This window comes from Arthrobacter sp. TJ-178 (assembly GCF_058269275.1).
The window spans coordinates 510,929-567,582 of record NZ_JBZCNK010000001.1; the positions used below are offsets into that span (position 1 = coordinate 510,929).

53 protein-coding genes (2 of these 53 running past the window's edge) are annotated in these 56,654 nt (G+C 65.0%); 20 read left to right on the forward strand and 33 right to left on the reverse strand.

All coding sequences use genetic code 11. The annotated features are described in order from the left end of the window. The 3 genes from AC4D2Q_RS02400 to AC4D2Q_RS02410 form a co-directional block, all read right to left on the reverse strand. Positions 1–336, reverse strand: the 5' end (the start) of a protein-coding gene (locus AC4D2Q_RS02400; RefSeq protein WP_490944632.1) for a histidine phosphatase family protein. It extends 360 nt beyond the left edge of the window; only the first 336 of its 696 coding nucleotides appear in the window; it begins with the start codon at positions 334–336; its stop codon lies off the left edge, out of view. 106 nt (positions 337–442) lie between these two features. Further along, entirely contained in the window at positions 443–1,315 is an 873-nt protein-coding gene (gene htpX / locus AC4D2Q_RS02405) for a zinc metalloprotease HtpX (RefSeq protein WP_490926397.1), read from the reverse strand. 152 nt (positions 1,316–1,467) lie between these two features. Further along, the gene (locus tag AC4D2Q_RS02410; protein WP_490944634.1) at positions 1,468–2,739 is read right to left on the reverse strand and encodes an MFS transporter; all 1,272 of its coding nucleotides are present in this window, start codon (positions 2,737–2,739) and stop codon (positions 1,468–1,470) included. 143 nt (positions 2,740–2,882) lie between these two features. Between AC4D2Q_RS02410 and AC4D2Q_RS02415 the strand changes: the two genes are divergently transcribed. After that, on the forward strand, positions 2,883–3,626 hold the full coding sequence (locus AC4D2Q_RS02415; protein WP_490944636.1) for an MBL fold metallo-hydrolase: 744 nt from the start codon (positions 2,883–2,885) through the stop codon (positions 3,624–3,626). Between the two features lie 24 nt (positions 3,627–3,650). Here the strand turns inward: AC4D2Q_RS02415 and AC4D2Q_RS02420 are convergent, their stop codons facing one another. Both AC4D2Q_RS02420 and AC4D2Q_RS02425 read right to left on the reverse strand, forming a co-directional pair. Beyond that, positions 3,651–4,427 carry an esterase/lipase family protein gene (locus tag AC4D2Q_RS02420; protein WP_490944637.1) on the reverse strand — a complete coding sequence of 259 codons (777 nt, stop codon included), beginning with the start codon at positions 4,425–4,427 and terminating at the stop codon, positions 3,651–3,653. Then, positions 4,424–5,179 (reverse strand): alpha/beta fold hydrolase, encoded by a 756-nt coding sequence (locus AC4D2Q_RS02425; RefSeq protein WP_490944639.1) that lies wholly within the window; start codon positions 5,177–5,179, stop codon positions 4,424–4,426. Before AC4D2Q_RS02425 ends, AC4D2Q_RS02420 begins: the two co-directional genes overlap by 4 nt. 108 nt (positions 5,180–5,287) lie before the next feature. On the opposite strand from AC4D2Q_RS02425, the gene AC4D2Q_RS02430 reads away from it, so the two are divergent. Next, positions 5,288–5,737, forward strand: a complete 450-nt coding sequence (locus AC4D2Q_RS02430; protein WP_490926392.1) for a Fur family transcriptional regulator — start codon at positions 5,288–5,290, stop codon at positions 5,735–5,737. 31 nt (positions 5,738–5,768) lie between these two features. After that, on the forward strand, positions 5,769–7,259 hold the full coding sequence (locus AC4D2Q_RS02435) for a catalase (protein ID WP_490926391.1): 1,491 nt from the start codon (positions 5,769–5,771) through the stop codon (positions 7,257–7,259). Between the two features lie 167 nt (positions 7,260–7,426). Here the strand turns inward: AC4D2Q_RS02435 and AC4D2Q_RS02440 are convergent, their stop codons facing one another. From AC4D2Q_RS02440 to AC4D2Q_RS02465, 6 genes are read right to left on the reverse strand one after another with little or no spacing between them, the layout of a single operon-like run. After that, the gene (locus tag AC4D2Q_RS02440; RefSeq protein ID WP_490945693.1) at positions 7,427–8,275 is read right to left on the reverse strand and encodes a prenyltransferase; all 849 of its coding nucleotides are present in this window, start codon (positions 8,273–8,275) and stop codon (positions 7,427–7,429) included. A 35-nt stretch (positions 8,276–8,310) separates the two neighbouring features. After that, positions 8,311–8,721: a lycopene cyclase domain-containing protein gene (locus tag AC4D2Q_RS02445; RefSeq protein ID WP_490944640.1), complete on the reverse strand. Its 411-nt coding sequence runs from the start codon at positions 8,719–8,721 to the stop codon at positions 8,311–8,313. Then, on the reverse strand, positions 8,718–9,053 hold the full coding sequence (locus AC4D2Q_RS02450) for a lycopene cyclase domain-containing protein (RefSeq protein ID WP_490944642.1): 336 nt from the start codon (positions 9,051–9,053) through the stop codon (positions 8,718–8,720). Before AC4D2Q_RS02450 ends, AC4D2Q_RS02445 begins: the two co-directional genes overlap by 4 nt. After that, on the reverse strand, positions 9,053–10,744 hold the full coding sequence (gene crtI, locus AC4D2Q_RS02455) for a phytoene desaturase family protein (protein WP_490944644.1): 1,692 nt from the start codon (positions 10,742–10,744) through the stop codon (positions 9,053–9,055). The genes AC4D2Q_RS02450 and crtI overlap by 1 nt, the downstream gene beginning before the upstream one ends. Further along, positions 10,741–11,652, reverse strand: a complete 912-nt coding sequence (locus AC4D2Q_RS02460) for a phytoene/squalene synthase family protein (RefSeq protein ID WP_490944647.1) — start codon at positions 11,650–11,652, stop codon at positions 10,741–10,743. The genes crtI and AC4D2Q_RS02460 overlap by 4 nt, the downstream gene beginning before the upstream one ends. A gap of 3 nt (positions 11,653–11,655) precedes the next feature. After that, positions 11,656–12,723, reverse strand: coding sequence for a polyprenyl synthetase family protein (locus AC4D2Q_RS02465; protein ID WP_490944649.1), 1,068 nt, complete (start codon positions 12,721–12,723; stop codon positions 11,656–11,658). 35 nt (positions 12,724–12,758) lie between these two features. On the opposite strand from AC4D2Q_RS02465, the gene idi reads away from it, so the two are divergent. Further along, complete coding sequence (idi, locus tag AC4D2Q_RS02470; RefSeq protein WP_490944652.1) at positions 12,759–13,322, forward strand: isopentenyl-diphosphate Delta-isomerase; 564 nt, start codon at positions 12,759–12,761, stop codon at positions 13,320–13,322. Here the strand turns inward: idi and AC4D2Q_RS02475 are convergent. Continuing rightward, positions 13,277–14,047 (reverse strand): glycosyltransferase family 2 protein, encoded by a 771-nt coding sequence (locus AC4D2Q_RS02475; RefSeq protein WP_490944653.1) that lies wholly within the window; start codon positions 14,045–14,047, stop codon positions 13,277–13,279. The genes idi and AC4D2Q_RS02475 overlap by 46 nt on opposite strands. Positions 14,048–14,146: 99 nt before the next feature. Here AC4D2Q_RS02475 and AC4D2Q_RS02480 point away from each other — a divergent pair, with 99 nt between their 5' ends. Beyond that, on the forward strand, positions 14,147–14,785 hold the full coding sequence (locus AC4D2Q_RS02480; RefSeq protein WP_490926383.1) for a DUF2238 domain-containing protein: 639 nt from the start codon (positions 14,147–14,149) through the stop codon (positions 14,783–14,785). 75 nt (positions 14,786–14,860) lie between these two features. Here the strand turns inward: AC4D2Q_RS02480 and AC4D2Q_RS02485 are convergent, their stop codons facing one another. The 7 genes from AC4D2Q_RS02485 to exaC form a co-directional block, all read right to left on the reverse strand. Beyond that, on the reverse strand, positions 14,861–16,045 hold the full coding sequence (locus AC4D2Q_RS02485; protein ID WP_490944655.1) for a TerC family protein: 1,185 nt from the start codon (positions 16,043–16,045) through the stop codon (positions 14,861–14,863). A gap of 148 nt (positions 16,046–16,193) precedes the next feature. Next, complete coding sequence (locus AC4D2Q_RS02490) at positions 16,194–16,844, reverse strand: nucleotidyltransferase family protein (protein WP_490944659.1); 651 nt, start codon at positions 16,842–16,844, stop codon at positions 16,194–16,196. 6 nt (positions 16,845–16,850) lie between these two features. Then, positions 16,851–17,156 (reverse strand): DUF4193 domain-containing protein, encoded by a 306-nt coding sequence (locus AC4D2Q_RS02495; protein WP_400931017.1) that lies wholly within the window; start codon positions 17,154–17,156, stop codon positions 16,851–16,853. Between the two features lie 262 nt (positions 17,157–17,418). Then, complete coding sequence (locus AC4D2Q_RS02500; protein WP_490944663.1) at positions 17,419–17,817, reverse strand: hypothetical protein; 399 nt, start codon at positions 17,815–17,817, stop codon at positions 17,419–17,421. Between the two features lie 169 nt (positions 17,818–17,986). Continuing rightward, a complete protein-coding gene (locus tag AC4D2Q_RS02505; protein WP_490944665.1) occupies positions 17,987–18,421 on the reverse strand; it encodes a DUF779 domain-containing protein in 435 nt (144 codons plus the stop codon). Beyond that, the gene (adhP, locus tag AC4D2Q_RS02510) at positions 18,421–19,431 is read right to left on the reverse strand and encodes an alcohol dehydrogenase AdhP (protein WP_490945694.1); all 1,011 of its coding nucleotides are present in this window, start codon (positions 19,429–19,431) and stop codon (positions 18,421–18,423) included. The genes AC4D2Q_RS02505 and adhP overlap by 1 nt, the downstream gene beginning before the upstream one ends. Before the next feature lie 67 nt (positions 19,432–19,498). Continuing rightward, a complete protein-coding gene (gene exaC / locus AC4D2Q_RS02515; protein WP_490944667.1) occupies positions 19,499–21,022 on the reverse strand; it encodes an acetaldehyde dehydrogenase ExaC in 1,524 nt (507 codons plus the stop codon). Between the two features lie 166 nt (positions 21,023–21,188). Between exaC and AC4D2Q_RS02520 the strand changes: the two genes are divergently transcribed. Next, positions 21,189–22,889 (forward strand): DHA2 family efflux MFS transporter permease subunit, encoded by a 1,701-nt coding sequence (locus AC4D2Q_RS02520; protein WP_490944669.1) that lies wholly within the window; start codon positions 21,189–21,191, stop codon positions 22,887–22,889. Positions 22,890–22,927: 38 nt separating this feature from the next. After that, the gene (locus AC4D2Q_RS02525; RefSeq protein WP_490944671.1) at positions 22,928–23,806 is read left to right on the forward strand and encodes a glycoside hydrolase family 16 protein; all 879 of its coding nucleotides are present in this window, start codon (positions 22,928–22,930) and stop codon (positions 23,804–23,806) included. Between the two features lie 7 nt (positions 23,807–23,813). On the opposite strand, the gene AC4D2Q_RS02530 is transcribed toward AC4D2Q_RS02525, so the two are convergent. After that, entirely contained in the window at positions 23,814–25,199 is a 1,386-nt protein-coding gene (locus AC4D2Q_RS02530) for a GAF domain-containing protein (RefSeq protein WP_490944673.1), read from the reverse strand. A gap of 134 nt (positions 25,200–25,333) precedes the next feature. Next, a complete protein-coding gene (locus AC4D2Q_RS02535; RefSeq protein ID WP_490944675.1) occupies positions 25,334–26,755 on the reverse strand; it encodes an FAD-dependent oxidoreductase in 1,422 nt (473 codons plus the stop codon). Positions 26,756–26,951: 196 nt separating this feature from the next. On the opposite strand from AC4D2Q_RS02535, the gene rarD reads away from it, so the two are divergent. Further along, positions 26,952–27,980, forward strand: a complete 1,029-nt coding sequence (gene rarD / locus AC4D2Q_RS02540) for an EamA family transporter RarD (RefSeq protein WP_490944677.1) — start codon at positions 26,952–26,954, stop codon at positions 27,978–27,980. 71 nt (positions 27,981–28,051) lie between these two features. Here rarD and AC4D2Q_RS02545 read toward each other — a convergent pair whose 3' ends face one another. From AC4D2Q_RS02545 to AC4D2Q_RS02560, 4 genes are all read right to left on the reverse strand, one after another. Next, positions 28,052–29,791 (reverse strand): CAP domain-containing protein, encoded by a 1,740-nt coding sequence (locus tag AC4D2Q_RS02545; RefSeq protein WP_490944679.1) that lies wholly within the window; start codon positions 29,789–29,791, stop codon positions 28,052–28,054. A 466-nt stretch (positions 29,792–30,257) separates the two neighbouring features. After that, positions 30,258–31,799 (reverse strand): APC family permease, encoded by a 1,542-nt coding sequence (locus AC4D2Q_RS02550; protein WP_490944681.1) that lies wholly within the window; start codon positions 31,797–31,799, stop codon positions 30,258–30,260. Next, positions 31,796–32,683: a universal stress protein gene (locus AC4D2Q_RS02555; protein WP_490944684.1), complete on the reverse strand. Its 888-nt coding sequence runs from the start codon at positions 32,681–32,683 to the stop codon at positions 31,796–31,798. The genes AC4D2Q_RS02550 and AC4D2Q_RS02555 overlap by 4 nt, the downstream gene beginning before the upstream one ends. An 8-nt stretch (positions 32,684–32,691) precedes the next feature. After that, positions 32,692–34,209: a flavin monoamine oxidase family protein gene (locus AC4D2Q_RS02560; RefSeq protein ID WP_490944687.1), complete on the reverse strand. Its 1,518-nt coding sequence runs from the start codon at positions 34,207–34,209 to the stop codon at positions 32,692–32,694. A gap of 32 nt (positions 34,210–34,241) precedes the next feature. On the opposite strand from AC4D2Q_RS02560, the gene AC4D2Q_RS02565 reads away from it, so the two are divergent. Next, complete coding sequence (locus AC4D2Q_RS02565; protein ID WP_490944689.1) at positions 34,242–34,922, forward strand: TetR/AcrR family transcriptional regulator; 681 nt, start codon at positions 34,242–34,244, stop codon at positions 34,920–34,922. Positions 34,923–34,950: 28 nt separating this feature from the next. On the opposite strand, the gene gabT is transcribed toward AC4D2Q_RS02565, so the two are convergent. Both gabT and AC4D2Q_RS02575 read right to left on the reverse strand, forming a co-directional pair. Further along, the gene (gabT, locus tag AC4D2Q_RS02570) at positions 34,951–36,306 is read right to left on the reverse strand and encodes a 4-aminobutyrate--2-oxoglutarate transaminase (RefSeq protein WP_490944691.1); all 1,356 of its coding nucleotides are present in this window, start codon (positions 36,304–36,306) and stop codon (positions 34,951–34,953) included. 85 nt (positions 36,307–36,391) lie between these two features. After that, the gene (locus AC4D2Q_RS02575) at positions 36,392–37,822 is read right to left on the reverse strand and encodes a gamma-aminobutyraldehyde dehydrogenase (protein ID WP_490944693.1); all 1,431 of its coding nucleotides are present in this window, start codon (positions 37,820–37,822) and stop codon (positions 36,392–36,394) included. Positions 37,823–37,981: 159 nt separating this feature from the next. On the opposite strand from AC4D2Q_RS02575, the gene AC4D2Q_RS02580 reads away from it, so the two are divergent. The 4 genes from AC4D2Q_RS02580 (at position 37,982) to AC4D2Q_RS02595 (ending at position 41,261) form a co-directional block, all read left to right on the forward strand. After that, positions 37,982–39,409 (forward strand): PucR family transcriptional regulator, encoded by a 1,428-nt coding sequence (locus tag AC4D2Q_RS02580; RefSeq protein WP_490944695.1) that lies wholly within the window; start codon positions 37,982–37,984, stop codon positions 39,407–39,409. A 179-nt stretch (positions 39,410–39,588) separates the two neighbouring features. Further along, the gene (locus tag AC4D2Q_RS02585) at positions 39,589–40,221 is read left to right on the forward strand and encodes a putative glycolipid-binding domain-containing protein (RefSeq protein WP_490944697.1); all 633 of its coding nucleotides are present in this window, start codon (positions 39,589–39,591) and stop codon (positions 40,219–40,221) included. 78 nt (positions 40,222–40,299) lie between these two features. After that, positions 40,300–40,725 (forward strand): hypothetical protein, encoded by a 426-nt coding sequence (locus tag AC4D2Q_RS02590; RefSeq protein WP_354178213.1) that lies wholly within the window; start codon positions 40,300–40,302, stop codon positions 40,723–40,725. Between the two features lie 23 nt (positions 40,726–40,748). Further along, positions 40,749–41,261: an HIT family protein gene (locus AC4D2Q_RS02595; RefSeq protein WP_490926363.1), complete on the forward strand. Its 513-nt coding sequence runs from the start codon at positions 40,749–40,751 to the stop codon at positions 41,259–41,261. Between the two features lie 29 nt (positions 41,262–41,290). Here the strand turns inward: AC4D2Q_RS02595 and AC4D2Q_RS02600 are convergent, their stop codons facing one another. From AC4D2Q_RS02600 to AC4D2Q_RS02615, 4 genes are all read right to left on the reverse strand, one after another. After that, positions 41,291–42,277: a lantibiotic dehydratase C-terminal domain-containing protein gene (locus AC4D2Q_RS02600; protein ID WP_490944699.1), complete on the reverse strand. Its 987-nt coding sequence runs from the start codon at positions 42,275–42,277 to the stop codon at positions 41,291–41,293. Between the two features lie 140 nt (positions 42,278–42,417). Then, complete coding sequence (locus AC4D2Q_RS02605) at positions 42,418–43,479, reverse strand: polyprenyl synthetase family protein (RefSeq protein ID WP_490926361.1); 1,062 nt, start codon at positions 43,477–43,479, stop codon at positions 42,418–42,420. Then, positions 43,472–44,821 (reverse strand): geranylgeranyl reductase family protein, encoded by a 1,350-nt coding sequence (locus AC4D2Q_RS02610; protein ID WP_490944701.1) that lies wholly within the window; start codon positions 44,819–44,821, stop codon positions 43,472–43,474. Before AC4D2Q_RS02610 ends, AC4D2Q_RS02605 begins: the two co-directional genes overlap by 8 nt. Continuing rightward, the gene (locus AC4D2Q_RS02615) at positions 44,822–45,529 is read right to left on the reverse strand and encodes a demethylmenaquinone methyltransferase (protein ID WP_490926359.1); all 708 of its coding nucleotides are present in this window, start codon (positions 45,527–45,529) and stop codon (positions 44,822–44,824) included. A 138-nt stretch (positions 45,530–45,667) separates the two neighbouring features. Here AC4D2Q_RS02615 and AC4D2Q_RS02620 point away from each other — a divergent pair, with 138 nt between their 5' ends. From AC4D2Q_RS02620 to AC4D2Q_RS02640, 5 genes are all read left to right on the forward strand, one after another. Beyond that, on the forward strand, positions 45,668–46,984 hold the full coding sequence (locus AC4D2Q_RS02620) for an isochorismate synthase (protein WP_490944703.1): 1,317 nt from the start codon (positions 45,668–45,670) through the stop codon (positions 46,982–46,984). A gap of 163 nt (positions 46,985–47,147) precedes the next feature. Continuing rightward, positions 47,148–47,936 (forward strand): basic amino acid ABC transporter substrate-binding protein, encoded by a 789-nt coding sequence (locus AC4D2Q_RS02625; RefSeq protein WP_490944705.1) that lies wholly within the window; start codon positions 47,148–47,150, stop codon positions 47,934–47,936. Between the two features lie 142 nt (positions 47,937–48,078). After that, positions 48,079–48,867 (forward strand): transporter substrate-binding domain-containing protein, encoded by a 789-nt coding sequence (locus AC4D2Q_RS02630; protein ID WP_490926356.1) that lies wholly within the window; start codon positions 48,079–48,081, stop codon positions 48,865–48,867. 88 nt (positions 48,868–48,955) lie between these two features. Beyond that, positions 48,956–49,741 carry an amino acid ABC transporter permease gene (locus AC4D2Q_RS02635; RefSeq protein WP_490926355.1) on the forward strand — a complete coding sequence of 262 codons (786 nt, stop codon included), beginning with the start codon at positions 48,956–48,958 and terminating at the stop codon, positions 49,739–49,741. A gap of 5 nt (positions 49,742–49,746) precedes the next feature. Continuing rightward, complete coding sequence (locus AC4D2Q_RS02640; protein WP_490944707.1) at positions 49,747–50,520, forward strand: amino acid ABC transporter ATP-binding protein; 774 nt, start codon at positions 49,747–49,749, stop codon at positions 50,518–50,520. Positions 50,521–50,598: 78 nt separating this feature from the next. On the opposite strand, the gene menD is transcribed toward AC4D2Q_RS02640, so the two are convergent. Continuing rightward, a complete protein-coding gene (menD, locus tag AC4D2Q_RS02645) occupies positions 50,599–52,335 on the reverse strand; it encodes a 2-succinyl-5-enolpyruvyl-6-hydroxy-3-cyclohexene-1-carboxylic-acid synthase (protein WP_490944709.1) in 1,737 nt (578 codons plus the stop codon). A 400-nt stretch (positions 52,336–52,735) separates the two neighbouring features. Here menD and AC4D2Q_RS02650 point away from each other — a divergent pair, with 400 nt between their 5' ends. Both AC4D2Q_RS02650 and AC4D2Q_RS02655 read left to right on the forward strand, forming a co-directional pair. Beyond that, positions 52,736–53,932 (forward strand): hypothetical protein, encoded by a 1,197-nt coding sequence (locus AC4D2Q_RS02650; protein ID WP_490944711.1) that lies wholly within the window; start codon positions 52,736–52,738, stop codon positions 53,930–53,932. Further along, positions 53,932–55,290: an SNIPE associated domain-containing protein gene (locus AC4D2Q_RS02655; protein ID WP_490944713.1), complete on the forward strand. Its 1,359-nt coding sequence runs from the start codon at positions 53,932–53,934 to the stop codon at positions 55,288–55,290. The genes AC4D2Q_RS02650 and AC4D2Q_RS02655 overlap by 1 nt, the downstream gene beginning before the upstream one ends. A gap of 124 nt (positions 55,291–55,414) precedes the next feature. Here AC4D2Q_RS02655 and AC4D2Q_RS02660 read toward each other — a convergent pair whose 3' ends face one another. After that, positions 55,415–56,654: the 3' portion of a thiamine pyrophosphate-dependent enzyme gene (locus tag AC4D2Q_RS02660; RefSeq protein ID WP_490945695.1), read on the reverse strand. 413 nt of this gene lie beyond the right edge of the window; 1,240 of the gene's 1,653 nt are visible here — the last part of the coding sequence; its start codon lies off the right edge, out of view — the gene reads right to left on this strand; the stop codon is at positions 55,415–55,417.

Here is a 56,654-nt window from a genome sequence, read left to right on the forward strand (position 1 = left end):
GAGGTCACCCCGGACCCAGCTGTAAATGGTCTTGAGGTAGGCGATGATGGCGTCGCGGTCATTGCGCATTTCCAACTCGCCGGCGGAGACCTCGCGCAGGCCGTCCCGCACTTCCACCGGCAAGCCCAGCGCAGCCGCCAGCGGACCGGCGGTGTGCTGGGTGCGGACCAAGTTGGAGGTGAAGATGCCGTCGATCGGCTCTCCGGCCAGAGCGTGAGGCAGGGCAGCCGCCTGGGCGAGCCCCAGCTCGGTCAACCCGGGGCCGGGCTCTGCGGTATCGAGGAAGTGCTCAACATTGGAGGGGGTCTGGCCGTGACGGATGAGGATGAGACGCATGGCCCCGAGCCTACCCGCCGACCGCCGGCTCGCCGATCCCCGGTCAGGAGTCATGCCCGGTCAGGAGCCATACCGGTCGGGAGCCGGGCGAATCGAGTGCCGCGAGTCAGCTGCCGAGCGGCCGGCCGGCCATGTTTTCCAGCCGGCGGATACGGTCGGCCATGGGCGGGTGGGTGGCCATCAACCCTCGGACCCCGTTGCGGAACGGGTTCGCGATCATCAGGTGCGACGTGTTGACCAGCCGCTGGTCAGTGTTCGGAAGCGGTGCGCGCTGAGTACCGGTTTCCAGCTTGCGCAGGGCAGAGGCGAGCGCCAGCGGATCGTCGGTGAGCTTGGCGCCGTCTTCATCGGCGTCGTATTCCCGGGTCCGGCCAATGGCCATCTGGATCAGGGAAGCCGCGAACGGAGCCAGGATCGCCATGGCAATCATGGCCAGCGGGTTGGCGTTGCGGCGGTCCCCGCCGCCGAAGAAGAGCAGGAACTGGCCCAGCGAGGTGATGACGCCGGCGATGGCAGCCGCCACGGAAGAGGTCAGGATGTCCCGGTTGTAGACGTGCATGAGCTCGTGGCCCAGAACCCCGCGCAGCTCACGTTCGTTGAGCAATGCCAGGATCCCCTGGGTGCAGCACACTGCGGCATGCTGGGGGTTGCGACCGGTGGCAAACGCGTTGGGCGCCATGGTCGGCGAGATGTACAGCCGGGGCATCGGCTGGCCGGCACGGGCGGAGAGTTCGCGCACAATCCGGTACATCTCCGGCGCCTGAGCTTCCGTCACGGGGACGGCCCGCATGGCGCGGATGGCGAGCTTGTCGCTGTTCCAATAGCTGTACGCCGTGGTAGCCAGCCCGATGAACAGAAAAATCCAGATGAAGCTGGAGCTGCCCGTTCCGCTGGAGAGCAGGGCGCCAATGCCCAGCAGTACGGCGAAGAGCACCCCGAACAGGGCTGCGGTCTTCAGTCCATTGAAATGTTGGTGCACGTGGGTGATCCTTCCTCGGCGGATCGGGGCGCAGCACTGCGGGCGACGACGACGGATCCGCGAAACATCAGTCTATCCACCGGTATCAACGCTCCACAGGGTGGGAGTGTTCCGGGCAGCCCGGGTGCCGGAAACGTGATCCGGCAAGACTGTTACGGCTCCGGATGCCGGGCGTCGTAGCAGGCGAAATTGGGTTGACTCCGGGCCAGGACAGCCACCAGCGCCACGCAGACCAGTCCACCGATGACTGCTGCCCACCCTTCGCCGAGGAAGGACGAGTCGACGCCGGCCACCAGGTCGCCGAGGCGCGGGCCGCCCGCGACCACCACCACAAAGACGCCCTGCAGCCGTCCGCGCATGGCATCCGGGGTGGCTGACTGCAGGATGGTGGAGCGGAAAACACCGCTGATCGAGTCTGCGATGCCGGCACAGCCCATGGCGACGGCGGCGGGAATCAGCCAGGCGGTGGGTTCGGCGCCGTCGTTGTGCCCGGCCATCACCACCACCACACCGAAGGCGGACACGGACAGGCCCCACGCCACCACTGACCACAGCACCGCCAGGCCCTGCCTCCGGACCGCGCCCAGCGGGCCGGAAAAGAGGCCGGCAAGGAAGGCGCCCACTGCGGTGGCGGCCAGCAGCACGCCCACCGTGGTGGCGCCCCCGCCCAGCAGGACCGCGCCGATTGCCGGGAGCAGGGCGCGGGGCTGCGCCATGACCATGGCCGCCAGGTCCACCATGAACGTCATGCGGATGTTCGGCCGGGTGGCCAGGAACCGGAAGCCCTCGAGCACTGACTTCAGTCCGGCTTTCTGGACCTCTCCGATGGGCGGCATCGGGTCCAGCCGGTACAGCGCCCACATAGCGGCGGTAAAGGTGACGACGTCGATCGTATAGGTCCAGCCGTAACCCACCCGGGCCACCAAGACCCCTGCCATCAGCGGGCCGATGGTCATGGCCAGGCCGAAGGTGATCATGCTCAGGGCATTCGCGGCCGGCAGCAGCTCCGGCCGGACCAGCCGGGGAATGATGGCACTGCGCGCGGGCTGGTTCAGGCCGCCGGCCCCGGCATTGATCGCCACCAGCGCGTAGAGCAGCCAAATGTTGCCCAGGCCGGCCCATGCCTGCGCTGCGATGCCGATGGTGGAGCCCCAGAGCAGCAACGAGGAAAAGAGGGCCACCTTGCGCCGGTCGTAGGCGTCCACGATGGATCCGCCGTACAGGCCGGCCACCACCAGGGGCACCAACCCCACCAGGCCAAGCAGCCCGACATAGAGACTGGACTGCGTCAGCGAGTAAACCTCCAGGCTGACGGCCACCAGGGTTAGCTGAGTGCCGACGGCGGAAAGCGCCGTTCCGGTCCAGAGCCGGCGGAAATCAGGGCTTTCACGCAGTGGACTGAGGTCAGCGAGGAGTCTTGGCACCCGAGCAGTCTAGACCGGCGCGGGTGCTGTTCCGGCCGCGGAAGTCCGGGGCGGGCGGCGGCTGTCTTCCGGAACCGTGCGCGTCAATAGACAGCATGCTTAGGATGGGGGAAATGCCGCTGCTGTCTTACCCGGGAGGCCAGATGTTTATTCGGAACGTTGCGGAGGGCATCCACCGCATTGAGCACGCCTACGTCAACACCTATCTTGTGGAGGACGACGGCGGACTCGCCATCATTGACGCAGGCCTGCCCGGCATGTGGCCGGAGCTGCAGCGGGCGGTCCGCGACCTCGGTTACGGTCCGGGATCGGTGAGCGCACTGGTCCTGACGCATGCGCATTTTGACCACGTGGGATCCGCGGCCCGCATTCGCAAGGAATTCCGCACACCGATCCTGGTGCACGACGACGACCGGTACATTGCCGCCCACCCCTACCGGTACGAGCATGAAAACAACCGGTTCCTGTATCCGGTCCGCTACCCCAAGGCGATTCCCTATCTGGGGGCGATGACCCTGGCCGGGGCGCTGCACGTCCGCGGTGTCACCGATGTGCACAGCTTGGACTCCGGCACCGGCGCCAGCCTTCCCGGCAAGCCCCGGGTCCTCCTCACCCCCGGTCACACCGCAGGCCATGTGGCCCTGCATTATCCGGACCGGAACGTGGTGATCTGCGGAGACTCCCTGGTGACCCTCAACCCGTACACAGGGGCAAAGGGACCGCAGATTGTTTCGGGCGCCGCCACCGCCAACAGCCCGCAGGCCCTCCGGTCCCTGGAACGGCTTGCCGAGACCGGCGCGGGCATGCTGCTGACCGGACACGGCGAGCCGTGGACGGACGGGGCGCAGTCGGCCGTGGAGCAGGCCCTGGCGCGCGGGGCGTCCTAGTTCCCGAGTCCTAGTTCCCGAGTCCTAGTTCCGGCCGCCGTCCGGTTCGCTGGGCACCGAGCCTCCGGCTGACGAGCCGTTCACCGCGTCTGCATCAAGTTCCCGCTCCAGAACCTCCAGCAGCCGGGGATCTCCGATCGGCCGGAAGTGGCCCATGGTTTCCAGCTGGACGTTCCGCGCCCCGGGAAGACGGCTGCCGCCCGGAATGTGCGGGTCAAAGCGGCTGTACACCGAGGTAATGCGGGAGTTGATGTCCCTGCTGTCCTGCAGCCGGCGCAGGAATTTGTTCCGCGGCGAGAAGGCACGGATGGACGGCGCCAGGAAGAACGTGGCGTACACCGATCCGGAGAAGGGGGTGTTGATGGCCACCATGCGCTTTACCCGGCGGCTGCCCTCCGGCAGGAGCATCAGCTCCTTTCCGATCAGCCCGCCCTTGCTGTGCGCCACCACCACGGCCCCGGTCAGGTCCCGCTCCACCAGATACTGCTGCACCAGCGCCGCCATGCGGTCGATCCGGCCGCGGTTGTAGCCCAGCGGCGCCACCGTGTGCACCGGATGGCCCTGCGCAGAGAGCGCCTCGGCCAGCGGGCGGAGGAACTGCCAGTTTTCATACACGCCCGGGATGAGGATGACCGGAGGCTTGCGGGCTCCTCCCTCCGGCGTCAGATACGCTGCGGGATCCGTCCGGAAGAGGAAACCGTTCACCTGCCAGTACCCCACGTACGCGTAGTCCACGGCCCAGGCGCGGGCGTACGTGAACCACCTGCGCCAACGCTTCGGGTTCCGTTGCCTCCGGTTCACTGCGGGAGGGCTGCTTTCCGCAGCAGCGCAGCCGTGCGCGACGGCTCGGTGAACATGCACACGTGGGCCTGCCCCGGCATTTCCACGGCAACGGCTCCCGGCCGGGCGGCGGCCAGTTCCCGCAGCCAGCGGGAGGGCACAATCGGATCACGGGTGCCGCGCACCAGGGTCACCGGCACCGTCACCTCGCCGATGCGCTCCTCCAGCCGGTGCCCCACCATCTTCGGCAGGGTTTTCAGATACCAGCGGGGACCGGCCCGCAGATAATCGGTCAGCAGGATCCAGTTGACGGCCAGGGGTTCGCGCAGGCAATCCTGGGCCAGCCGCAGTCCCTGCAGCACGGCATGGCGCTCGCCGCTGTTGATTGTGGGGCTCAGCAACACCACGGATGTGACCAGCTCCGGGGCGCAGATGGCCATTTCCGTCACTACCTGGCATCCCATCGAATGGCCCACCCACTGCGCGGAGCCGATTCCCGCAGCGCGCAGCGCCTCGCAGTTGATCCGGGCAAAGTCCGCCATTTTCAGGCCCCTGCCCGGACTCGGAGCGGAGCCAAAACCCGGCATTTCCAGGGTGTGGACCGTGGCGGTCCGCGCCAGTTCCTCCACCAGCCGGGAGTAGTAGCGTCCGGACGCTCCAATCCCGTGCACCAGCACCACGTGGTCGGCGCCGCCGCCGTAGGTGCGGATGTCGACGTCGTACTCCCCCACCTGCACCCGCTGATGGACCGACCGCATCTTGGTGCCCGCCAAAGGATTCCCCTGTCATTTGTTGCGCCGTGTCCAAATACCTGAACAAGACTAGTGTGCCACCCCGCGTCTTATTATGAATAATTCATAATAAGTGGTTAGCTGGGGGACATGACCTCAACAGCAGCCTCCGCCAAGACCACCGCCAAGTGGTCCGAAGAGCTGCGTGCCCACGGACGCCGGGTCACGAAACAGCGGCTGGCGGTCCTCACCGCCGTCGAACAGTTCCCGCATGCGGTGGCCGACGACGTCGCTTCCGCAGTGCGCACCGAGCTTCCGGACATCAGCCTGCAGTCGGTCTATGTGGTCCTGGCGGACCTGACCGAGACCGGGCTGCTGCGGAAGATTGAGCCGCCGCACTCACCGGCCCGGTACGAGACCCGTGTGGATGACAACCATCACCACGCCATCTGCACCGGCTGCGGCCGGATCGAGGACGTGGACTGCGCCGTCGGGCACGCACCCTGCCTCACACCGGAAAACACCCACGGCATGACCATCCAGATTGCGGATGTGCTCTACCGCGGACTCTGCGCCGACTGCGCAGCAAAAGCTTCCTGACTTCCCCCATCACCTGAAAGAAAGAGAGAGTATGTCGAATTTCACCACCACCCAGACCGGCACTCCGGTTGGCAGCGATGCCAACTCGCTGAGCGCCGGACCCAACGGAGCCATTGCGCTGCACGACCGTTACCTGGTCGAGAAGCTCGCCCAGTTCAACCGCGAGCGGATCCCGGAGCGCATTGTGCACGCCAAGGGCGGCGGCGCATTCGGTGAATTTGTTGTCACTGAAGATGTCTCCAAGTACACGCGTGCCGCTGTCTTCCAGCCGGGCACCGTAACGGACACCGTTCAGCGCTTCTCCTCTGTGGCCGGTGAGCAGGGCTCTCCCGACACCTGGCGCGACGTCCGCGGCTTCGCGATGCGTTTCTACACGTCCGAGGGCAACTACGACATCGTCGGCAACAACACCCCGGTGTTCTTCATCCGCGACGGCATCAAGTTCCCGGACTTCATCCACTCCCAGAAGCGCCTTCCGGGCTCCGGCCTGCGCGACGCTGACATGCAGTGGGATTTCTGGACGAACTCCCCCGAGTCCGCCCACCAGGTCACGTACCTGATGGGTGACCGCGGCATCCCGACGTCGTGGCGCGAAATGCCCGGCTTCGGCTCGCACACCTACCAGTGGATCAACGCCGCCGGCGAGCGTTTCTGGGTGAAGTACCACTTCACGTCCAACCAGGGCAACCACGAGATCAACGGTGCCGAGGCAGAGAAGATTGCCGGCGCGGATGCCGACTACTACCGCCGCGACCTGTACGAGGCCATCGCCGAAGGCAACTTCCCGTCCTGGGACCTGCACGTTCAGGTCATGCCGTACGAAGATGCCAAGACGTACCGGTTCAACCCGTTCGACCTGACCAAGGTCTGGCCGCACGCGGACTACCCGCTGATCAAGGTGGGTACCCACACCCTGAACCGCAACCCGGAGAACTTCTTCGCGCAGATCGAACAGGTTGCCCTGTCCCCCGCGAACCTGGTTCCCGGCATCGACGCCAGCCCGGACAAGATGCTGATGGCCCGCATCTTCTCCTACCCGGATGCACAGCGTTACCGCATCGGCGCCAACTACAACCAGCTTCCGGTGAACGCACCGAAGGCACCGGTTAACAACTACTCGCAGGACGGCGCCCAGCGTCACTTCTTCAACTCCCCCGAGACCCCGGTCTACGCGCCCAACACCCTGGGCGGCCCCGTAGCCGATGCCGCACGTGCCGGCGAGGGTTCCTGGGAGAGCGACGGCTCGCTGGTTCGTGCCGCCGCTACCCTGCACTCCGAGGACAGCGACTTCGGCCAGGCCGGCACGCTGTACCGCGAGGTGTTCGACGACGCCGCCAAGGAGCGTTTCCTCGAAACGATCACCGGTGCCGTCTCCGGCGTTCAGCGCCCGCACATCCGCGAAGCCGCGATCCAGTACTGGACCAACGTTGACGCGACCCTGGGCGAGAAGCTGCGCCTGAACCTGGCCTCCGGCGACACGACGCCGATCGAAAAGGCTGAGTTTGTGGGCGTTGCCGAGTAATTTCGGTTAGTTCCACACCTCCGGCTTGAGCCCGGACACTAAAGAGCGGCCGGTCCCTTCGGGGGCCGGCCGCTCTTGTCATTCCCCGAGATGGCAGAACGTGCACGTCCCAGCGCTCAGAGACGCACCTTCTGCCATGTCGCGCTGCCGGGGAGGGGCATCTCGCGCTAGCGGTTGGGCCAGTACCAGATGATCAGCATGGTCACGAGGAAACCGGTAAGGAAGTTCAGCTTCAGGAACCGCTTCCAGCCGGCGTTGGCCCGCTCGGAATCGGCATCGGAGATCCCCAGGAACGGCAGCAGATTCAGGATGTACGGCAGTGCCAGCAGTCCGCCCAGCGGCGCCGGCCAGGGGGTCAGCAGCATCAGCAGGCCGCCGGCGAGGTAGGCAGCGGCCGCAATCCGGACCACGGTTTTCGCGCCGAGCACCGTGGCGATGGAGCTGATGCCGCCTTCACGGTCCGGCACCACATCCTGCACGGCACCAAAGGCCTGGCTGGCCATGCCCCAGAGGAAGAACGCCCCCAGCACGGCCCACAATCCGGGAGTGAACACGGCTCCGGCCAGGACCAGCCCGTAGACCGCCGGTGACACAAAGTGGGTGCTGGAGGTGATCGAGTCCAGGAAGGGACGTTCCTTGAAGCGCAGCCCGGGCGCACTGTAGGCAATGACGGCAAACACGCTGATTGCCAGCACCAGCCAGGACAGCGGGCTGCCCAGCAGCACCAGCGCGATAAGGAACGGCACATTCGTGACCAGCGCAGCCCACAGGGTGACGCGGTGGAACCCGCGGTCCAGCACTGCCCCCTCGACGCCGCCCTTGCGGGGATTGTGCAGGTCCGATTCGTAGTCGAAAACGTCGTTGATCCCGTACATCGCAAGGTTGTAGGGAATCAGGAAGTACAGGGTTCCCAGCACCCAGGTCAGGTCGATCCGTCCGGTGGTGATCAGGTAGACGGCAGCAAACGGATAGGCCGTGTTCACCCAGGACAGCGGCCGGGAGGAGACCAGCAGCATCCGCAGCGTCGAGCCCGGGGTCCGGGTTGATGTGCTCACTGGTTCTCCTTGGTGTTCGCGGCTGGATCGGTGACGTTGGCTGGATCGGTGTCGTTGACTGATTTGCCGGCGGCGGCGCCGCTCTTGCCCGGCGCTCCCCGTCGGCCCAGCAGCATCCACAGCGCCGGCAGCAGCATGACCGCAGCCAGGGTGTAGGCGAAGTCTTCCAGCGGTGCGCTGCCCAGGAAGGCGCCGGAAATCCGTTCCGGGTTGTACCCAAACAGCCCGGCGGCAATCATCACGTTGTCGAAAACGGCGGTGAGGACCAGCAGGACGACGGCGGTGATCCCCAAGGCGGCCAGGACGCCCTTTCTGCCCGCTCCGGGGACGGTGCGGCGCAGCAGCGCGAGGATCAGCACCGCGGCTGCCGGAATCAGGAAGACGGCGTTCAGCGCCCAGTAGGTCACCGGTTCACGTCCTGCCGGGAGGCACGGCGCAGCACCATGGAGACCAGGCCGAACAGGACCATCGTCAGGTAGCAGAGGAAGGCCAGGAAGAAGACCTCCTCCACGGGCAGATGCGGGGCCAGGACGAGGCCGAGCATGATGGGGGTTTCACCGCGGTAGAAGATGTCCAGCCCAATGCCGCCCAGGTCCCACAGCAGGAAGAACGCCAGTCCGATGACCGTGACCAGTGCTGCCCGCCGCGCGTCAGCGAAAAAGAAGAGCTTGAGCCGGTGGTCCAGAAGCCCCATGCAGCCAATTGAGGCCAGCAGCAGGAGAAGGTAGAGAAACCCCACTACGCGCCGCTTCCCGCTGCCCGGAATGTGCCGGACTGTCCCGCACCCCGGCCGGAGCCTCGGCCCGGAACCGGCAGCTCTTCAGTGCTGGTGTCTCCGCGCAGGCGCTTGAGCACCAGCTCGGCGCTGATCAGGCACATCGGCAGGCCGATTCCCGGAAGCGTGGAACCGCCGGCGTAGAGCAGTCCGTCCACTTTGCGGCTGGCGTTGGAGCCGCGGAAGAAGGCGCTTTGCTTCAGAACGTGGGCGGGACCGAGCAGGGTCCCGCGCCAGGAGTTCAGGTCCGTGACAAAGTCCTGCGGTCCTACGGTTCTGCGGACGGTGATCCGTTCGGCGAGGTCCGGGATGTTGGCCCACTCGGAAATCTGGGCGATCACGGCGTCGGCCATCCGCTCGATCCGCTCGTCGCCGTCGCCGTCCATGCCGCCTGCGCCCAGCGACGGATCCGAGGGCACCGGCACCAGGACGAAAATGTTTTCAAACCCCTCGGGGGCGGCGTCCGGGTCCGTGGCGCTGGGCCGGCAGACATAGAGCGACGCCGGATCCGGCACGGAGGTTTCCTTGCCGAAAATCTTGCCGAAGTTCTCTTCCCAGTCCTTCGTGAAGAGCAACGTGTGGTGGGCCAGGGACGGCAGCTCTCCCCGGACGCCCAGATGCAGCAGCAACCCGCCCGGGCCCGGAATACGGTGTTTCCAGTAGCTTTCCGGGTAGGTCTGCAGGTGCTGCGGCAGCAGCGAGGTTTCCGTGTGGTGCAGATCTGCGGCGGAGACCACCAGGTCCGCGTCCAGGACCAGTGCCTGCCCGGCAACGTTGGTGTATTCGACGCCGGTGGCCCGGGCAGCGGGGCCCCGCCGGAAACGGCTCAGGCGTCTGCGGCCTGCCGGGATCGCAGCCGGCTCCGTGGTGAGGATCCGGGTAACGGTGGCATCCGTGCGGATGATGACGCCCTCCGCGGCGGCCAGGTCAGCGATGACGCTGATGAGCCGGGTGAACCCGCCCATGGGATAGAGCACGCCGTCGGCCAGGTCCAGCCTGCTCATCAGGTGATACATGCTGGGCGTGGTGAACGGGGACGAGCCCAGGAACACCGCCGGATAGCCCAGGATCTGGCGGATCCGGGGGTCCGTAAACTTTCCTGCCACAAAAGAACTCAGCGGCTGCAGCAGCAGCTGGGCCAGCCGGGGGCCGCGCTTGAGCACATCGGCGCGCAGCAGCGGCAGGAAGGAAGCGAAGGTGGAGTACAGGAAGCGCTTCTTGGCCATGTCGTACACATCCACGGCGGAATCCAGATACTTTTCCAGCTTGGCTCCGGCACCGGGCTCGAGGCTTTCAAACAGCTTGACGTTCTCGGCGCGGGTGGCGGCAATGTCCACCGGCTCCTCGGCCCCCTCAAACAGGACCCGGTAGCCGGGATCGAGCTGGACCAGGTCCAGCTGCTCATCTGCGGAGGTGCCCATCAGAGCAAAAAAGTGGTCAAAGACTTCGGGCATCAGGTACCAGGAAGGGCCGGTGTCAAAGCTAAAACCGGCGCTCTGCCAGGTCCCGGTGCGCCCGCCCGGAACCGGCTGCTTCTCCAGCACGGTAACGCTCAGGCCTTCCCTTGCCAGCAGCGCGGCGGTGGCCAGGCCGGTGATGCCGCCGCCAATGACGACGGCGGTGCGGGGCGGTGCGGGAACGGTCCTGCGGGTCATGGTTGCCTTCCGGCCTTGGTGCGGCGAAGCGCCGGGCGGCGGACGCGGTGGGTGAGGAGAACTTCGGCGGCAATGCGCAGCTTCACCGGGTTGGGCACCCGGATGCGGGTGCTGCGCAGTTCGCTGGCCGGGGTGGCGCGCAGTCGGCGGGACAGTTCGCTGAAGAGTTCCTGCGCCAGTGCGACGGCGGCGCGGGCTGACGGCGGGAGCTCGGCGATGGCAGCTCCGGAGACCAAAAGGTCCGCGTCGATGTCATCCAGCAGCCGGTGTTTGTCCGCCTCCGAAAATGACGCGACGCTGACGCCGGGAAAATAGCTGCGGCCAAGTTCGTCAAAGTCGGCGGCGAGGTCGCGGAGAAAATTGACCTTCTGGAAGGCCGATCCCAGGCGCTGGGCGCCCTCCCGCAGCCGTTTGGCGCGGTCCTCGCTGACCTCGGTGCCCTCCAGGAAGCAGAGCAGGCACATCAGGCCAATGACCTCCGCCGAGCCGTAGACGTAGTCGTCAAAGGACTCCGGGGTGTGCTCGGCGCGGAGCAGGTCCGCCCGCATGGAACGGAAGAAGGGGACCGTCAGTTCCTCGGTGATGCCGGTGCTCCGGGCCGTCTGTGCAAAGGCGTGCACCACCAGGTTCACGCTGTAGCCGGTGCGCAGGGCCTGCAGGGTGTCAGCCTCCAGCACGTCCAGCACGCGGGCCACCTCGGCCGGCGGCAGGTCGGCAGCGGCTGCCACGCCGTCCACGATTTCATCTGCGAGGCGCACCAGCGCGTAAATGCATTCAATCTGCAGCCGGGTTCCGGGCTCCAGCAGCCGCGAGGCCAGGCCAAAGGACGTGGAGTAGGAACGGATCACCACGGACGCCGTCTCCGCCGCCACTTTGTTGTAAAGCGCCAGTCCGCTTTCCGGGGCCATCACCTACCGTCCCCGGTTCACGGCGCCGGCGACGATGCGTTCCAGCACCAGGCGCAGCGACGGCGGAATGGACGGGCAGTCCAGGTGTGACCGGGCGCGGTCTGCATATTCCTCCGCCAGGGACCGGGCATAGTCACGGGCGCCGGAGCTGATCAGCAGTTCCCGGGCACGGTCCGCTTCCTCGGCAGTCAGGTCCGGGCAGCCGATCAGGTGCGAGAGTTCCGCCCAGGCTTCTCCCCGGGCTGCATGGGCAATGAGGACGGTGCGCTTGCCTTCGCGCAGATCACTCAGGTTCGATTTCCCGGTGGCGCTCTCCTTGCCGAAAACCCCCAGCAGGTCGTCCACCAGCTGATAGGCAATCCCGGTGTCCCGGCCAAAATCACCGAGGGTGGCCACGGCGTCGTCGTCCGCTCCGGCCAGCACCGCGCCGGCCTGCAGCGGGGCTTCGAAGGAATAGACGGCCGTTTTCAGCCGCTCCATGTCCAGGATCTCGGGGATCTGCGGGGCTCCCGGGGAGAAGGAAAAGTCGACGTCGATCAGCTCGCCGGCGGCGGAAGCAAACACTGCTTCGTCGAGGATCGCAGCCAGGCGGAGCCGGGTGGCCGAATCCGTGTTCACGGTATCGAGCATCCGGAACGCTCCCACCAGCGCCAGGTCCCCGGCGATGATGCCCGCTGACATGCCGCGGTGCCGGGCCGATTCAGCCGTCTGTCCGGCGGTCTCGGCCAGGGACCGGTAGGTGCCGGAGACGTTCTGATGCCCGCGGCGCATGAAGTCCAGGTCGATGACGTCATCGTGCACGATCAGGGCGGTGTGCAGCAGTTCGAAAGCCGCACCCACTCTGGCCGCTGCCTCCGTATCGGTGCCGCCCAGATGCTGGTAGGCAGTCATCAGGATGCCCGGGCGGACCCGCTTGCCGCCGGCAGTGGATTTTTCCAGTGTTTCCCAGAGGCTAAGGTAGCTGGGACTGAGTTTGGCCGCGCGAAGCTTCGCCTGCCCAAAAAATTCCTGCAGGACACCTTCCACCTGCTCACGTCCGATGGCTGGGTCGAGCAGGGGTTCGGTCTCCATAGGTCCAGTAAACACGGTGAATATACGGAGGAGAAATGGCGCAACGCGGAGAACTGGTAGTTCTTGTGGATCCGGATGGCACGCCCGTCGGAACCCAGGAAAAATCCACGGTCCACACCACTGACACGCCCCTGCACCTGGCGTTCTCCACGCATGTCTTCAACCGAGCCGGCCAGCTGCTGGTGACCCGCCGCGCCCTGGGCAAGCTCACGTGGCCGGGAGTGTGGACCAATTCCTTCTGCGGACATCCGGGACCGGGAGAGTCGACGCAGGACGCGGTCCTGCGCCGGGCGGACCGGGAACTCGGGCTTGTCCTCACTCCGGAACAGCTCACGCTTCGGTTGCCGGACTTCCGCTACCGGGCCGTGGACGCCTCCGGCATCGTGGAGCATGAGATCTGCCCGGTCTACACGGCCGTGACAGATGCAGACCCGGTGCCGGCAGCGGATGAAGTCATGGACTGGCAGTGGGCTGACCCGCTGGCCCTCGCCGAATCCGTACGGCTGACTCCCTGGGCGTTCAGCCCCTGGCTGGTGCTGCAGCTGCCCCTGCTCTATCCGCAGGTTTTCGCAGCCGGCAACTCTTCCCTGCCGGCGTAGCGGCGCGGCCAGCGCACCCACGGAGCCTCGGCGGGCCAGTGGGCGCGCAGGGTGTGGAACGCCCGCCGGAATCGCCGGCGAAGGTTTGCCGTTCCCATCAGGGCCCGCGGCGCCATTCCCACCACAAGGGTCTGTTCAAAACGGCAGGCATACCGCTGGCCGAGGTGCAGGCTCAGGCATACGTCGTCGTGCATCTCCGGGTCATGCCGGTGCACCTCGGAGCGGACCCGTTTCCACACCGAGGTCCGAAGCGCCAGATTCGAGCCGAAAAGCGGCAGATGGCCCAGCGCCGAGCCCATCGCGAGGTAGTAGGACCCCAGATACAGCACGCTGAGAACGCCGCCCAGCGGCTTGGCGAAACCGTAGAAGGAACCCGGTCCCGAGAGCGCTCCGAGGGCCGGGGCAGCGGCAAAGGTTTCTGCTATCCGCTGAACCCAGTCCGCCGGCAGGAGGCAGTCCGCGTCACAGCGCGCAATAATATCGCCGGCCGCCGCGTCATAGCCTGCTGCCGCCGCGGCCGGGATTCCCGGCTCCGCTTCGAAGACCACACGGGCACCGAACCGGCGGGCGACGGCGGCGCTGGAATCGGTGCTGTTGTTGTCCACCACCACTACTTCATGCGGTGGAATCGTTTGCCCGGCGAGGGAGGTCAGGCAGGCTTCCAGGGCGGCCGCGTCATTCAGGCAGGGAATCACCACGCTGACTGTGGGAAGGACGGCAGACATGGGGGAAGTCTAACGCGCAGCCCTGCTTCCCCGGCACGGCACCTGCCTCACGGGCCGGCCTGCCTGCCGCCGGTGTGCGTGCTGCGATAGCGTGAGTCCATGATCGACGCACTCCTCCGCCGCCCCGCTGGTTCCGGAGAGTTCTTCGCCGACGGCGTGCGGCTGCTGTGCCTGTTCAGTCTCGCCGCTGCAGCCCTCTGGTACGGACCGGTGGATGTGGCCCTGTTCCTGCTGGTTCTGATGGGAACACTGATTTCCCGCTGCCTGGATATTTCCCGGCTCTTCGACGGCATTTACGGCCTGACCCTGCTGGCCGCGGCCTGGAGCAGCGTCCTGAATCTGTATGCGCGGGTGGGCTGGTGGGATCTTCCGGTGCATTTCGCCGCGACCGCCGTGATTGCCGCCATGACGTACTTCCTGCTGTCCCGGCTCGATGGGGTGCCTCTTCCGGCGGATCGTTCAGCGCCTGCCCGGGCACGCTTCGCGGTTCCGGTCCTGGTCCTGTCCCTGGGGCTGGCGGTGAGTGTCCTGTGGGAACTCGGCGAATGGTGGGGGCATTCCTACGTGGACTCAACCATCAACGTCGGTTACCAGGACACCATGGGTGATTTGGCTGCCGGCGGCCTTGGCGCACTCCTTGCCGGGATCGTCATGAGCGTCTCGGCGCACCGGTCCGGCGGGCCCGGCGGATCACCGCTTCAGGAGAACCCGCGGCCGCTGCGCCGTCTTCGGAGCTGACGGGGCAGCACAGGGGAAGAGCCGGCGTCGCAGTGCGGCGCCGGCTCTTGCCGTGAAATGCGTTAGGTGCGAAACCTAGTTGCGGATGTACTTCTCATGGGCTGTATGGGCACGGGCCACCTCTGCGCGGATGTCCTCGATGTCCTTCACCTTGTCCCGGTACTTCTTGTCCATCTGTGAAATTTGCCGTTCCTCCTCGCAGAGGGCGGTGTAGATGCGCTCACGTTCGCCGTCGTCGGCCGTGTAGGACAGGTCCAGATAGGCGTTGGCATGCCGGCGGGCGTTGTTGACCGCTGTTTGTGCCTTGCCCGCCGGGCTGACGAGCGAGGCGATGACGGTGATCACCAGGATGCCGACAATGACGCTGAGCGACAGTCCGGTGCTGATCTCGACAACCTCCACGTGCTGGCCGTTGTTGATGAAGCTCAGGGTGTTTTCATGCAGGGCGTGCAGCACCAGCTTCACGCCGATGAAGGCGAGGATTGCGGCCAGGCCAATGGAGAGGTAGATCAGGCGGTCCAGGAGTCCGTCGATCAGGAAGTAGAGCTGACGCAGGCCCATGAGCGAGAATGCCGTGGCGGTGAAGACAATGAATGTGCTCTGGGTCAGGCCAAAGATGGCGGGAATGGAGTCCAGGGCGAACAGGATGTCGGTTCCGCCGATGGCCACCATGACCAGCAGCATGGGGGTCAGGACCTTCTTGCCGTTTTCCATCGTGAACAGCTTGTCGCCGTCGTAATGGTCAGTGGTGGGGAGAACCCGCTTGGCGATGCGGATGATGAAGTTGTTCGCTTCATCCTTCTCACCCTCCGGCTTGAGCAGGTTTCCGGCGGTAATCAGCAGGATCAGCCCGAAGATGTAGAACACCCAGGAGAAGGAGTTGATCAGTGCTGCACCCAGGAAGATGAAGCCGGTGCGGGCAATCAGGGCAAACACGATGCCAAACAGCAGCACCTTCTGCTGGTCCTCACGCGGAACCCGGAAGCTGGCCATGATGATCAGGAAGACAAAGAGGTTGTCCACCGAGAGGGCCTTCTCGGTGATGTATCCGGCAAAGTATTCCGCACCGTCTGTGGGTCCGCTGAAAACCAGGACCATGATGCCAAAGAGGACGGCCAGGCCCACATAGATGGCGGACCAGACGGCGGCTTCCTTGAGCGTTGGAATGTGCGCCTTGCGGATGTGGAAGAAGTAATCGAAGGCCAGCAGGCCCAGAATGACGATGATCGTCACTCCCCAGATCAAGGGGGAAACAGTCATGGATATCCACTTTCGTAGGGTCGTGAAAGAACCATAGGTCTCTCCGGCGCCCTTGTGAATGGGTGCCCGCTGCTTCCGGCTGGGGCGTCGGTGCCCAACGTGTTGACGGAATGCGGCGAGGTGGATACTCCCCTACGAAGGAATCAGTCTAACTGCTCCCCGGCTGATGCGGCCACTTAGGCATCGTGTCGGCCAGCAGCGGCAGGTCCGCGGGTGTGTCTACGTCCCGCCCGCGGTCCAGATCCGAACAGTCGACGACGTCGATCAGGGCTGGGTTGGCGCGCAGATACGCCCTTGCACCGGCGTCGTCGACGGCCGTGCCTGCTGCTGCGGTTGCCAGTTCCGGGTCGAAAATGAGGGGGTGCCCGCGGCGGAGGACGTTTGAGCCGTCCTGAAAGTAACCGGCGGCCGTGATGCGTCCGGCCCGGTGGGCCCTGATCAGGCGGGCGACGGCGGCGGCGGTGATGCCGGGCTGGTCGGCCAGGGCCACCAACAGGCCTGCCGTATCCGGATTCTCGGCCAGTGACGCTTCCACCCCGCAGCGGAAGGACGAGCCCAGGCCGGTCTGCCAGTCCGGATTCAGAACAGTGCGGGCGGTGCCCAGCTGAGCGTGTTCAAGGACCTGAGGGGCCTGCGAGCCCAGGACCACGGTGAGACTGGCACAGCCGCCGTGGTTGAGCTGGGTGAGGATGTGTTCAATCAGGGGCCTGCCCCGAAAGGGCAGCAGCGCTTTGGGGCCCAGCCCGAGACGGGCGCCCGCCCCGGCCGCCAGGACAAGACCGGCTATCGGGGCAGGCACTGTGTTTTAGCCTTCGCAGTCCGAGCAGTACTTCATGCCGTTCTTTTCGAGGGCCACCTGTGAGCGGTGGCGGACGAGGAAGCAGGAGGCACAGGTGAATTCGTCATCCTGTGCAGGAACCACCCGAACCAGCAGTTCCTCGCCGGACAGGTCCGCGCCCGGGAGTTCAAAGTTCTCCGCGGCATCGGTCTCGTCAACGTCCACGGCGGTGGCGGACGGGGTGACACTGCGCTGGGCCTGCAGTTCTTCGAGGGAAGCCGTAGAGGCTCCGTCGTCCTCGGTCTTGCGCGGTGCGTCGTAATCTGTTGCCATTTGTGTTGGCTCACACTCCTTTTCTTCTGCTGTAACTTCGGATCCGGCCTCGATCGTAACGGATGGAAGGCACGTCTCCTGCCACGCGGGGCAACAATCGGCCGATATTCGCCGCAGGCCGAATATGTGTGTTCTGCCACGTCAAACGCACCCAAGAGGCACCGAAGGGGCACCCCGTTGCCGGAGCGCCCCTTCGGGGATGTCACACTGCTGTTCAGCCAGCGCCTTTCCGCATCAGTGCAGTACCGATGGGGACAGAGAATTACTTCTTGGGTTCCGGCTGCACCTCTGCGGGCGTCATGGTGTGCTGGCCGCCCGTCGTGAAGGAACCGTTGCCGGTGGAGCTGGTTCCGCTGGCCTCAGCTGCCGTGGGGGTGGAGCTGCTGCTGGAACCGGTCGAGCTGCTGGAACCGGCGGATGAGCCCGATGCCGGCTTGCCGGAATCGGAGGAGTGCGAGACTTTGTCCTTGGCCGTGGAAGCAACCTCGGTAACCTTTTCCTGCAGCCCCGGAGCCTTTTCCTTGGCCCACTCGGTGCCGTGGGAAACCGTGTCCTGAACCTTGGGGTCCTTCCACAGTTCCATCAGCTTTTCACGGCCGCCCTTGGAGCCGACCAGGTAGCCCACGCCCATGCCGGCGAGAAATACGAACTTCTTAACCATGGTTTTCCTCAATCCTGCCCGCTAAGGGGCATTGCGAATACCGTCAGACACCATTGTTCATATGCACACTACCGCCGTAAGCGGAAGAATCAACAGCAACCTTACTATGCTTGGCGGCTGTTGTGTTCACCCCCACCTGTGCCCGGCATTCTGCGGCGCCGTTTCCCGGTCAGGCACCCATTAGACGGGAACGGATCAGGAACCGCTTGCCCTCCGGAGCTTCAACGGAAAACCCGCTGCCCCTGCCCGTAACAACATCCACGGTCAGGTGCGTGTGCTTCCAGTATTCGAACTGTTCCAGGGACATCCAAAAGTCCAGATGCTCCCCGGGGATCAACTCGAAGGTCCCCAGCAGCACGTCTGCTTCAGAGGTGATGAAGTCCCCGTCCGGATAGCACATGGGCGACGAGCCGTCGCAGCAGCCCCCTGACTGGTGAAACATCAGCGGACCGTGCTGTTCCCTCAGCTTCAGCAGAAGCTGCTGGGCTTCATCCGTCAGCGCTACCCGGGAGGAGTTCTCCCCGGGCAGCGTGACGGCAGCTTCCAGGACGGATCCTGCCGGTGCAGCCGAAAGATCCCGGCCGCTTTCCTGGTTCGGAAACATCAGTACTGAACAACCACCCGTCCGTCGACCTTGCCGTGCTCCAGCTCATCCATCACGGCGTTGATTTCGTCGAGGTTGCGGGTGCTGACCTTCGGATGGATCAGGCCCCGGTCATAGAAGTCGATGGCCTCGGCGAGGTCCTGCCGGGTGCCCACGATCGAGCCGCGGATGGTCAGTCCCTTGAGCACAATGTCAAAGATCGGTGCCGGGAAATCTCCCGGGGGAAGACCATTGAACACAATGGTTCCGCCGCGGCGGGCCATGCCAATTGCCTGGCCAAAGGCGGAGGGATGCACAGCAGTGACCAGGACGGCATGAGCGCCGCCAATCTTGTCCTGGATGACCTCAACGGGGTCCTCTTCGCGCGCATTGACCACCACTTCGGCGCCAAAGGACTTGGCCAGTTCCAGCTTGTCGTCAGCAACGTCCACCGCGGCAACCCGCAGACCCATGGCTTTGGCGTACTGGACCGCGATGTGGCCCAGCCCTCCGATGCCGGAGATCACCACCCACTGTCCGGGCCGCGCTTCGCTGACCTTCAGCCCCTTGTAGACGGTTACTCCGGCGCACAGCACCGGTGCAATCTCCACCGGGTCCGCACCCTTGGGAATGCGAGCGGCGAATTTTGCGTCAACCAGCATGTACTCGCCAAAGGATCCGTTGACTGAGTAGCCGCCGTTCTGCTGCTGCTCGCACAGGGTTTCCCATCCGGTGCGGCAGTATTCGCAGACACCGCAGGCTGACCACAGCCACGCGTTGCCGACCATGTCTCCCACAGCAATATCCGTCACGCCCTCTCCCACCGAAACAACTTCGCCCACACCTTCGTGGCCGGGGATGAAGGGCGGAGTGGGCTTGACCGGCCAGTCACCCTGGGCGGCATGCAGGTCGGTGTGGCAGACGCCGGTGGTCGCCAGCTTGACCAAAACCTGTCCGGGACCCGGGTCCGGCACGCTCACTTCCTCAACGCTCAGTTCCTTGCCCAGTTCGTTGACGACTGCTGCTTTCATCTGTGTCATTTTCGTGTCCGTTTCGTAGATAAAGGGGATTTATCGGAGGTGGAACGAAGCAGCAGGCTTAGAAGAAACCCTGCTTGTTTTCGGCATAGCTGACCAGCAGGTTCTTGGTCTGCTGGTAGTGGTCCAGCATCATGGCGTGGTTTTCGCGTCCGATGCCGGAAGACTTGTAGCCGCCGAAGGCCGCGTGGGCGGGATAGGCGTGGTAGTTGTTGACCCAGACCCGGCCGGCCTGGATGTCCCGACCTGCGCGGTAGGCCGTGTTGCCGTTGCGGGACCAGACACCGGCGCCGAGGCCGTACAGGGTGTCATTGGCGATGGCCAGGGCCTCACCGTAGTCGGAGAACCGGGTCACGGACACTACCGGCCCAAAGATCTCCTCCTGGAAAATGCGCATGTTGTTGGTGCCCTCAAACACCGTGGGCTTAACGTAGAAGCCGCCGGCGAGGTCGCCGTCGAGCATCAGCCGTTCACCTCCGGTGAGCACCTTTGCGCCTTCCTGCTCCGCGATGTCCATGTAGGAGAGTATCTTCTCCAGCTGGTCGTTGGAAGCCTGGGCGCCCACCATGGTGTTGGTGTCCAGCGGGTTGCCCTGGACTATCTGTGCCGTGCGGGCAAGGGCGTCGGACATGAAGGAGTCATAGATGGATTCCTGGACCAGGGCCCGGGAGGGGCAGGTGCACACTTCACCCTGGTTCAGGGCAAACATGTTGAACCCTTCCAGCGCCTTGTCGTAGAACGCGTCATCCTCCTGGGCGACGTCCGCAAAGAAGATGTTCGGGCTCTTGCCGCCGAGTTCCAGGGTGACGGGAATCAGGTTCTGCGAGGCGTACTGCATGATCAGCCGGCCGGTGGTGGTTTCGCCGGTGAAAGCGATCTTGCGGATCCGATTGGAGGATGCCAGCGGCTTGCCGGCTTCCACGCCAAACCCGTTGACCACGTTGAGTACTCCGGCGGGCAGGATGTCCGCGATCAGCTCCATGAGCACCATGATTGAGGCCGGGGTCTGCTCGGCCGGCTTGAGGACAATTGCGTTGCCCGCGGCGAGCGCGGGGGCCAGCTTCCAGACAGCCATGAGGATCGGGAAGTTCCACGGAATGATCTGTCCCACCACGCCCAGCGGCTCATGGAAGTGATACGCCGTGGTGTTGTCATCAATCTGGGAGAGGGTGCCCTCCTGCGCGCGGACCGCTCCGGCAAAGTAACGGAAGTGGTCCACTGCCAGGGGCATGTCCGCTGCGAGGGTCTCACGGACCGGCTTGCCGTTGTCCCAGGTTTCGGCGACGGCGAGCATTTCGAGGTTCTCCTCGATGCGGTCCGCGATCCGGTTCAGGATCAGTGCCCGCTCGGCCACGGAGGTCTTGCCCCACGACGGAGCCGCCTTGTGCGCTGCGTCCAGTGCCAGGTCGATGTCCTCGGAGGTGCCCCGTGCAACCTCGCAGAACACCTTGCCGGTGATTGGGGAGACGTTCTCGAAGTAGCCGCCCTTGACCGGCGGCACCCACTCGCCGCCGATCCAGTTCTCGTATCGGGGCTTGAAGGAAAGCTTGGATCCCTCGGTGCCGGGCTGCGCATATACGGTCATGTCTGCTCCTGAAGTCGTGACGTCGATGTCTGACGTACCCCGAGAGTACGGAACCGGACGTTGCACCAAGGTTGCATGGGAAAGAACCGCCGTGCCGCAGTGCCGTGCGGCGGCGTCGGGCCTTATGGTTGCCTGAGAAAAGTATTCCTGGCCCGAAGGAACGCGCATGTCCCAGCTCCCGAATTCAGAACCCGCCGCAGCGGACCGCTACCTTCGTTACCGCTGGTGGGGCCTGGTGGCCATCAGCCTGGGCGTGGCCATCATCATCATGGACGCCACCATTGTGTCCGTGTCCATCCCCTCGATCGTGGCGGACCTGGGAATTTCCAGCACGCAGATCCAGTGGGTCCAGGAAATCTACACCCTCCTCTTTGCCGCCCTGCTCCTGACCTGGGGCCGGATAGCGGACCGGGTGGGCCGGCGGCGGATCATGCTCACCGGCGTCGTTATTTTCATGGTGGCCAGCGTCCTGTGCGCGCTGGCCGGCAGCGGCGGCCTGCTGATTGCCGGGCGTGCGCTCCAGGGACTCGGCGGATCGATGATCCTGCCCACCACGCTGGCACTGCTCAATGCCAACTTCACCGGCCGCGAGCGCGGAATCGCTTTTGCCGTGTGGGGCTCAACCATCGGCGGGATGGCGGCAGTTGGACCGCTGCTGGGCGGGTGGCTGACCGAGCACGCGAGCTGGCGCTGGGCCTTCGGCATCAACGTGCCGATCGGGATTCTCGTGACCGCTGGGCTCCTGCTGTTCGTGGCGGAGTCTTCCGAACCCGTAACCGGTGCGCTCCAGCGCCTGGACATCGTCGGAGCGCTGCTGTCCATCCTGGGATTCGGCTCCCTGGTGTTCGGCCTGATCGAGGGCCGCAGCTACGGCTGGTGGACCGCCGACGACGACGCCTCCTTCACCGTGGGCAGCCTGTCACCGGCTCCGCTGGCCTTCCTTGTTGCCGTTCTGGCGCTGACCGCCTTTATCCTCTGGGAGCGCAAGCGGACCAACGAGGGCAAGGGCGTCATTTTGGACCTGTCCCTGTTCCGAATTCCTTCCTTCGCCAACGGCAACGTCACGGCGCTGATTGTCAGTTTTGGGGAATTCGGCCTGATCCTGTCGCTGCCGCTGTGGTTCCAGAACGTGCTGGGCTACTCGGCGTTCCAGGCGGGGCTGGCCCTGGTTCCCCTGGCCGCCGGTTCCTTCCTGGCCAGCGGCGGGGTGGCGGCACTCTCGCGCAGGCTCTCCCCCATTCTGGTGGTCCGCATCGGTCTGGGCCTGGAAATCGTGGCCATCGCTTCGCTGGCCCTGCTGCTGCGCCCCGACAGCACAGCGTGGCTGACTTCGCCGATCCTGCTGGTTTACGGCATGGGCGTGGGGCTGGCCACGGCACAGCTCACGTCGGTGGTCCTGGCCGAGGTTCCGGTGGCCCGCAGCGGACAGGGTTCTGCAACGCAAAGCACCGCCCGGCAGACCGGGTCCGCTCTGGGAATCGCTGTTTTGGGCACGGCGTTCTTCACCACGCTGAAGGAGGGTACCGAGTCCCGGCTTGCCGACGACATCGTCGCGAACCCGCTGCTGGCACCCCTCGTGGACTCGGTCAACGCCAGCTCCGGCGGCAGCATCGCGGCACTGGCCGGGGACCCGCAGACCGCATACATTGCCGACGCCGCCCGTGCAGCCATGACCGACGGCGCGTCCCTGGCCGGGTGGATTGCCGCCGCGGCCCTGCTGATCGGGCTGCTGACCAGTCTGCGGATCCGTCCGGTGACCGGGCCTCAGGCCGCTCCCCAGGCCGGTCCCCCGTCCCGCTCCCAGGACGTCACGCCGGACGACGGGGTGTCCCGGCCGCGGGACGGGGAACGCCCGGGGCGCAGCTAACTGTGGTCCGGGCCGGCCCCCGCTGAAGGGAGCGAACCATGGCTGATCAGTCCCGGCTTACCCGCCGGCGCTTCATCCGTCTTGCCGCCGGAGCACCGGCGGCAGTCCTCCTTTCGTCCTGCACCGTCCAGGACCGTGACCGCCCGGATCCGGCTCCGCCGTCGGGCACAACTCCGGAAACCGGCTGGCGGATTGTCTGGGAGGACCGTTTTGACGGGACGTCGCTCAATACGGCCTGGTGGACCGCCATGGACTATGGCGGCAACCGTGATCTTGGCGAACTACAGTACAACGATCCGGCGATGGTTTCGGTCAGCGGCGGAAATCTGGTCCTGAAGGCGAAGTCCGGCGGCCGGAATGGATATACGTACAGTGCCGGCGGGATCACGTCGCAGGACAAACTCAACGTTGGACCGTACGGGCGCCTCACCACACGGCAGTACGTCAGTTCAGGTGACGGCATCGGTGTGGGTGTCTGCCTCTACGGAGTGAACATTAACGAAGTGGGCTGGCCGGCCTGCGGCGAAATCGATGCCACCGAGATTGCCCTGGCAAGGGGCGCGAATCCCTTCGCGTCCCTGCACGGGCCGGGGTATTCCGGCGGAGCACCGATCACGGCGACCCGGCAGGGAAACACGCTGGTTGGCCGCTGGGCTGAACACACCCTGATGTGGGAACCGGATCGTATTTCCTGGGCCATCGACGGGGAAACCTATCACGTGGCCGAGGCTTCGGATCCGCGCGCCGCAGGCGGATGGCCCTTCGATCAGCCCTTCTTCATCACCATCGTCATGACCGCAGGTTCAGGGCTGTCCGGTCCCGTGAACGAATCCACGTGGCCGTACACCGCGGAGGGCGTCAGGGAAGATCCCTACGCCGTGTTCGATTTCATCCGGTTCGAGCAATGGCAGCAGTGAACCGGGCCTAACCCAGTTCCCTTTCCAACCGCTCCAGATGCGCCACGACGGAAGCCCGCCTGGGTGAGCGCTGCGGCAGCAGCCGCAGCGCCAAAGCCCAGGCTTCGACGTCGTTCCGCGTTTCAGGCAATAAAAGGTAATCCAGCAGTGAATCCGGACCTGCATCGGAGAGCATGGCCTCCCGGAGTACGGAACTGACCTCGCTGCGCAGCGCGGCAATGGCAGGGGCTTCGGAGCGCGGCAGGACCGGCCCCCGGTACAGTTCCAGGGCCAGCCGGTACGCGCCTCGCTCCAGGTACCCGAGCACCTGCCGGGCATCGATCTGCAGCTCATGCGGCAGCCGGTAGGGGCGGGACTGCGGGATCAGGTGTGGTTCGGGCGTGCCCTCGCTGTGTTTGCCCAGCAGGTTGCGCAGCCGCAGCATTTCCGCGCGGACTGTACTGACCGAGGTGCATTCCGGGTAGACCATGACGGAGAGTTCGTCGGCGGTCAGCCCCTGAGGGTGCAGTGCCAGCAGTGTCAGCAGCTCCGCGTGCCGGACGCTGAGCGGTGCGGGGCGTCCGCCGACGTTCACCACAGCCTGGTCCCGGCCCAGGATCTGCAGGCTGTCCCGGCGCAGAAGCGCCGGGCGCGGCGGACCCATTTCACGAGTGCGGGGTTGGGCCGGAGCCGAATCCGCGGATGATCGGCGGGAGCGCGGCCGGCGGTTCCTGCTCCGGCCGGTGTTCTGCAGCCGCTCCACCCGCAGCTGGATTTGGGCCGCTGCCACGGTGGCTTCCACCAGGGCCAGGGTGTGGGCCGCCACCGCCTGCTCCCGGCCGGTGATGTCGACGACGCCGATCAGTGACCCGGTGTCCGGATCACGGACCGGCACCGCCGTGCAGCTCCAGGAGTGGACCTGCCGGCTGAAATGCTCAGCCCCGGAAATCTGGACGCTTCGCCCCGTGGCCAGCGCCGTTCCCGGAGCGCTGGTGCCGATGGAAGGTTCGGACCAATCAGTACCCGGGACAAAGAGCATTCCCTCCGCGCGGCGTCGCAGTTCTTCATCACCGTCCACCCACAGCAGCCGGCCGAGTTCATCGCCCACCGCTACGAGCAGTCCGCTGTCCGCGCCCGGACGGACCAGCAGCTGCCGGATGACCGGCATGATGGAGGCCAGGGGGTGGGAGCTGCGGTATTCGGCCAGCTCCGGACCGCTGAACACCAGCCGTGGCACCGCTTTGTCCGGATCCGTTTGGTGCTGCAGGGAGCGTTGCCATGATTCCCGGACCGGCGGCCGCAGCCAGCGGCTCAGCCCGTCGGGTGAGCCCAGAAGTTCATGCGCACGGAACGCGTCATGCTGCGTGGAGGCAGCCGTGCCCCGCGGCGGAACAAGAAAGTCCTGATTATGCACTGCCCCGACCTATCCACACTGATAAGGAGACCATTGAACACCGGCGTTATGCCGGGTTTCAGCACAGTCTACTCATGCGGCCTCCCTCCCATCCATGGGAAGGAGGCCGCAATGTGAAACCGGAGCGGAGGCCGCTACTGGCCGCGGGCGATGCGGACCATTTCTTCGCGGTCCACAACCTTTACCCGTTCGCGCACCAGTTCGCCCGTGGCGGGATCCGGGTGGATGTAGGAGGCACCAAGGCTCTTCTCATAGGCGTCCAGCTTCAGCCAGCCCTCCCAGGTGGTGTACTCCACGCCGCGCTCTTCGAGCAGTTTGATGATGGAGTCTTCCTCGGGTTCCTCGGCGGAGGGCAGGTTCAGCCGGTCCTCCAGCAGGAAGCCGATGGTTTCCAGGGCGTCGCCCTTGGTGTGCCCGATCAGACCCACCGGGCCCCGCTTGATCCAGCCGGTGGTGTAGATTCCCGGCACGGGATTGCCGGACTCGTCGATGACGCGGCCGCCCTCGTTGGGGATGACGCCGCGGCGGGCGTCAAAGCCCACCTCGGGCAGTTCGGAACCGAAGTAGCCGATGGCCCGGTAAACGGCCTGCACCGGATAATCAACAATCTCTCCGGTACCGCGGGCATTGCCGGTTCCGTCCAGTTCATTGCGCTCGAACTTCATGCCGGCAACCTTGCCGGGGTTGGCGGGGTCGTCGTAGATCTCCACCGGGCTGTGCAGGAAATGCAGGTGCAGCCGGCGCGAGGCTCCGGAGTCCTGCTCCTCGACCAGCCAGTTGGTCAGCGTGTTGACCATGGTCTTGGTCTGGTTGTTGGTGCGGATCTGCTCATCGGAGCCTTCGTCGAATTCGAAGTCCTCCGGGTACAGCACAATGTCGACATCGCGCGAATGCGAAAGCTCACGCAGTTCCAGCGGCGTGAACTTCACCTGGGCCGGGCCGCGGCGGCCAAAGATATGCACGTCCGTCACCGGGGACTTCTTCAGACCCTCATAGACATTGTGCGGAATCTCGGTGGTCAGCAGGTCGTCGGCGTGCTTGGAAAGGATCCGGGCGACGTCGAGGGCCACGTTGCCGTTGCCGATAACGGCAACTTCCTTGGCATCCAGGGGCCATTCACGCGGGACGTCCGGATGTCCGTCATACCAGGAGACAAAGTCGGCTCCGCCGAAGGATCCCTCCAGTTCCACGCCGGGGATGCTCATGTCAGCGTCCTTGATGGCACCGGTGGCGAAGATGATCGCATCGTAGAAGTGCCGGAAGTCCGTCAGCGTGAGGTCTTTGCCGTAGTGCACGTTTCCCAGGAACCGGATGTCCCCGCGGTCCATCACCTTGTGCAGGGCGTTCACGATGCCCTTGATCCGCGGGTGGTCAGGGGCAACCCCGTAACGGATCAGGCCATACGGAGCGGGGTACTTGTCAAAGAGGTCGATGCTGACCTCGAAGTCCCGTTCAGCTTTGGTGAGGATATCTGCGGCATAAACACCGGCGGGGCCAGCGCCGATAATGGCGACTCGCATGGGGCGCTGCGACCGGTCCGCGGCTGAATTAGACACTGATAGTCCTTCGTCTCGGGGGAAACCTCGTGCGGAATAACGCACAGTTTCCTATTCTAAATGCCGCGTACGACGGCGTCTAAACGGTTCGGCGCGAAGGCCGCCGCGGATGGTTGGCTCCCCCCGGGCCCCGTCCTGCGTCAGCGGCCTCCTGCATGCCGGGAATAGGCGGCAGCGCTGCCCGGTTGTGAATCACGTGTCTTCATCTAACGGAACAGACGCCCAGCGCGCCGCATCCTTATCAGAACCAATCCGTTCCGCTCCGGGTGCGCCGCCGGCGCAGCCTCCGGCATCCGGCCGCAGCGAAACAACAACCGGGATTTTCTTTGGCGCCGCCGCCTATGTGATGTGGGGTCTGCTGCCCCTGTACTTCCTCCTGCTGGTTCCGGCAGGAGCGGTGGAAATTGTTGCTTCGCGCATCGTTTTCTCGCTGGTGTTCTGTGCCGTTCTTCTCACTGTTATGCGGTCATGGAAGGCTGCGGCTACCGCCGGCCGGGATCTGCGGCTGGTGGGGACTCTTGCCGGTGCCGCCGCGCTGATCGCCGTCAACTGGCTGACGTATGCCTGGGCGATCCTGAATGAACATGCCGTGGAAGCCGCCTTGGGTTATTTCGTCAACCCGCTTGTTTCCGTCCTGCTGGGCGTCATTGTCTTCAAGGAAAAGCTCCGGCCGCTGCAGTGGGTGGCGATGGCCGTGGGATTCATTGCGGTACTGGTCCTGACCTTCGCCTATGGCACGGTCCCCTGGGTGGCAATGATCCTCGCCTTCAGCTTCGGCCTGTACGGGCTCGTCAAGAAGGGAGTGGGCGGAAAGGTGGATGCGGTCTCCAGCCTCACCATCGAAACCGCAGCTCTGACACCCCTGTCCATCGGCGTCCTGATCTGGCTGATGGTCAGCGGGGAAGCAACCATCCTCTCCAACGGTGCGGGCCACTTCTGGCTGCTCGCCGCCTCCGGCATTGTCACGGCCGTTCCGCTCATCTTCTTTGGTGCAGCTGCACGGCGGCTGCCCCTGTCCACGGTGGGAATGCTGCAGTATTTGGCCCCCACCCTGCAGTTCATTATTGCCCTGACCGTTCTCCACGAGGCCATGCCTCCGGAGCGCTGGGCAGGTTTCGGCCTGATCTGGCTGGCACTGGTCATCCTGTCGGTGGACATGATGGGTGGTCCCCGCCGCAACCGTATTCTGCGGACCGCTGCGGCAATACCAGCGGCAGCCGACTAAACATTTCGGCAGAAAAAAGCCCCCGCGGCCCGGTTCACCGGACTGCGGGGGCTTTTTACTGCTCTTGACGTCTACCGCCGGGCCGCGGTTTGGCGCTGTCGCTGGACCACCGTGAGGGCACCGGCACCGGTCAGCGCCATCAGGGTTCCAATTCCGCCGATGGCCAGTTCGGCCGCATTCAACCCGGTGGCGGCCAGTTCCACAGTTCCATCCGCGGCAGCCGGACCCTGCTGCGCGGCGAGGACGGTGACTGCCTGTTCCACGCTGAAGGTGCTCCAGCCTGCGAGGGCTCCGTCCCGGAACAGGGCCACCTTGTGTTCGCCGGCTGCCAAAACGGCCGGAATGCCTGCCGCAAGCGAGCCTGTGGCATCTGCAGTAACAGTGCCCAGGTTGACCCCTGCGGAGGGAATAACCACTTCATAAGCGGCGCCGGCTCCAAGGCCGGAGATTCGCAGCTGGCTGCCGGAAGCAGCTGCTGTCACGTTGCCCTGTGTCGATGCAGTGAGGAGCGAGTCCCGTCCGGAGACAACCTGTTCCACAGTGGCGACGGGGACTGCATCCCGGGCCGCTGCCTGCTCGGCGGCCAGCCGCGCTTCCTGTTCGGCGGCAGCCTTTGCAGCGAGAGCCTGGGCTGCAGCATCATCGGCCTGCTTGGCGGCGGCCTGCTCAGCCACAGCATCTGCGGCGGTTTTGAGAGCAGCGGCGTCATCGGCGGACTTCCGAGCTGCTGCATCTTCCGCAGCCCTGGCATCGGCTTCCTGAGCGGCTTTGTCAGCGTCGGCTTGAGCCGCGGCTTCGTCCGCAGCCTTGGCTGCGGTTTCCGCGGCGGCTTTTTCAACGGCGGCGTTCTGGGCAGCTTCTTCAGCAGCCGCACGAGCGGCTGCTTCCTGAGCTGCCTTTTCAGCTGCTGCCTTCTCAGCCGCAGCGTCGGCTGCAGCCTTCTCAGCGGCAGCTTCTTGCGCCGCCTGCTCAGCGGCAGCCTGAGCCGCAGCTTCGTCCGCAGCAGCACGTGCGGCAGCTTCCTGAGCTGTCTTTTCGGCAGCAGCACGGGCCGCAGCCTCCTGAGCTGCCTTTTCAACCGCAGCGTCGGCTGCAGCCTTCTGAGCAGCAGCCTCTTGAGCCACCTGCTCGGCAGCAGCACGGGCCGCAGCCTCGTCCGCAGCAGCACGTGCGGCGGCTTCCTGAGCTGCCTTATCAGCCGCAGCGTCGGCTGCAGCCTTCTGAGCAGCAGCCTCTCGGGCCGCCTGCTCGGCAGCAGCACGGGCGGCAGCTTCCTGGGCAGCCTGCTCAGCGGCGGCACGGTTGGCTTCCTCGCGCGCTGCCGCTTCTTCCTCCGGAGACACCGAGTACCGGCCAAACTTGGCGGTGGCCAGATACGCGCCCTGGTTCGGGCCGGCGGTCAACTGGACCGCGCCCAGTCCAATATCCGTGTCCGAGGCTCCGAGCATGTTCGCGCGGTGTGCCGGCGAATTCACCCACCAGTTGAAGGCCTCATCGGCACTCATGTTCCAGACGATGTTTTCGTGGAAGGCATAGGACCCCGGGCTGTGCTGGAAGACACCGGCGCCGTAGACGTTGGCCTGGTCCGCTGACTGCTGGGTCCAGGACTGCGATTCCGCGGACATCTGGTCATTCCACCGCAGCGGTGCCAGCGCATACTGCGCCCGGTAATCGTTGATCAGGGTGTAGAGGCGTTGCGCGAACTGCGCATCCCCTGAGCTGCTTGCCGACGCGGACGGGATCGAGATCACCGCCGTCGTAAGTGCAATGGCAAGCGCCGCGAAGACGCTCACAAGTTTCTTTATGCGCATAGGGCATCCTTATGCCTCGAGACCCAGTGAAAACACCGAAGCCGGAACGTGCGCAGCTTCCCCAAAAGCTGCGGTGCCCGGCAAAAAGGCACGGGGCAACCCAGTGAACTTACCGCAGGGGTCCCTAAATAAACAATGGCACCTCTAATATCACCAGTAACACTGTTGACAAATTGGACACGCTGGACTGTGATGAATAAGGCACGATCACACCCGGCGCGGACCGAAGCCGTCTTCAGCCTCCGCTTGTCAGAGAAACCTGATGGCCGCCGAACCCGCCAAAGCTGGACACTCGGTGACTCGCTGGCATCCTTCGTGCAGCTAACGGGGCTATGGAAAATCTCTCGTGCAGCTGACGGGCTTAAAGGGGCTCAAATGGGGAGTTTGGGCCCGTCAGCTGCACGAAGGATTTCGCCGGACGGGTTTTAGGCCCGTTACCTGCACGAAGAATTCTTCGGGCGGGAATCTACTGCTCCGAAGCCTGCAGCGCGGCACCCTTCCGCAGGGTTTCACCGCGGAAATACCCCGGGTTGCGCCAATACATCAGCAGCATCAACACGACACCGAGGGCGATGACGCCGGTTCCCAGAATGAACACCAGCCCAACACCGCCGATGGACGACCCGGACCCGTAGTCCGGGTCCAGGGAATCCACCGCGGTCTTGAGGAACATGACGAACAGGATGACGGCGCCGGTCAGCGGGGCGAGGAATTTCAGCAGGAAGCTGCGCAGCGAGCTGAACGCTTCCGCCCGGAAGAACCAGACACAGGCCATTGCCGTAATGCCGTAGTAGAAGCAGATCATCAGGCCCAGCGCGGTAATGGTGTCCCAGAGTGCGTTTTCCGAGAGCAGCCGGGTGAGCGTGTAAAAGCCTGCGGCGGCGACGGCGGAGGCCACCGTGGCGTAGCCCGGCGACTTGTGGACCGGGCTGATGCTGCCGAACCGCCGGGGCAGGGCACGGTAGTGGCCCATGGCCAGCAGTGTCCGTGCAGGCGACACGAAGGTCGACTGCAGCGACGCGGCAGAGCTGCTGAGGATGGACAGGGACATGAGGATGGCAAACGGTCCCATCACCGGACCGGCCAGCACGGCAAAGATGCTTTCCTGGTTGTCCGGGTTTCCTGCCCCCAATTCGCCCTCTCCAACTCCGGCATAGGCCAGCACGGCAAGGGACACCATCATGTAAACCAGCACAATCACGAACACCGTCACGGTGGCGGCGCGCCCCGGGGTCTTGTCCGGGTCCTTCGTTTCTTCGTTCATGGTCAGGGTGACGTCCCAGCCCCAGTACACAAAGATGGACAGCGACACTCCCGCGGCAAAGCTGGAGAAGGAGTCCACGGCGAAGGGGTTGAACCACTCGGCAGTGATGGGAGTGGCGTCAAACGCCGTTCCCGCTCCTACATGGATAAACGCTGCCACTGAGAACCAGCCCAGAACCAGCAGCTGGAACCCCACCAGGACGTATTGGAAAACCTTGGTGGTTTCCAGCCCGCGGTAGGAAATCCAGCAGGCGCCGGCAATAAAGATGCAGGTGGTGAGGATGTTCAGCGGCAGGTTGGTGGTCAGATCGGCAATGGAGTCATTGCCGGTGACCTGCGCGAGCATGAGGTAGAAGAAATCCACGGCCACCGCTGCGAGGTTTGAGAGCACGATGATGGTGGCCGCGATCAGTCCCCATCCGCCCATCCAGCCGATCCACGGGCCAAAGGCACGCGTGGCCCAGGTGAAGGAGGTGCCTGAGTCCGGCATCGCGTTGTTCAGTTCCCGGTAGCCCAGCGCCACCAGGATCATGGGAATGAAGCCCACCAGGAAGATGGCCGGCAGCTGCACGCCCACCTCGGAGACGGTTGGGCCCAGCCCGGCCGTCAGCGTGTACGCCGGCGCGATGCAGGACACGCCGATCACCACCGCCCCGAGCAGGCCTACTGTTCCCGCCTTCAATCCCTTGCGGCTGAGGCCGCCGGCGGCGCCTTCCCGGCCCGGAAGTATTTTGCTGGAGCTCATTTGGTCACCTCTGAGGGGCTGGATGTGCCGCCGGCCCGGAAATTCCGGGGCACCACGACCATGGGGACGGGGAGGCTGCGCAGCACCTTGCTGGCAGTGGGTCCGAGGAAAAGCTGGTTGTTTGCGGCCAGCCTGCTGGAACCGATGAGCATGATGTCGCCGTCGTCGAAGTCCAGATCGTCGACAGCATTCTCGATCGTGCGGCCGGAGGCAACGACGGCGGTGACCGGGCACCGACCGGCGGCCAGCTCCCGGGCTTGGGCGAGGCGGTCCTCGGCGTGCAGATGCGCCTCCAACACGGCATTTTCATCCCGGGACGGAGCATCGAGGGCTACCAGGGAGACCAGGCGCAGGGGTAACCCGCTCCGCGCGGCGGTCCGCACCGCGGTTTCCAGGACGTCTTCGGCGCCGCGGCGGTTGCCCACCGCGCAGGTGATCCGGGTCAGCGGTGCGGTCCGGCTGTAGCCGTGCGGCGCCAGTGCCACCGGAACCTGCGCGGCGTGGAGCAGGGCATTCGCCACGCTGCCGACGGTGAAGCGCTTGAACATCCCGTTGCTCGAGGCGCCCACCACGATCAGGCCGGCGCCGAACTCCTCCGCGGCGTCAATGAGCCCGTGCGCGTCGGAGTCGGCGTTGCGGATGTATCCGGCGGCGCGGACGTCGTCGGGCACCTGGGCCAGACCTTCGGAGAGCCACTGTTCCAGCTGTTCTTCCAGCAGGTCCCGGTAGCCGCTTTCGGGCGGATAGACGGCTGTGTAGGGAGAGTGCACCGGGTCAACCATGACCAGGTCCAGCTCCGCGTCCTGGGTCCGGGCCAGGGCTGCGGCCAGGTTCAGGGCATCCCTGCCCCGTTCGTTGGCGGTGTATCCGACGACGTAGCGCATGGGTGTGCCTAGCCCTTGCCGGGGTCTGAGGCGAGGATGCGCTCGGCGGTGAGCTGGCCCATCCGGACTGCGCCGTCCACGTGCTGGTACCCCTCGGCCGCGAGGTCGGAGGAGGACCAGTAAATGGGCCCGACGGGCTTGAGCTGGTCCGGGCCGTAGCGGTGCAGGCCGCCGAGGTCATAGCTGGCCGCGTAGGCTCCCCGCGTCCACTCCTCCGAACCCCAGTCCGATTCGTAGTAGACCTCGGGCGTCAGTGCCTCGTCGCCCAGGAACGCCGCCAGGGACGCCAGGATGGCCTTGCGGCGGTCCTCAACCGACAGCTCGAACATCCGGTCGGCCTTCTCATCGGAAATGAAACCGACCAGGGTGCCGCGCGGGTCCTCGTGGTTGGTGTTGTCATAGATTTCCTGGACCAGCTCGCCGGCGCCGAAGCAGGTGCCGGACAGCCCGGCTTCCCGCCAGAAGGGGGTGGAGTACACGGCGTGGACCTTGATCACCAGGCCCAGGGACTGGTGCTGGTGCATCTGGTGCTGGCGGCGCGGCAGCGGCGGATCGAAGGAGACCCGGGAATACAGGTTCGGCGGCACGGCCATAACGGCACGGCGGGCGTGAACGGTGACATTGTCGGCAACGGCGGTCACGCCGTCGTGCGCGGTGCCGTCCTCCCCCGGCCAGCGCAGGAAGCGCACGGGGGCACAGAGGACGACGTCGTCACCCAGGTCCGCGGCCATGCGCTCGGACACCTGCTGCATCCCGCCCGCCACGCGGCGGTCCAGGATGAAGTCCTCATCCACCAGGTTGGAGAAGGAGCCGGCGGAGGCGGCCATCAGCAGCGCCTGCAGTGCGGAGAAGGCGTGGGCGGGCTTGGTGAGCATGCCGCCGGCTACGAACAGTCCGATGTTGTTGCACGCTTCTTCATCGGCGGACTGCTCGCGGAGCCAGTGATGGAAGGAGACGGTGTCCAGTTCCCGGGCACGGGGATGGTTCCAGGGTGCCGCCGGATCCGTTTCCGCGGCCAGCACGTCCAGGAGTTCGATGAGGCGGAGCATTTCCTTTTCCGTCTCAGCGTTCACCGGGAAGATTTCGCCGGTGTAGGTGCTGCGCGTCCCGTCCGGGGCAATGTAGACCGACTCGCCGGAGCGGTAGCGTTCGAACGTTTCCAGGCCCAGTTCCTCAAGGAGGGCGATCAGGGCCGTCTGGTCGGGAGAAACCCACTGGCCGCCGATTTCCAGCATGGCGCCGTCGATGGTGTCCGTCCAGGTCCGTCCGCCCACCCGGTCACGGGCTTCCAGCACGGCCACGCTCAGGCCTGCGGCCTTCAGCTTCCGGGCCGCGCTCAAGCCCGAGGGCCCGGCTCCAATGATTACAACGTCACGTTCCAGCGTTTTCACGGTGTCCTTTCCCGCGGCCGGGAGGGCCGCCGTTCTTCCAATAAATGAATGATATTCATTTACTGGAAGAACTGTAGCGCGCGTCACGTGCGCAGGGAAGCCGGTCCACGGGGGCAATTCCCCGTGTGACACCATGAAGACCTGTACCGCCGAAGGGAAAAGGGCACATGACAAGGGACGAAACCCGCCGCAGGAGTGCCGGACGGCCGGTGAAACGGGTGCTTTCGCAGGAGCGGATTGTGACGGCAGCTCTGGCGGTCATCTCCTCCGGCGGTTACGGAGCCCTCACCATGTCCGCACTGGCCCGCCGTCTGGGGGTGGCGCCGTCGGCCCTGTACAACCACGTGGAATCCAAGCAGGAAGTGCTGCGCTGGCTGCAGGACTACGCGATGTCCTCAGTGGACGTGTCGGGGTTTGCCAGCCTGCCCTGGGACGAGGCGCTGCGCGAGTGGGCGCGTTCCTACCGGGATGTTTTTGCCCGGCACACGCCGCTGATTCCGGTCATTGCCGTGCTGCAGGTCAGCGGCGCTCCGCGCACGCTCGCGATGTACGAGACAGTCGCGGCAGGACTGGAACGTGCGGGCTGGCCGGCGAACCGGATAGTGCCCGCCATTGTTGCGCTGGAATCTTTTATCTACGGCTCGGCGTACGACGCCGGGGCGCCGGCTGACATTTTTGACACCGGCACGCTGGCGGCGGACAGCCCGCACTTCACGGCTGCGGTGCAGCAACAGCCGGGCCGTGCCGAAGGTCGGGCTGCCGACACCGCCTTCGAAGCGGGGCTGGACGCGCTGGTGACGGGTCTGGGCAGGCGCGCCGGACTCCGGGTGGAGTCCGGCGCCGCCTGAGCCTTTTTCTTGCGGCGGAACCGGCGGGTCAGGCCAGGGCGCGGACGGCAGCTTCCAGCACGTCCAGGGCATCCGCCAGCAGTTCCTCGCCGATGACCAGCGGCGGGAGCAGGCGCACCACGTTGCCGTAGGTGCCGCAGGTCAGGATGATGACGCCCTCGGCCAGGCAGGCTGCGGCAACGGCCTTGGTGAGGTCGGCGTCCGGGGTCTTGGTTCCGGGCTTCACGAATTCCAGCGCCAGCATGGCACCGCGGCCGCGGACCTCGCCGATTACGCCGGTTTCTTCCGCAAGCTGCCGCAGGCGCGGAACCGCCAGTTCCTCGATCCGGCGGGCACGGCCGGCCAGGTCAGCGGTTTCCATGGTCTGGATGGCTGCCAGCGCGGCGGCGCAGGCAACCGGGTTGCCGCCGTAGGTGCCGCCCAGGCCGCCCGCGTGGACGGCGTCGAGCAGTTCCGCCCGGCCGGTCACGGCTGAAAGCGGCATGCCGCCGGCAATGCCCTTGGCCATGGTCAGGATGTCCGGAATGACGCCCTCGTGCTGCACGGCGAACCATTCCCCGGTGCGGCAGAAGCCGGACTGCACTTCATCGGCAATGAAGACGATCCCCTTGGACTTGGCCCATTCGGCCAGCCGCGGCAGGAAGCCTTCGGCCGGAACAATGAAGCCGCCTTCACCCTGAATCGGCTCGATCAGGATGGCCGCAAGCTGGTCCGCGCCGATCTGCTTTTCAATGGCCAGGATGGCCCGGTCCGCGGCTTCGGCGCCGGTGATCTCCGGATTTTCCTCGCGGAACGGGTAGCTCATGGGCATCCGGTAGATTTCGGAGGCGAACGGCCCGAATCCGGTCTTGTACGGCATGGCCTTGGCGGTCAGCGCCATGGTGAGGTTGGTGCGCCCGTGGTAGGCGTGGTCAAAGGCGACGACGGCGTCGCGGCCGGTGGCGGACCGGGCAATCTTGATGGCGTTTTCCACGGCTTCGGCGCCGGAGTTGAAGAGCACGGTGCGCTTTTCGTGGTCCCCGGGAGTGACTTCGTGCAGCTTTTCGGCCAGCGCAATGTAACCCTCATAAGGGGTCACCATGAAACAGGTGTGGGTGAAGTGCTCCACCTGGTCCTTGACGGCGTCCACGACGGCGGGGTCCGAGGCGCCCACGCTGGTCACGGCAATGCCGGAGCCCAGGTCAATGAAGGAGTTGCCGTCCACGTCGCGGATGATCCCGCCGTCGGCATCGGAGACATATACCGGCACCGAGGAGGCAACCCCCTTGGCGACTACGGCCGCCCGGCGGCGGTTCAGTTCAGCGGACTTGGGTCCGGGGAAGGTGCCGTTGATACTGCGCTTCTGTTCCAGCCGGTAGGCGGGTGAGACGGCTTGGGTGCTCATGGGTTGTGCCTTTCAAACGGTGCTGCGGGTTGTTGGTGGTGCGTCTTGGCAGGGCATTCAGCGCCGCCGTGGCGGTGCGTGCCGGTTAGGCGTCCAGTGCGGTCATGACGTGCTTGATCCGGGTGTAGTCCTCCACGCCGTACATGGACAGGTCCTTGCCGTAGCCGGAGCTCTTGAATCCGCCGTGCGGCATTTCGGCCGTCAGCAGGATGTGGGTGTTGATCCAGACGGCGCCGAAGTCCAGGTCGCGGGCCAGGCGCATGGCGCGGCCGTGGTTGGAGGTCCAGACGCTGGAAGCCAGCGCGTATTCGACGTCGTTGGCCATTTCCACGGCTTCTTCCTCGGTGCTGAAGCTCTGCACCGTGATGACCGGGCCGAAGGTTTCCTTCTGCACAATGTCATCGTCCTGGCGTGCGCCGGTGATGACGGTGGGCTCGAAGAAGAAACCCTTGGCGCCGGCCCGCTTGCCGCCGGTGGCAATGCTGCAGTGCTCCGGCAGGGAGTCGATGACTGCATTGACCGCATTGAAGTGGTTGATGTTGTTCAGCGGACCGAAGTAGTTCTCTTCGGAATCCTCGTTCCCGGTCTGCAGGGTCTTGGTGTGTTCCACCAGGGCAGCCACAAACTCGTCCTGCGCGGATTCCTCAACCAGGACGCGGGTGATGGCGGTGCAGTCCTGGCCGGCGTTGAAGAAGGAGAATTCAGCCACGGCCTGGGCGGTCTTCTGCAGATCCGCGTCTGCGAAGACCACTGCCGGCGCTTTTCCGCCCAGTTCCAGGTGGGCGCGCTTGAGCGTCTTGGCTGCGCCGGAAGCCACGGCGATGCCGGCGCGGACGGACCCGGTGATGGAGACCAGGCCGGGCACGGGATGCTCCACCATGGCGGCGCCGGTTTCGCCGGTGCCCAGGATGACGTTCAGGACGCCGGCGGGGAAAATTTCGCCGGCGAGGCGGGCCAGGACCAGCGTGGATTCGGGAGTGGTGTCGGAGGGTTTGAGCACCACGGTGTTGCCGGCGGCGAGCGCGGGGCCGATCTTCCAGATGGCCATCAGCAGCGGATAGTTCCAGGGCGCAACCTGGGCGACGACGCCGATCGGCTCACGGCGGACGAAGGAGGTGTGCCCCTCCAGGTACTCCCCTGCGGACTTGCCCTCCAGGAGGCGGGCGGCACCGGCGAAGAACCGCAGCTGGTCCGCGCCCACGGCTACTTCCTCCGCGGCAATAACGGAAGGCACCTGTCCCGTGTTGCGGTGCTGGGCCTCCACGAGCTCATCCGAGTTGGCTTCCAGGGCGTCTGCCAGGCGCAGCAGCATCAGCTGGCGTTCGGACGGGGTGGTCCGCTTCCAGGTGGTGAAGGCCGCGGCGGCGGCGGCCATGGCGGCGTCGACGTCGGCCTGCACCGAGACGGGAGACGAGGCAACCACTTCGCCGTTGACCGGGTTGATGATTTCCAGCTGCTCGGTTCCCCGGGCCGGAACAAACTCTCCGTTGATAAAGTTCTGCAGCGTCTGGGCCATGGCTCGCACTGTCCTTTCAGAAGGCGGTCCCCGGACTCCGTTGCCCGGGGCTTTTCTCCCAACCTATGCCGTGCAACGCAGGTCACATAGGGGCAACAGGACAAGAACACACCGTGCCGCCTGTGCAGACGCCCAAATGGCCACCCCTATAGTTACCCCATGCCGATTTTCCTTTCCGACCTCCTGGCCGCTCCCGGGCTGGACCTGATCCAGCACGGCACCGCTGAGGTTGCCGCCGCTCCCCTGCAATGGGTGGCCGTCACCGAACTTGAGGATCCGTTTCCCTTCCTCGGCGGCGGCGAGGTGGTCCTGACCACGGGACTTCGGCAGCGCACCGGGGCGGTGCAGCGCAGCTTCGTGGAGAGCGTGCACCGGGCGGGGGCACTGGCCATCGGCTTCGGCACCGGCCTGAGCCATGCAAAGGTGCCGGCCGCCCTGATCGATGCCGCCAACCGGCAGGGCCTGCCCGTGTTCGAAGTGCCTTATCAAACTCCGTTTGTGGCCCTGGGCAAGATGGTGGCTGATGCGCTGTCTGCGGACCACGTCACCCAGCTCCGGGAACTGCTGGCCGCCCACCAGTCCCTGGCCGGAGCACTGCTGGGCGGCAAGGGCCTGCCGGGACTGCTGCAGGAACTCGCCGGCCTGCTGGGCAACCACGTGTCCCTGCACCAGTACGGTGCACGGGTGTTCGCGACCGGCTCCGATGCCGGCGACTCCGCGTCCAGGCACCGCGTTCCCATCGCCACCGGGCTGCGGGACCGCTGCGCCCTGGTGATCACCGAACCCTACCGGCGCCCCGACATCGTGGCCTACGCACAAAGCCTGATCAGCGTGGAGCTGAGCAACCAGGCCCGCCGCCGCGCCCGCGACCGGGCAGTGACCGGGCAGCTGCTTACCGACGTCGTGGCCGGGCGGCTGGCCGGAAACGACGCCGCGCTCCGTCTCCAGGGCGCCGGGATCTCCATGGCCAGGCGGCACCTGACCTTTCTGGTGGAGGTGGCTTCAGGCCAGGTGCGTTCGCTGCCCACGCTGCCGCTGCCCGCAGAGTTCGACGGCGCCGCCACCGCCGTCGTCGACGGCCGGCTTGCCGTGGTGGTTCCGGAGGGAGCCCGCACCGACCTGGCCGGCATACTGCGTGATTATCTCTACGGCAGCGGGCTGACGGCGAAAATTGGCGTGGGCGGTTCCTATGCGGAGAGCGCCGGACTGCGCTGGAGCTATTTTGAGGCCAAGGAGTCCCTGCAGCGCGGACAAAGCATCAACGAACCCGAGCGGCTGAGCCTCACCTCACTGCTGATGTCCGGCACCGACGTTCCGCTGGCAGATCTGGCCGCTGAGGCGCTGGACCCCTTGACGGATTTCGACGCCGCCCATGATGCGAAGCTGCTGGAAACACTGGAGCAGTATTTGGCCCTGAACGGATCGGTGGCTGCAGTAGCCGATGAGCTGGGCCTGCACCGGAACACCGTGCGCTACCGCCTGGGGCAGATCACCGAGCTGACCGGCTACGATCCGGCAGCGACCGCGGACCGCGTGCATTTGTTCCTGGCGCTGAACGTCCGCAGGCTCGGCCTCGGCGCGGTGTGAGTGTAGAGATGACGCCGCACCGGCTCATCGAGCGTAGAGATGGCGCCGCATTGAGGCGCTGAAAAGAGTATCGCCTCGACACTCGGGGGGCGCAGGGGCATTATCTCGACATTCGGTGCGGTGTGAGCCTGCGAAAAACCTCGTTGCCCGTTACCGCCCGGTAACCATATTCTGGAGGGATGACCAACAGCGTGCAGCCGGCCCGAACCATCCGCTGGCAGGGCGAGGATGACTCCGCACGCCAGGACACCGCAGCGGTCTCCTTCCGCTCCCGGGAACTCGCTGCCAGCGGCACGTCCACCACCGGCGAGTATTCGGCGTCATGGTCGCTGTCCACCTCTCCGGGCTGGGTAACCACCCGCTTCTCCATCCGGGTGGAGGGGCAGGGCTGGTCCAGGTCGCTGGAACTGACCCGCTCCGGTGACGGCAAGTGGTCCTCCGAGACTCAGGAATCCGGCGACGCGGGTCTGCCCGCCCCGGGAATCGAGGATCCCGGCGCCTTGGACAACGCCCAGGATGTGGACCTGGCCCTGTGCCCCCTGACCAACACCATGCCCGTTCTTCGCCTGGACCTGCTGACTGCCTCCGCCCCGGCCGATGACACGAAGCTCACCGCAGCGCGGGTGGAAATGCCCAGCCTGCGGGTCCTGCCCAGCGATCAGGTGTATTCGCAGGTTTCCGCCTATGACCGGGACCGGGGCTACGGCGTGGTGCTCTTCAGTTCCACCTCCCACGGCTTCACCGCGGAGCTGACCGCGGACGCCGACGGAGTTGTCATTGACTACCCCGGGCTCGCCCGCCGCATGCACTGACCCGGCCGCCGGGTGCACCGGGCTGCCTCCGCCCGCGGCTAGGATTGAAGTACACCACCCGCAATTTTGGAGACCCCATTGAGCCAAATGTTCCTGGACAAATTCAAAGCACTGGTCCCCAAGTATCTTGAGGACGACTGGCGCGAAGAAGAAGACGGCATCCCCGCAGACATCCTGAATGAGATGCTGGACGCCCACGACTTCCCCATTCCCCTGGTGCTGCGGGAGTTCTACCTTGCCCTGGGCAACAGCGAAGACCTCATGGAGGCGTACCACTTCTTCTGGGATCCGGACGAGCTGGAAATCGAAGACGGTTACCTGCTCTTCCTGGAAGACGAGGACGAGAAGTTCGCGTGGGGCTTCCGTGTGGACCAGCTGGATGTCCCGGACCCGATCGTCTGGCGCCGCAACAACGCCCGCGGTGACTGGCAGAGCGAAGAGGGCACCTTCAGCGAATACGTCTTTGACATGTTCGAGTGGGTCTTCGAGGAAGATCCCAACTAAGCCCTGCCCCGGAAGGAACCTGAATGCAGCAGCACGGCACCGTTAATGATGTGTGGCCCAGCCACGCGCCGGAAAACTACCAGTGTCCGTTCTGTGACATGGCATCCGGGGATTTCACCTCCCCCGGGAACCTCTGCGAACCCGGGGACCTGGTGTATTCCGATGAGCTGGTGCTGGCGTTCATCGCTTCGCACGGCTTTGATCCGGAGCCGGGCCACGTCCTGGTGACGCCGCGGGAGCACTTTGAGCTGCTCTATGAACTGCCCGACGACGTCGCTGCCCGCATCATGCTCGTCACCCGGGACATGGCGGTGGCCATCAAAAAGGCCTGGCGGCCCGACGGCGTGACGACCCGGCAGCACAACGAGCCGGCGGGCAGCCAGCATGTGTGGCATTACCACCAGCATGTGCTGCCCCGCTGGACCGATGACGGACTGTATTTCACGCCGAAGCGGCCCATCGTGCCGCCGGCCGTCCGGGCCCGCAAGGCCGCCGAACTTCGCGCCGTGCTATCGGGCGGACCGACCCGGCATTGATGCTGCGCCGCGAGTATTACCCCCCGGCCCTACGGCCGTGACCGGTCAGTCTCGGGTTCACGGTCCCGGCTCCAGGCATGGGAGTAAAGGCCAAGCGCGGCTTCCTCCTGGGGAGTAATGCCAAACCGGTTGATCAATTTTCGGCTTTGATAAAGGGTCAGGAACTCCGCGCTGCGGCTGATGCGGGCCTTATCCGCCTGGTACAGGTAAGAATCCACGGCGCGGCTCCAGCGCTTACGCCAGGTGTCAACGGACGGCTCGGCAGCGATGGCGGACATGATATTGAGTGCGGGAACGATCTGTGCAGCCGTCCGCAATGTCAGGGCTTGGCGTGCGCGTTCTGCCTGGGGGCCAAAAGACTCCGTGCAGCTGCGCAGATGCCTCGTCCAATAGTAGTCCCAGCTAAGCGCCCGGCGATCCGGCCACAGTGCCGACCGGGGTCCGCGCATCATGGCATAAGCCGTGTCGTGGAGAAGCAGGGCCGCGAACGCCGAGCGGGTGCCGGCCGCGGCAAAACGGCCCAGTGCCCAAGCCGCGAGGTCCGAGGAGAGTTCCGCCGCTTCGCTGGTGAGCGCAATACCCTTGATGCCTCCGAAGGAAGCCATGACTGCCTCGATGTGCGGCGTGGCTGGCCCGCCCTGGGGTGGCGGGTATTCGCCGCGGTGTTTCTCGAAAAGATCCAGCTCCCCCAGCTGGGGCGAGCACTGGAGCGCGAGAGCCTGTGCAAAGCGCTTCAGGCGGCCCGCGATCTCGCCCCGGAGCAAAAAATGCACCTGCACGCTCGGTTCCCTGGCATCCAGATGCCGTAAGTAGAAACTCCGCTCGGCCCCCCACAATCTGGCCTGGGCAATCAGCGGCGTGACCACGTGCCTGACGACGCCGTCACACGCCTCCGGACGCGCCGGCTGCACCGTCAGCACCCACCAGCCCGTCACCTCGGCCTTCTGCGGCAAGGACCTGGCCGGCACCGCCCCGGCCTGCTGAACTTCACGGCCCGTGGACACAACTTGACTCATGCTCTCCCCCTGGAATCTACTACGACGTAGTGGTTCACAGCCTTGCAGAGACCCGGAAAGTGCCTTCTGACCTGCAGGAAAATATAGTAAGTATGCTTATAGGGCTTGCCGGGGGCGGCCGCGCCCGTTAAAATCCGCTCCTAGACGTCCCGCTCCACCACGGCCACGGCAAAGCTGGCCAGTGCCTGCTTGACCACGGTGTCCGGCAGCGGCTGCAGTGCGGCGACGGCTTCGTCGGACCACTGCCGGGCTACGGCCCAGGCCTCGGCCGTGGCCGGGTTGCCGCGCAGCGCGCGCACGGCGGCGGCCAGTGCGGCATCCGAGCTCAGGTCCCCGTCCACCAGTTCCAGGACGGCGGCCGCGTCGGCGTCCCCCGCAGCGGCGTTGCGGCGCAGGAGCAGCACCGGCAGGGTGGGCACGCCTTCCCGAAGGTCGGTGCCCGGGGTCTTTCCGGATTTGGCCTCGAGGCCGGTGACGTCAATGACGTCGTCGGCCAGCTGGAACGCGGTGCCCACCTTCTCGCCGTACTCCACCATGACGTTGATGGCCCGGCGGTCTGCGCCGGAGAAGAGCGAGCCGAACTCTCCGGCGGCCGCAATCAGCGACGCTGTTTTGCCGGAGATGACGGACAGGTAGTGTTCCAGCGGATCCTGGCCTTCACGCGGTCCCACCGTTTCATGCAGCTGGCCCATGCAGAGCCGTTCAAAGGTGCGTGCCTGAATGCCCAGGGCTTCGCCGCCGAGCTCGGACACCAGCGAGGAGGCACGGGCAAAAATCAGGTCTCCGGTCAGCACCGCCACCGAGTTTCCCCACACCTCGTGGGCGGTGGGCGCACCGCGGCGCATCGGCGCCGAGTCCATGACGTCGTCGTGGTAGAGCGTGGCCAGATGCGTCAGTTCGACGACGACGGCGGCCTGGATGACGGCGTCGTTCACCGGCTCGGGACCCAGGTGGGCGGCCAGCAGCGCCAGCAGCGGGCGGATCCGCTTGCCGCCGGCCTGGGCCAGGTGGCGCGAGGTCGCATCGGCAAAAGGATCGGCGTTGGCGATCGCTTCCAGGAGCCGGGTTTCCACCAGTTCCAGGGATGCGGCAATGGAAGGGCCCAGCTGGGGGTCTTCGGCAATCAGCGCAAATCCTGCCGGCAGGGCGGGCGAGGCATCGTCAGCGGCAATGTCCGGGCTGGTGTTCGAGGATTCAGTCACGGTGTGAACTAACTTTTCGTCGGAGCGGGTTGGACTGCGGGCGGGAGGGCCCGTCTTGGTTCGAGGCTGCCGGGACAAGTGCTTCCAGCACGGCAATAACTCTATCCTCCAAACCCTTGTCATTGCGGTCCGTGAGGTTGGCCAGCATCCGCACCACAAACTTCATCAGCACGGGAAGGGGCATTCCGGTGCGCAGGGCAAGCTTCATGATGGCCGGTTTGCCGATCAATCCGGCGAAGATCCGGCCCAGGGTGAAGTGGCTTCCCCACTCTGCGCGGATGTGGTCCGCGTAGCCGGAAAGCCGGTAGTCGAAGGCTGCCTGGGCGGACAGGATTCCCGGAGTGCGTGCCTCGGCTTCGGCGGCCACAATGAAGTCCGCCGCGAACCGTGCGGATTCCATGGCATAGGAGATGCCCTCGCCGTTGAACGGGCTGACCATGCCGCCGGCGTCGCCAAGCAGCAGCAGGCCCGGAGAGTAGTGCGGGGTGCGGTTGAAGCCCATCGGCAGCGCCGCGCCGCGGATCTCCCCCACCTGGTTTTCCGGCGTGAAGCCCCACTCGGCAGGCATGCCGTCAGTCCAGTCGCGCAGGACCTTGCGGTAGTCCAGCTTGCCGAATTCCTTGGAGGAGTTCAGGATGCCCAGGCCCACGTTGGACGTGCCGTCTCCCACGCCGAACACCCAGCCGTAGCCGGGCAGGGGGTTTCCGGCGGCGTCGGGCAGTTCCAGCCAGCCTTCCATCCAGTCATCGTTGGTGCGCGGGCTCTGGAAGTACGTGCGCACGGCAACGCCGAGGGGCCGGTCGTCGCGCTTTTCGATGCCGAGGCTCAGCGCCGTGCGGCTGGAGTTGCCGTCCGCCGCCAGCACCACGTCGGCAAAGAACTCACGGGTTTCCCCGGTGCGCCGGCCGGCGTCGTCGAGCACGTTGGCCACCACTCCGGTGACCCGGCCGTCGTCGCCGCGAAGGGCGGACGTCACCGAATGGCGCTCCAGGATGAGCGCGCCGGCGTCCTGGGCATGGCGGGCCAGAGCCTCGTCAAAGCCCAGGCGGGTGCGGATCAACCCGTAATCGGGGAAATTGGAGAGCACCGGCCAGGGCAGTTCAACGGTCCGGCCCGCAGCAATCAGGCGCAGGCCCTTGTTGCGGCGCCAGCCCTCGGACTCCTCATGAGGCAGGCCCAGGAGCTGGATTTCGCGGACGGCGCGGGGCGTCAGTCCGTCGCCGCACACCTTTTCCCGCGGAAAGGCGGTCTTTTCCAGGACCGTGACGTCCACGCCCGCACGGGCAAGGTAGTAAGCAGCGGTGGAACCGGCTGGGCCGGCTCCAACAATGAGGACCTTCACTTAGCTGGCTGTCCTACCCGGCTTCACGGCACGGTGGATAGCCACAATGCCGCCGGTGAGGTTCCGGTAAGCCACGTCGTCCCAGCCGGTTTCCGAGATCCAGGCAGCCAGTCCGTCCTGGTTGGGCCAGGCACGGATGGACTCGGCGAGGTAAACATAGGCATCCGGATTGGAGGCCACCTTGCGGGCGATGGCGGGAAGGGCCCGCATCAGGTATTCCGTGTAGACGGTGCGGAAGACGGGCACGGTGGGCGAAGAGAACTCGGCGATGACCAGGCGCCCGCCGGGCTTGGTGACCCTCAGCATTTCCGCGAGCGCCTTCTTGGGCTCGTTCACATTGCGCAGGCCGAAGGAAATGGTGGAGGCGTCGAAGGAGTTGTCCTCGAACGGCAGGTTGGTGGCATCACCGGCAACAAAGTCAATGTCGGGACGGCGGCGCTTGCCCACCTTGAGCATGCCCAGGGAGAAGTCGCAGGCCACCACATCAATGCCGGCATCCGCGTACGGTTCACTCGATGTGCCGGTCCCGGCGGCCAGGTCAAGCACCCGCTGACCGGGCTGGGCACCCACGGCATCCACCACCAGGCGGCGCCAGCGGCGGGTCTGTCCCATGGACAGCACGTCATTAACGATGTCGTATTTCGGTGCCACGTCATCAAACATGGCAGCGACTTCATCCGGGCGTTTTTCCAACGATGCGCGCTTCACTCGATCATTGTCTCAAAGAATGTCCTAGGGACCGAACGCGCGCCGTGTCTTTCACCTCACGGGCAGGAGCCTCATCCCCCGCAGCGGCGCCGAAAGCACGCCCGGGCATACCGCCGCGAGGAGTAGGCTGGAGTCATTATGACCACCCTGCGTTCCCTGACCGTGCCCCTTGGTGAATTGTCCGCCACAATCGGGCTGCTGGAGTATCTGGTCCTCAATGACCAGCTTGCCTGGATACGCAGCGGTGAGGGGCTGGTGGGCTTCGGCGAAACGGCCCGCTTCACCGCCAGCGGACCCGAGCGGTTTGCCGATGCACAGCAGTGGTGGCTGAAGCTTGCTTCCGACGCCGAGATCGATGATCCGCTGTCCGTCCCCGGCAGCGGGCTGGCAGCCTTCGGTTCCTTCGGTTTTTCCAAGCGCTCCCCCTTTGAATCCCGGCTGATCGTGCCGGAGATCGTGGTCGGCTCCCGGGACGGCGTCGCCTGGATTACCCAGACCACTGCGGATCCCGACGCCAAGCTGAGCCCGGCGTCCGCGCAGGCAGCCCTCGCCCTGCATCTGGATGCCCTCCCTCCAGCCCGTGAACCGGACACCCGTGACCGCCTTCTGCCCGGCATCCTCAGCGAAGCCGAGTGGAAGAACGCCGTCACCCGCTCGGTGGCGCACATCAGTGCCGGGGACCTCAGCAAGATTGTGCTGGCCCGTGACATTGTGGCCTCCCTCGCCTCCCCGGTGTCCGCGGCACAGGTTCTGCGGGAGCTGGCCCTGCGTTACAGCAGCTGCTGGACCTATTCCGTGGACGGGTTGATTGGTTCCACGCCGGAGATGCTGATCAAGGTGGAGAACGGCGTTGCCCGCGCCCGGGTGCTGGCCGGAACATTGGACCGCGCCACTGCCCCCGCTGACGACCCCGAGTATCCGCAGCGGGTGCTGGTCGGCTCCGACAAGCAGCGCCACGAACACCAGATTGCCATTGATTCACTCACCCGCCAGCTGCTGCCCTTCACTTCCTCCATGACCTCGCACAGCGAACCCTTTGTCCTGGAATTGCCCAATGTGTGGCATCTGGCCTCGGACGTCACCGCCGAGCTGGCTCCCGGGTCCGACGGCGGGATCCCCACTTCACTCGCACTGGTAGAGGCGCTGCATCCCACTGCGGCGGTGTGCGGTTTCCCCACGAGTGTGGCCGGCGAGCTGATCAGCGAGCTTGAACACATGGACCGCGGACCGTACGCGGGACCCGTGGGCTGGATGGACGCGGCGGGCAACGGAGAATGGGGCATTGCGCTGCGCGGCGCCGTGATCGAAGATCCCCATACCGTGCGTCTTTATGCAGGCTGCGGCATCGTCGCTGGCTCCAACCCGGCCGCGGAGCTGGCTGAGACCTGGAGCAAGTTCCGCCCCATGCTGGAAGCCCTCGACCTGGACCGCGTCCGCCCGGCTCCCAGACCCTAGACCTTATGAGGCACCCTTGACGGTGTGACGAAGGTTGTGTATGGACATCGCCTCGGAGTGCGTATAATTGAGTGAGCGTGCATAACTATGCATCGCCCATCAAGGCAGCTGCATCGGCTCACCGGAGCCGGTCCCGTCCTTCCGATCTGAGGTTCTAACTCCCATGCAGTTCAAAGCTCGCACCGCACTGTCGGCCGTTCTGGCCCTCGCCGCCCTCACCGCAACCGCCTGCGGCGGCGGCGGCACAGCGGAAACAGAATCCGGGGCGCCCCTGGTCAACGAGGGCACACTGACGGTGTGCTCCAATGTCCCGTTCGAGCCCTTCGAATATGTTGGCGAAGACGGCGAATACACCGGTTTCGACATGGATCTCAGCCGCGAGATTGCCGCCGGCATGGGCCTGGAAATGGAAGTCCAGAACGCCAGCTTCGACGGCCTGCAGAGCGGGACCGTCCTGGCCGCCAACCAGTGTGACATCATTGCCGCCGCCCTCACCATCACCGAAGACCGCGCGGCAAACCTGGCCTTCTCGGACCCCTACTACGACTCCCTGCAGTCGCTGCTCGTTCCCGCCGATTCGACGGCCGCCTCCCTGGAAGACATGTCCGGCAAGAAGATCGGCATCCAGCAGGGCACCACCGGGGAAACCTACGCCCGCGACAACGCCCCGGACAGCGCCGAGGTCCTCGCGTTCCAGACCGACGGCGAGCTGTTCCAGGCACTGCAGGCCGGCACCATTGACGGCGTCCTCCAGGACCTGCCCGTCAACCTCGACCACACCGACGGCGGAAAGTTCAGCATCGCGGGAACCTACCCCACCGGAGAGTCCTACGGACTGGCCGCCAAAAAGGACGGCAGCGAGGAATTGATCAAGGAAATCAACGCCCAGCTGGCCGAGATGCGCAGCAACGGAAAGTACCAGGAAATCTACGACGAGTACTTCACCGAATAAATACCTGCCTCGGCTGGACGGGGCACGGCGCGCGGCAATATTCATCTCAATGAAATATGACGTGCGTAGAATCTAGATTGCTTTCATCTGTTTATGAAGGGGCAATCGCCACTGGCTCCGTCCACGAAAAGGTTGTAGATCCATGCTGAACAAAGCACGCAGAACCGCGCTCACCGCTGTAGCCCTGAGCGCCCTGGCACTGACCGCCTGCGGCGGTGACGATTCAACGGCCGAGGGCGCGGGTGATTCCGGGCTTGGACTGGTATCCGAAGGCACCCTGACGGTGTGCTCCGAGATTCCTTTTGAGCCTTTCGAATATGAAGAAAACGGCGAATACACCGGCTTCGACATCGATTTGATGAAGGCGATCGGCGCCGGCATGGATCTGGATGTGGAAATCCAGCAGCAGGGATTTGAAGCCATCCAGAGCGGCACGGCGGTGAACGCAGGAATGTGTGACATCAGCGCCAGCGCCATCACCATCACGGAGGAGCGTGCCCAGAACATCGAATTCACCGATTCCTATTTTGATTCGGTGCAGACTCTTCTGGTTCCGGCTGGCTCCGACATCAAGGGAATTGATGACCTGGCAGGCAAGACGGTAGGCGTACAGCAGTCCACCACCGGCGCGGATTATGCCAAGGAAAACACCAAGGACGCCGAGATCATCGAATACCCCGGCGACGGCGAGATGTTCCAGGCCATCAAGGCCGGCAGCATTGACGTGATCCTGCAGGACATCGCTGTCAATGCGAACCACACCAAGGACGGTGCCTTCGATATTGTCGAGGAGTACCCGACCGACGAGTCCTACGGCTTTGCAGCCAAGAAGGGCAACACCGAACTGGTCGAAAAGATCAACACCCAGCTGACCGAGTTGCGCGACAACGGCAAGTACACCGAAATCTACGACTCGTATTTCGCTGACTAAGCACTGACAAAGCACTGAACGTTCCGCCGTCCCGGATAAGTTACCATCCGGGACGGCGCCTCATACATCTTCCCCGGAAGGCTCCATCTTGAAACCGTCCACCCGCAGACTCCTCTTCCGGGGAGTCCTGTATGCCGTCTTCATCCTGGTCATCGCTGCCATCGTCCTCCTCGCGGACTGGAAAGCCATCGGAGTGAACTTCTTTGATCCCGAGGTGGCCAAGAAGGCCTTCCCGACGATCATCACCGTGGCTGCGAAGAACACGATCATCTACACCGCCATAGCCTTTGCCGGCGGATTGGCACTGGGCCTCATCCTGGCCCTGATGAAGCTCTCTCCAGTGGCGCCCTACCGCTGGGCCGCCACTGCCTACATTGAAATCTTCCGCGGCCTTCCGGCCCTGCTGGTGATCTTTGCGTTTGCCTTTGCGGTGCCGATTGCCTTCTCCTGGCGTCCGCCGGGCGGCAACGCCGGTGCCGGCCTGATCGCCCTGATCGTGGTCTCGGCAGCCTATATCGCCGAAACCATCCGAGCCGGCATCCAGGCTGTTCCCGCAGGCCAGATCGAAGCCGCCCGTTCCCTGGGCATGGGTCCGGCCTGGACCATGGTGTCGGTGACCCTGCCGCAGGCCTTCCGCATCATCACCCCGCCGCTGACCAACGAACTGGTCATCCTGATCAAGGACACTTCGCTGCTGTTCATCGCCGGCATGGCGCTGGGCGACCGGGAACTCACAACCTTTGCCCGCGATGCAGTCTCGCAGAACGCCAACGCCACTCCGCTGGTGCTGGCCGCCCTGATGTACCTGATCATTACGCTGCCGCTGACACAGCTCGTGGCACGGCTTGAACGACACAACCAGAGAGGCCGGTGAAGGTCATGAGCACTGAAGCAACCAGCTCCCCCGCAGCCGCCAGCAACGCGGTGCCCGCCATCCAGGTGCGGGACCTGCACAAGACTTTCGGTTCCAACGAGGTGCTCAAGGGCATCGACTTCCATGTGGACCAGGGTGAAGTGGTCTGCGTAATCGGCCCGTCCGGTTCCGGCAAGTCCACTTTGCTGCGCTGCGTCAACCGCCTTGAGGAACCCACCAGCGGCACCATCCTGGTGGAAGGCGTGGACATCACCGACCCCGAGACCGACCTGGACAAGGTCCGCACCCGGATCGGCATTGTGTTCCAGCAGTTCAACCTCTTCCCGCACCTGAATGTGCTGAAGAACCTCACCCTGGCCCAGCGCCGGGCCAAGAAGCGCGGCAAGGCCGAGGCGGAGGAAATCGCCCGCAGGAACCTGGCCAAGGTGGGCCTGGCGGACCGCGGCGATGCCTTCCCCGCCCAGCTCTCCGGCGGACAGCAGCAGCGCGTGGCCATTGCCCGGGCGCTGTCCATGGATCCGGACATGATGCTTTTTGACGAGCCGACGTCCGCCTTGGACCCCGAGTTGGTGGGCGACGTCCTCGCCGTCATGCGCCAGCTGGCCGAAGAAGGAATGACGATGATGGTGGTGACCCACGAGATCGGCTTTGCCCGCGAGGTGGGCGACCGCGTGGTCTTCATGGACGGCGGTGTTGTCGTGGAGCAGGGAACCCCCGGCGAAGTGCTGGATAACCCGCAGCACCCGCGCACCCGCGAGTTCCTCTCCAAGGTGCTCTAGCGCTTTCTTCCGTAACAAACAGCAGCCCTCCCGCACTTGTGCGGGAGGGCTGCTGTTTGTCTTTCGAGGCCGGCCGGATCAGGCCAGCACGGCGTTCACTGCGTCTTTGACCCGTGCATGCAGGTCCCGCAGCGCGCTGCGCTGCACCGGAACCTCGATGATGGACCGGCCGGACACCGGGGCGTCCAGGGCAGCGTCGAGCTCATCGACGCTGTGCACCAGCCGGTGCGGAACGCCGTAGCCGGCCGCCAATCCGGCCAGGTTGGCGGTGTGCGGGGTGCCGAAGAAGCGCTCGACGGCGGCTCCGTATTCTTCGCGCTCCCCCAGTTCCCCGTGCTCCAGCAGGGAGAAAATACCGCCGCCGGAGTCGTTGAGCACCACAATCTGCAGGTCCGGTTCCGGTTCGCCGGTGCCCAGCAGCAGGGCGCCGGCGTCGTGCAGGAAGGTCAGGTCCCCCAGCAGCAGCCGGGTGGGAATGCCGTTGGCCAGGGCAATGCCGGTGGCGGTGGAGATGGTGCCGTCAATCCCGGCCAGCCCGCGGTTGGCGTAGACGTCCAGCGGATGCCAGTCCGGGGCTGCCACCAGGTCCATGTCCCGGATGGTGTTGGAGGAGCCGAGCACGAGGTTCCCGTCCGCATGGTCCCAGACCAGATCCGCCACGTGCAGGCCGGTGAGTTCGTGTTCCGCCTCGAGCAGGGCGGACACCGCGGCCATGGCAGCCGCCGACGCGTCCTGCCAGCGCCGCAGCCACCCCGGCGCTCCGGCGCCGGCGAAATCAAAGAGCCCGGCCAGGTCCGGGATGACGGTTTCAGGCCGGCGGCCCGGCGTGAACCAGTTGACCGGGCGCGGAACATACAGGGCTTTTTCGACGTCGCGGCGGGCCAGCAGTGCGGCCACCGGCCGGGAGAGGGTGGGCCGGCCGAAGACGACCACCCGTTCAACCTCCGGGCCGAGCTCTTCCAGCAGCAGCCGGTACGCGCCGATCGCGTTCGGGCCGAAACGGGCATTGGAAGAGGGCTCTGCCAGCAGCGGCAGACCCGCCCGCTGGGCAAACAGTGCCGCAATCTCTCCCGCGCCGTCGCCGGCCACCACCACGGTTCGGTGCGCATCGGAGCGGTTCAGCACTGATGCTTCCCGACCGGTGGCGGCGGGCTCGGAGGGCGGCGCAGCGGCCGCACCGCCGTCGTCGTCCGCTGCAGGCAGCTCCCCCTCATCCCCTGCCTGCGGAATCAGCGGGTCGCGGAACTGCAGGTTGATGTGGATCGGTCCGGCGGGAGATTCCGCACCCGCCCGGGCAAAGGCAGCGGCAATGGCGCCGGCAGGGTCCTCCCCCGCCCGGACGTCAGCGGCCGAAGCGGGGAACTGCGCGAAAATACCGGGCTGGACGGTGGTCTGGTTGGCACCGGTGCCGTGCAGTTCAGCGGGCCGGTCGGCGGAAAGCACCACCAGGGGAACACCGGAGTGGTGAGCCTCCATCACGGCCGGAACCAGTTCTCCCACTGCCGTTCCGGAGGTGGTGGCGACGGCGGCGGGGCGGTGCCCGCCCCGGGCCAGGCCGAGGGCGGTGAAACCGGCGACGCGTTCATCGATCCGCACATGGACCCGGACCCGCCCCTGCACTTCGGCCTCCGCCAGCGCGTAGGCCAGCGGCGCACTGCGGGAGCCGGGGGCGACGACGACGTCGGTCACCCCGGCGGCCGTCAGCGCGGATACCGCCGAGCGGGCGGCCTGCAGCGAGCTGAGGTTGGTTGCCGCCTTCGGTTCAGTGCTGCGGGCGGATGGGGTCAGGCTGGGGGACTTCGAGGATCCGGTCACTCTTCCATCCTAGGGTTTGGGGGCGGCGGTGTACCGACGGATGTCCACTGCACCCGTGCCGAGCAGCCTCAATTCTGGAGGATTCGAATGTCCGGAAAAACCCTTGCAGTCCGGTTCGTTAACTCTTGCCGGTGGATAAGCTGGTCCGCTATTTGACGTTCTATGCCTTAGAAAAAACATCCCCCTTTGGGCAAGAAGCCCTCGCCAGGGTACACACCGGGTTACAGGAGCCAAAGATGAACAGAGGCGCCTTTTCCGGGTCTTTAAGTTCCGACACATTCTGACGGTGACTCAATCGGATAGGAAACGGACCAAGGCTTGATAATGTGAACAAAATTGTATCTGAGAGGTAAATGTGGCGCGTCGGGGATTCTTAGCGGAAATGCAACACCAAGCCAAGTTGGCTGAGCAGCGCCAACGCGCCGCGGCTCGGGAGCAGGCGGCAGTATCGCGGCGCGCCGAGCAGGCAAGAAAAGCTGAACAAAGGGCGGCGCTCACCTTACAACGTGCCTCAGAGGCCGACCGCAAGCGACTGGAGAAGGAAGCTGTTGAGGCGCGCATCGCCGCGCGACAGGCTGAAGTCGAACAGCTCAATGCTGAACTCGCTGCCAGATACGATGAGGTCGACAGCCTTCTTGAGGCCACCCTGAATGTGGACGACTACGTTGATCTCAACAGCTTGCGGCGGACCGTCGAACACCCGCCTTTTGTGAGCAGGCTCGAAGCTCCCATTCCTGCACCTGAACCGATAGATGACCCTCCCGTACCGGTATTGCAGGCGGTTGCCGCGCCAACCGGATTGTTCGGACGAAAAAAGAAACTGGCTGAAGCGCAGGGACAAGCCCAGAGCGCCTTCGCGGATGCATACTCTTCCTGGGAGCGCGAGATGGAGCAACTCCCGGGGAGGCGCCGACAGTTGGCCGCCAGACATGCTGCGCTTGAACAAGAAAGACAACGAGGCCTCGCTGCAGCACGGACGCGCTACGAGGCCGAGTGCGTAGCACGCGAGGAAGAAGTCGCTCAGCACAACGCCTCCCTAGATCAGCTAATTACAGACCTCAGCTACGGCGTGGTGGAAGCAGTTCAGGAATACGTCGGAATCGTGCTTGCGAATTCCGTATACCCCGGGGACTTTACGGCCGAACACGAGGCGCAGTTCATACCGGAGAGCGCTGAGCTTGCACTGCGCGTCCTCATCCCTAGTCCGAGTCTGATACCGACGGTCAAGGCATACAAATATGTCAAAACTAGCGACGAAATAACGGCTACAGCACTCTCACAGAAGGATGCGAAAGACCGGTATACCAGCATCGTTCATCAGGTCGCATTGCGTACCCTGCACGAGGTCTTCGAAGCCGATCGGCGCGAGCTTATTCAGAGCATCTCATTGGAAGTTGGAACGCAAACGATCAACCCGGCTACAGGTAAGGAAACCTATATTCCTTTCGCTGCGGTAGGCACCTCCCGCGAAGCGTTCGCTGAAATTGATTTGTCAGCTGTAATCCCGTCGGCGACGTTGGAACACCTTGGTGCCGCGCTCTCGAAGAACCCCCTAGGGCTGGTCCCGGCCAGTGGCTCAGGAGTCCGACGCGCCTAATGTCTACCGACGAATCCTTGGTGTTCAATCCGCCGCCTGGATGGCCGCGACCACCGTCGTCTTGGCGGCCTCCCGTCGGTTGGAAGCCCGATCCCGCGTGGCCAGCGCCTCCTGAAGGCTGGCAACTCTGGTTGCCTGCCCAAGGCTCCAACAATCGGGTTGACACTGGCCCGCTGTTGGCACCTACTCCTCCGCCCGATCCAGCCGAGCAGTCAGTGACTTTTGGCCGCATGACGTTTCTAGAAGCAGAAAATGCACTGCTGAGGCAGCGCCTGGCGGAAGCCACCGCCGCCTCAGGCTCCTACGTTGAACTCGATGATGCCCGGGTGCTTCAAGAAGTCGGCATATACAGATACCACCACCCCTTGGAAAACGCTGAGGCCTTTCGCGACCGCCTGCGCGATATTGAGGCCCGGATCGCTGACCTAGTGGGGCAGGGAAAGGCGATCATAAAGTCGAATCTCTTTACTTTCGACAATTCTCTCGCCAAAGGTCGGCGGATGACTGATGATCTAGCCAAACTTATGCTCCGCGCCTATAACGCCGAAGCGGACAACAGCATCAGATCCTTAAAACTCGGTAATGTCCTCACTGCCAAGCGGCGCATCGATGCCTCTCGGCTAGCGATCGCCAAACTTGGCGCTCTGATGGAAATGCACATCAGCGACGACTTTCACGCACTGCGAATCGAAGAAATCGAGCTCACCTCCGATTGGCTGATGAAGAAGCAGGAGGAGAAGGAAGCGGAGCGAGAAGAGCGCGCTCGCCTACGTGAGGAACGCCGGGTAGAACGTGAACTTGCCGATGAGCGCGCCCAGCTAGACAAGGAACGCAGCCATCTCCTAAACACACTGAACGCGCTCCGTGCGTCGGGTCAATCGGATCCCGGTTTGGAACTGCGGCTTGAGGCCATTGACCAAGCTATTACCCAGAATGATTTCCGAACTGCAAACATCCGCGCGGGCTACATCTACGTAATTTCTAATCGGGGCGCGTTCGGTGAGGACGTCGTCAAGATCGGCCTAACCCGGCGTCTTGAACCAACTGACCGCGTCGCAGAACTCAGCGGAGCATCGGTTCCGTTTCGCTTCGACATCCACACCCTGTTCTTCTCCGAGGATGCAGTAACACTCGAAAATGAACTCCACAAACACTTCGCAGCAAGAGCACTCAATCAGGCAAATCCTCGCAAGGAGTTCTTCTTCGCAACCCCCGCCGAAGTCCGTGAAGTGCTGCAGGACAAGGTCGGAAACCTGTTGGAGTTCAACGAAGGAGCGGCGGCCACAGAATACCTCCAATCTATAAACCTGTGGCCGGACCGCCCACTTCATGGGACAACTGCTGAGACTCGTCCCTAGGCAACCTCGTTGACCTAAATACGTTCTGCTCGCTGATTGCGGCAATCAGCGACCGGGATAGTCCGGCATCGCCTGGTGGTTGCTCCTCGGTAAACCCTGGATGTCCGTCCCCGTGAAGCGTGCCTCAGTACGCCCGAACCCGCTGCTCGACAACCAGGTGGATGAGCGCAAAGGCCTTGTCCTCATCAATGGCTCGAAGCGCAGCCTCCACAGCGGCGGGAACATCGGCGTCGTGTTCCACCTTGATGCCGAACCCACCAAAGGCCTGGGCCATGAGTGCGAACTCGGGGTTTTTCAGCTGAGTGCCCGAGATCCGGTTCGGATAATGGCGTTCCTGGTGGGTGCGGATGGTGCCATATTCCTGGTTGTCCATCACGATCACCAGCGGGGTTGCCCCGTATTGGGCGGCAGTGGCCAGTTCCTGGCCGTTCATCAGGAATTCGCCGTCGCCGGCGATGGTCACGACGCGCCGGCCAGGGTACGTCAGCGACGCTGCGACCGCCGACGGAACGGAGTAGCCCATGGAACCGTTGCGGGCGCTGACCATGGAGGCGTAACTCCTGGTGGGGAAATAGCGGTGGGCCCAGTTGGTGTGCTCACCTGCGCCCAGGGTGATCATGGCGTCGTTCGGCAGCGTCGGCACCAGATGGGCCATCAGGGTATCCATCCGGGCCTGACCCGTCCCGGGAGCGGCCGGCGGCAGGGCGGAGAAGGTCTCCTGTTCGCGGCGCATGCGGGAGGTCCATGCCTTCCACTCATCCCTGACCGGCAAATCCATCAGCACCAGGTCACGGACAAAGACGTCCGGCTTGGCGACGATTTGGTAGGAAACAGGTCCGGACCGGCCCCGCATGGAGGGGTCAATCGTGACGAGGAAGTTCTTGTTGGTCCAGTCCTGGCGCACCAGGAAACCGTCAGTGATCACATCGCCGGGCACGGTGCCGACGAAGACCAGCAGATCGGTCTCTTCCAACAGGTCATAGGTCGGCTTCGGCCGGCCGTACCCGATCGGGCCCACGTATGAGGGTGAGTCGAACGGCACCGTGCCTTCGCACCGCCACTCGGCGGCGGCCGGGAGGTGGTGTTCCTCCAGCCACCGGGTGAGGGCGTCCGCTCCTTCCTGCGTCCAGTCGTTGCCACCGGTGACAAACAGCGGTTTGTCGGCTTCCCTCAAGGCGGCTTTCAGGGCTTTCCAGTCCGTCACGGTCATGCCGCCCGGGGCAACGGGAATCGGCGGATGCAGCACTGCGCTGATCTCCTGCCGGATGATGTCCTCCGGAAGCCCGACGACGACGGGGCCCGGACGGCCGCTCATGGCGGCGAAGATCGCTTCGGCCACAATTTCGGACGCCCGTTCCGCGTGG

Excerpts from the sequence above, each read along its gene's own strand:
- AC4D2Q_RS02415 (WP_490944636.1), top strand. The coding sequence starts at position 2,883 with ATGTTTATTCGGAACGTTGCGGAGGGCATCCACCGCATTGAGCACGCC.
- AC4D2Q_RS02430 (WP_490926392.1), top strand. The coding sequence starts at position 5,288 with ATGACCTCAACAGCAGCCTCCGCCAAGACCACCGCCAAGTGGTCCGAA.
- AC4D2Q_RS02435 (WP_490926391.1), top strand. The coding sequence starts at position 5,769 with ATGTCGAATTTCACCACCACCCAGACCGGCACTCCGGTTGGCAGCGAT.
- AC4D2Q_RS02440 (WP_490945693.1), bottom strand. The coding sequence starts at position 8,275 with ATGCTGCTGGTCTCCTCCCGGCCGCTGTCCTGGGTGAACACGGCCTAT.
- crtI (WP_490944644.1), bottom strand. The coding sequence starts at position 10,744 with ATGACCCGCAGGACCGTTCCCGCACCGCCCCGCACCGCCGTCGTCATT.
- AC4D2Q_RS02460 (WP_490944647.1), bottom strand. The coding sequence starts at position 11,652 with ATGGCCCCGGAAAGCGGACTGGCGCTTTACAACAAAGTGGCGGCGGAG.
- AC4D2Q_RS02465 (WP_490944649.1), bottom strand. The coding sequence starts at position 12,723 with ATGGAGACCGAACCCCTGCTCGACCCAGCCATCGGACGTGAGCAGGTG.
- idi (WP_490944652.1), top strand. The coding sequence starts at position 12,759 with ATGGCGCAACGCGGAGAACTGGTAGTTCTTGTGGATCCGGATGGCACG.
- AC4D2Q_RS02475 (WP_490944653.1), bottom strand. The coding sequence starts at position 14,047 with ATGTCTGCCGTCCTTCCCACAGTCAGCGTGGTGATTCCCTGCCTGAAT.
- AC4D2Q_RS02480 (WP_490926383.1), top strand. The coding sequence starts at position 14,147 with ATGATCGACGCACTCCTCCGCCGCCCCGCTGGTTCCGGAGAGTTCTTC.
- AC4D2Q_RS02485 (WP_490944655.1), bottom strand. The coding sequence starts at position 16,045 with ATGACTGTTTCCCCCTTGATCTGGGGAGTGACGATCATCGTCATTCTG.
- AC4D2Q_RS02495 (WP_400931017.1), bottom strand. The coding sequence starts at position 17,156 with ATGGCAACAGATTACGACGCACCGCGCAAGACCGAGGACGACGGAGCC.
- AC4D2Q_RS02500 (WP_490944663.1), bottom strand. The coding sequence starts at position 17,817 with ATGGTTAAGAAGTTCGTATTTCTCGCCGGCATGGGCGTGGGCTACCTG.
- AC4D2Q_RS02505 (WP_490944665.1), bottom strand. The coding sequence starts at position 18,421 with ATGTTTCCGAACCAGGAAAGCGGCCGGGATCTTTCGGCTGCACCGGCA.
- adhP (WP_490945694.1), bottom strand. The coding sequence starts at position 19,431 with ATGAAAGCAGCAGTCGTCAACGAACTGGGCAAGGAACTGAGCGTTGAG.
- exaC (WP_490944667.1), bottom strand. The coding sequence starts at position 21,022 with ATGACCGTATATGCGCAGCCCGGCACCGAGGGATCCAAGCTTTCCTTC.
- AC4D2Q_RS02520 (WP_490944669.1), top strand. The coding sequence starts at position 21,189 with ATGTCCCAGCTCCCGAATTCAGAACCCGCCGCAGCGGACCGCTACCTT.
- AC4D2Q_RS02525 (WP_490944671.1), top strand. The coding sequence starts at position 22,928 with ATGGCTGATCAGTCCCGGCTTACCCGCCGGCGCTTCATCCGTCTTGCC.
- AC4D2Q_RS02545 (WP_490944679.1), bottom strand. The coding sequence starts at position 29,791 with ATGCGCATAAAGAAACTTGTGAGCGTCTTCGCGGCGCTTGCCATTGCA.
- AC4D2Q_RS02550 (WP_490944681.1), bottom strand. The coding sequence starts at position 31,799 with ATGAGCTCCAGCAAAATACTTCCGGGCCGGGAAGGCGCCGCCGGCGGC.
- AC4D2Q_RS02555 (WP_490944684.1), bottom strand. The coding sequence starts at position 32,683 with ATGCGCTACGTCGTCGGATACACCGCCAACGAACGGGGCAGGGATGCC.
- AC4D2Q_RS02560 (WP_490944687.1), bottom strand. The coding sequence starts at position 34,209 with ATGGTGTCACACGGGGAATTGCCCCCGTGGACCGGCTTCCCTGCGCAC.
- AC4D2Q_RS02565 (WP_490944689.1), top strand. The coding sequence starts at position 34,242 with ATGACAAGGGACGAAACCCGCCGCAGGAGTGCCGGACGGCCGGTGAAA.
- gabT (WP_490944691.1), bottom strand. The coding sequence starts at position 36,306 with ATGAGCACCCAAGCCGTCTCACCCGCCTACCGGCTGGAACAGAAGCGC.
- AC4D2Q_RS02575 (WP_490944693.1), bottom strand. The coding sequence starts at position 37,822 with ATGGCCCAGACGCTGCAGAACTTTATCAACGGAGAGTTTGTTCCGGCC.
- AC4D2Q_RS02580 (WP_490944695.1), top strand. The coding sequence starts at position 37,982 with ATGCCGATTTTCCTTTCCGACCTCCTGGCCGCTCCCGGGCTGGACCTG.
- AC4D2Q_RS02585 (WP_490944697.1), top strand. The coding sequence starts at position 39,589 with ATGACCAACAGCGTGCAGCCGGCCCGAACCATCCGCTGGCAGGGCGAG.
- AC4D2Q_RS02595 (WP_490926363.1), top strand. The coding sequence starts at position 40,749 with ATGCAGCAGCACGGCACCGTTAATGATGTGTGGCCCAGCCACGCGCCG.
- AC4D2Q_RS02600 (WP_490944699.1), bottom strand. The coding sequence starts at position 42,277 with ATGAGTCAAGTTGTGTCCACGGGCCGTGAAGTTCAGCAGGCCGGGGCG.
- AC4D2Q_RS02620 (WP_490944703.1), top strand. The coding sequence starts at position 45,668 with ATGACCACCCTGCGTTCCCTGACCGTGCCCCTTGGTGAATTGTCCGCC.
- AC4D2Q_RS02625 (WP_490944705.1), top strand. The coding sequence starts at position 47,148 with ATGCAGTTCAAAGCTCGCACCGCACTGTCGGCCGTTCTGGCCCTCGCC.
- AC4D2Q_RS02630 (WP_490926356.1), top strand. The coding sequence starts at position 48,079 with ATGCTGAACAAAGCACGCAGAACCGCGCTCACCGCTGTAGCCCTGAGC.
- AC4D2Q_RS02640 (WP_490944707.1), top strand. The coding sequence starts at position 49,747 with ATGAGCACTGAAGCAACCAGCTCCCCCGCAGCCGCCAGCAACGCGGTG.
- AC4D2Q_RS02655 (WP_490944713.1), top strand. The coding sequence starts at position 53,932 with ATGTCTACCGACGAATCCTTGGTGTTCAATCCGCCGCCTGGATGGCCG.